Source organism: Parasphingorhabdus marina DSM 22363 (genome assembly GCF_900128895.1).
GTDB lineage: Bacteria > Pseudomonadota > Alphaproteobacteria > Sphingomonadales > Sphingomonadaceae > Parasphingorhabdus > Parasphingorhabdus marina.
In genome coordinates this window covers 341,454-397,473 of record NZ_FSQW01000002.1, presented here as the reverse complement: position 1 = coordinate 397,473, position 56,020 = coordinate 341,454, and the positions used below count along the sequence as shown (strand labels likewise).

At 56.3% G+C, this 56,020-nt stretch carries 58 protein-coding genes, 3 tRNA genes and 1 other RNA gene (2 of these 62 only partly in view); 23 read left to right on the top strand and 39 right to left on the bottom strand.

The features are described 5' to 3' along the window. The 8 genes from lon to BUQ90_RS11540 all read right to left on the bottom strand — a co-directional run. On the bottom strand, positions 1–322 hold the start of the coding sequence (gene lon / locus BUQ90_RS11575; RefSeq protein WP_074205351.1) for an endopeptidase La. Its footprint begins 2,102 nt before the window's first position; only the first 322 of its 2,424 coding nucleotides appear in the window; its start codon is at positions 320–322; its stop codon lies beyond the left edge, outside the window. Between the two features lie 105 nt (positions 323–427). After that, positions 428–763 carry a YbaB/EbfC family nucleoid-associated protein gene (locus BUQ90_RS11570; protein ID WP_074205350.1) on the bottom strand — a complete coding sequence of 112 codons (336 nt, stop codon included), beginning with the start codon at positions 761–763 and terminating at the stop codon, positions 428–430. Next, positions 760–2,613, bottom strand: a complete 1,854-nt coding sequence (locus BUQ90_RS11565; RefSeq protein ID WP_084192680.1) for a DNA polymerase III subunit gamma/tau — start codon at positions 2,611–2,613, stop codon at positions 760–762. The genes BUQ90_RS11570 and BUQ90_RS11565 overlap by 4 nt, the downstream gene beginning before the upstream one ends. A gap of 90 nt (positions 2,614–2,703) precedes the next feature. Continuing rightward, positions 2,704–2,798: signal recognition particle sRNA small type (gene ffs / locus BUQ90_RS11560), an RNA gene on the bottom strand. A gap of 51 nt (positions 2,799–2,849) precedes the next feature. Beyond that, positions 2,850–3,776 carry a class A beta-lactamase gene (gene bla / locus BUQ90_RS11555; RefSeq protein ID WP_074205349.1) on the bottom strand — a complete coding sequence of 309 codons (927 nt, stop codon included), beginning with the start codon at positions 3,774–3,776 and terminating at the stop codon, positions 2,850–2,852. 2 nt (positions 3,777–3,778) lie between these two features. Further along, positions 3,779–4,126, bottom strand: a complete 348-nt coding sequence (locus BUQ90_RS11550; protein WP_420812018.1) for a 2Fe-2S iron-sulfur cluster-binding protein — start codon at positions 4,124–4,126, stop codon at positions 3,779–3,781. Further along, positions 4,123–5,220 (bottom strand): cysteine desulfurase family protein, encoded by a 1,098-nt coding sequence (locus tag BUQ90_RS11545; protein WP_074206384.1) that lies wholly within the window; start codon positions 5,218–5,220, stop codon positions 4,123–4,125. The genes BUQ90_RS11550 and BUQ90_RS11545 overlap by 4 nt, the downstream gene beginning before the upstream one ends. Positions 5,221–5,235: 15 nt before the next feature. Beyond that, the gene (locus BUQ90_RS11540; protein WP_074205348.1) at positions 5,236–6,309 is read right to left on the bottom strand and encodes a cysteine desulfurase family protein; all 1,074 of its coding nucleotides are present in this window, start codon (positions 6,307–6,309) and stop codon (positions 5,236–5,238) included. Positions 6,310–6,451: 142 nt separating this feature from the next. Here BUQ90_RS11540 and BUQ90_RS11535 point away from each other — a divergent pair, with 142 nt between their 5' ends. Beyond that, entirely contained in the window at positions 6,452–7,108 is a 657-nt protein-coding gene (locus tag BUQ90_RS11535; RefSeq protein WP_074205347.1) for an alpha/beta hydrolase, read from the top strand. A 19-nt stretch (positions 7,109–7,127) separates the two neighbouring features. Here BUQ90_RS11535 and BUQ90_RS17585 read toward each other — a convergent pair whose 3' ends face one another. Beyond that, positions 7,128–7,322 (bottom strand): hypothetical protein, encoded by a 195-nt coding sequence (locus tag BUQ90_RS17585; RefSeq protein WP_143182844.1) that lies wholly within the window; start codon positions 7,320–7,322, stop codon positions 7,128–7,130. Between the two features lie 118 nt (positions 7,323–7,440). On the opposite strand from BUQ90_RS17585, the gene BUQ90_RS11530 reads away from it, so the two are divergent. Next, positions 7,441–8,265 carry a hypothetical protein gene (locus BUQ90_RS11530; protein WP_074205346.1) on the top strand — a complete coding sequence of 275 codons (825 nt, stop codon included), beginning with the start codon at positions 7,441–7,443 and terminating at the stop codon, positions 8,263–8,265. On the opposite strand, the gene BUQ90_RS11525 is transcribed toward BUQ90_RS11530, so the two are convergent. Beyond that, complete coding sequence (locus tag BUQ90_RS11525) at positions 8,229–9,824, bottom strand: phosphoenolpyruvate carboxykinase (protein WP_074205345.1); 1,596 nt, start codon at positions 9,822–9,824, stop codon at positions 8,229–8,231. The genes BUQ90_RS11530 and BUQ90_RS11525 overlap by 37 nt on opposite strands. A gap of 239 nt (positions 9,825–10,063) precedes the next feature. On the opposite strand from BUQ90_RS11525, the gene BUQ90_RS11520 reads away from it, so the two are divergent. From BUQ90_RS11520 to BUQ90_RS11490, 7 genes are read left to right on the top strand one after another with little or no spacing between them, the layout of a single operon-like run. Next, complete coding sequence (locus tag BUQ90_RS11520; RefSeq protein WP_074205344.1) at positions 10,064–10,768, top strand: response regulator transcription factor; 705 nt, start codon at positions 10,064–10,066, stop codon at positions 10,766–10,768. Beyond that, positions 10,740–12,353: a sensor histidine kinase gene (locus BUQ90_RS11515; RefSeq protein WP_074205343.1), complete on the top strand. Its 1,614-nt coding sequence runs from the start codon at positions 10,740–10,742 to the stop codon at positions 12,351–12,353. Before BUQ90_RS11520 ends, BUQ90_RS11515 begins: the two co-directional genes overlap by 29 nt. Further along, on the top strand, positions 12,350–12,793 hold the full coding sequence (locus BUQ90_RS11510; protein ID WP_074205342.1) for an HPr kinase/phosphorylase: 444 nt from the start codon (positions 12,350–12,352) through the stop codon (positions 12,791–12,793). Before BUQ90_RS11515 ends, BUQ90_RS11510 begins: the two co-directional genes overlap by 4 nt. Next, positions 12,790–13,725 (top strand): RNase adapter RapZ, encoded by a 936-nt coding sequence (rapZ, locus tag BUQ90_RS11505; RefSeq protein WP_074205341.1) that lies wholly within the window; start codon positions 12,790–12,792, stop codon positions 13,723–13,725. Before BUQ90_RS11510 ends, rapZ begins: the two co-directional genes overlap by 4 nt. A gap of 5 nt (positions 13,726–13,730) precedes the next feature. Then, positions 13,731–14,135, top strand: a complete 405-nt coding sequence (locus BUQ90_RS11500) for a PTS sugar transporter subunit IIA (protein WP_074205340.1) — start codon at positions 13,731–13,733, stop codon at positions 14,133–14,135. Further along, entirely contained in the window at positions 14,132–14,410 is a 279-nt protein-coding gene (locus tag BUQ90_RS11495; protein WP_074205339.1) for an HPr family phosphocarrier protein, read from the top strand. Before BUQ90_RS11500 ends, BUQ90_RS11495 begins: the two co-directional genes overlap by 4 nt. Before the next feature lie 5 nt (positions 14,411–14,415). Then, positions 14,416–15,231 (top strand): TrmH family RNA methyltransferase, encoded by an 816-nt coding sequence (locus tag BUQ90_RS11490; protein ID WP_074205338.1) that lies wholly within the window; start codon positions 14,416–14,418, stop codon positions 15,229–15,231. 5 nt (positions 15,232–15,236) lie between these two features. Here the strand turns inward: BUQ90_RS11490 and BUQ90_RS11485 are convergent, their stop codons facing one another. Beyond that, entirely contained in the window at positions 15,237–16,628 is a 1,392-nt protein-coding gene (locus tag BUQ90_RS11485) for a DNA recombination protein RmuC (RefSeq protein ID WP_074205337.1), read from the bottom strand. 94 nt (positions 16,629–16,722) lie between these two features. Beyond that, positions 16,723–17,289, bottom strand: coding sequence for a peptide deformylase (def, locus tag BUQ90_RS11480; RefSeq protein WP_074205336.1), 567 nt, complete (start codon positions 17,287–17,289; stop codon positions 16,723–16,725). A gap of 154 nt (positions 17,290–17,443) precedes the next feature. Here def and BUQ90_RS11475 point away from each other — a divergent pair, with 154 nt between their 5' ends. After that, on the top strand, positions 17,444–17,785 hold the full coding sequence (locus tag BUQ90_RS11475) for a hypothetical protein (RefSeq protein ID WP_074205335.1): 342 nt from the start codon (positions 17,444–17,446) through the stop codon (positions 17,783–17,785). Positions 17,786–17,788: 3 nt separating this feature from the next. Here the strand turns inward: BUQ90_RS11475 and recR are convergent, their stop codons facing one another. After that, a complete protein-coding gene (gene recR / locus BUQ90_RS11470; RefSeq protein ID WP_074205334.1) occupies positions 17,789–18,385 on the bottom strand; it encodes a recombination mediator RecR in 597 nt (198 codons plus the stop codon). Positions 18,386–18,450: 65 nt separating this feature from the next. Here recR and fmt point away from each other — a divergent pair, with 65 nt between their 5' ends. Both fmt and truA read left to right on the top strand, forming a co-directional pair. Then, on the top strand, positions 18,451–19,356 hold the full coding sequence (gene fmt / locus BUQ90_RS11465; protein ID WP_074205333.1) for a methionyl-tRNA formyltransferase: 906 nt from the start codon (positions 18,451–18,453) through the stop codon (positions 19,354–19,356). Then, complete coding sequence (gene truA / locus BUQ90_RS11460) at positions 19,353–20,108, top strand: tRNA pseudouridine(38-40) synthase TruA (RefSeq protein WP_074205332.1); 756 nt, start codon at positions 19,353–19,355, stop codon at positions 20,106–20,108. The genes fmt and truA overlap by 4 nt, the downstream gene beginning before the upstream one ends. Here the strand turns inward: truA and BUQ90_RS11455 are convergent. The 12 genes from BUQ90_RS11455 to BUQ90_RS11400 all read right to left on the bottom strand — a co-directional run bounded on the left by BUQ90_RS11455 (position 20,094) and on the right by BUQ90_RS11400 (position 35,727). Beyond that, entirely contained in the window at positions 20,094–21,989 is a 1,896-nt protein-coding gene (locus tag BUQ90_RS11455) for an XrtA/PEP-CTERM system amidotransferase (protein WP_074205331.1), read from the bottom strand. The genes truA and BUQ90_RS11455 overlap by 15 nt on opposite strands. Positions 21,990–22,000: 11 nt before the next feature. Beyond that, the gene (gene xrtA / locus BUQ90_RS11450; protein WP_084192679.1) at positions 22,001–23,551 is read right to left on the bottom strand and encodes an exosortase A; all 1,551 of its coding nucleotides are present in this window, start codon (positions 23,549–23,551) and stop codon (positions 22,001–22,003) included. Continuing rightward, complete coding sequence (locus tag BUQ90_RS11445) at positions 23,548–24,771, bottom strand: TIGR03087 family PEP-CTERM/XrtA system glycosyltransferase (RefSeq protein WP_074205330.1); 1,224 nt, start codon at positions 24,769–24,771, stop codon at positions 23,548–23,550. Before BUQ90_RS11445 ends, xrtA begins: the two co-directional genes overlap by 4 nt. Then, on the bottom strand, positions 24,771–25,844 hold the full coding sequence (locus BUQ90_RS11440; RefSeq protein ID WP_074205329.1) for a FemAB family XrtA/PEP-CTERM system-associated protein: 1,074 nt from the start codon (positions 25,842–25,844) through the stop codon (positions 24,771–24,773). Before BUQ90_RS11440 ends, BUQ90_RS11445 begins: the two co-directional genes overlap by 1 nt. Continuing rightward, entirely contained in the window at positions 25,841–26,674 is an 834-nt protein-coding gene (locus BUQ90_RS11435; RefSeq protein WP_420812024.1) for an XrtA system polysaccharide deacetylase, read from the bottom strand. Before BUQ90_RS11435 ends, BUQ90_RS11440 begins: the two co-directional genes overlap by 4 nt. Positions 26,675–26,717: 43 nt before the next feature. Further along, on the bottom strand, positions 26,718–27,992 hold the full coding sequence (locus tag BUQ90_RS11430) for an XrtA/PEP-CTERM system-associated ATPase (protein WP_074205328.1): 1,275 nt from the start codon (positions 27,990–27,992) through the stop codon (positions 26,718–26,720). A gap of 35 nt (positions 27,993–28,027) precedes the next feature. After that, positions 28,028–29,650 carry a porin family protein gene (locus BUQ90_RS11425; protein WP_084192678.1) on the bottom strand — a complete coding sequence of 541 codons (1,623 nt, stop codon included), beginning with the start codon at positions 29,648–29,650 and terminating at the stop codon, positions 28,028–28,030. A gap of 2 nt (positions 29,651–29,652) precedes the next feature. Continuing rightward, positions 29,653–30,561, bottom strand: coding sequence for an AAA family ATPase (locus tag BUQ90_RS11420; protein ID WP_074205327.1), 909 nt, complete (start codon positions 30,559–30,561; stop codon positions 29,653–29,655). Between the two features lie 9 nt (positions 30,562–30,570). Then, a complete protein-coding gene (locus tag BUQ90_RS11415) occupies positions 30,571–32,100 on the bottom strand; it encodes an XrtA system polysaccharide chain length determinant (RefSeq protein ID WP_074205326.1) in 1,530 nt (509 codons plus the stop codon). 37 nt (positions 32,101–32,137) lie between these two features. Beyond that, complete coding sequence (locus BUQ90_RS11410) at positions 32,138–32,794, bottom strand: XrtA/PEP-CTERM system exopolysaccharide export protein (protein WP_074206380.1); 657 nt, start codon at positions 32,792–32,794, stop codon at positions 32,138–32,140. Between the two features lie 168 nt (positions 32,795–32,962). Further along, on the bottom strand, positions 32,963–34,183 hold the full coding sequence (locus tag BUQ90_RS11405; protein WP_074206379.1) for a pyridoxal-dependent decarboxylase, exosortase A system-associated: 1,221 nt from the start codon (positions 34,181–34,183) through the stop codon (positions 32,963–32,965). Positions 34,184–34,188: 5 nt separating this feature from the next. Further along, complete coding sequence (locus BUQ90_RS11400) at positions 34,189–35,727, bottom strand: acyl-CoA ligase (AMP-forming), exosortase A system-associated (RefSeq protein WP_074205325.1); 1,539 nt, start codon at positions 35,725–35,727, stop codon at positions 34,189–34,191. 32 nt (positions 35,728–35,759) lie between these two features. Here BUQ90_RS11400 and BUQ90_RS11395 point away from each other — a divergent pair, with 32 nt between their 5' ends. From BUQ90_RS11395 to BUQ90_RS11380, 4 genes are read left to right on the top strand one after another with little or no spacing between them, the layout of a single operon-like run. Further along, entirely contained in the window at positions 35,760–36,809 is a 1,050-nt protein-coding gene (locus BUQ90_RS11395; RefSeq protein WP_159437092.1) for a GNAT family N-acetyltransferase, read from the top strand. Between the two features lie 34 nt (positions 36,810–36,843). Then, a complete protein-coding gene (locus tag BUQ90_RS11390) occupies positions 36,844–37,116 on the top strand; it encodes an acyl carrier protein (RefSeq protein ID WP_074205323.1) in 273 nt (90 codons plus the stop codon). Further along, positions 37,113–37,823: an alpha/beta hydrolase family protein gene (locus tag BUQ90_RS11385; protein WP_084192677.1), complete on the top strand. Its 711-nt coding sequence runs from the start codon at positions 37,113–37,115 to the stop codon at positions 37,821–37,823. Before BUQ90_RS11390 ends, BUQ90_RS11385 begins: the two co-directional genes overlap by 4 nt. Then, positions 37,820–38,641 carry a hydrolase 1, exosortase A system-associated gene (locus BUQ90_RS11380; protein WP_074206377.1) on the top strand — a complete coding sequence of 274 codons (822 nt, stop codon included), beginning with the start codon at positions 37,820–37,822 and terminating at the stop codon, positions 38,639–38,641. Before BUQ90_RS11385 ends, BUQ90_RS11380 begins: the two co-directional genes overlap by 4 nt. Before the next feature lie 12 nt (positions 38,642–38,653). On the opposite strand, the gene trxB is transcribed toward BUQ90_RS11380, so the two are convergent. After that, positions 38,654–39,619 (bottom strand): thioredoxin-disulfide reductase, encoded by a 966-nt coding sequence (gene trxB, locus BUQ90_RS11375; RefSeq protein ID WP_074205322.1) that lies wholly within the window; start codon positions 39,617–39,619, stop codon positions 38,654–38,656. 127 nt (positions 39,620–39,746) lie between these two features. Next, a tRNA-Met gene (locus tag BUQ90_RS11370) sits at positions 39,747–39,823 on the bottom strand. A gap of 174 nt (positions 39,824–39,997) precedes the next feature. Here BUQ90_RS11370 and BUQ90_RS11365 point away from each other — a divergent pair. Next, on the top strand, positions 39,998–41,233 hold the full coding sequence (locus tag BUQ90_RS11365; RefSeq protein ID WP_074205321.1) for an NAD(P)/FAD-dependent oxidoreductase: 1,236 nt from the start codon (positions 39,998–40,000) through the stop codon (positions 41,231–41,233). On the opposite strand, the gene BUQ90_RS11360 is transcribed toward BUQ90_RS11365, so the two are convergent. Then, entirely contained in the window at positions 41,230–41,748 is a 519-nt protein-coding gene (locus BUQ90_RS11360; RefSeq protein WP_074205320.1) for a 2'-5' RNA ligase family protein, read from the bottom strand. The genes BUQ90_RS11365 and BUQ90_RS11360 overlap by 4 nt on opposite strands. A gap of 124 nt (positions 41,749–41,872) precedes the next feature. Here BUQ90_RS11360 and BUQ90_RS11355 point away from each other — a divergent pair, with 124 nt between their 5' ends. Continuing rightward, positions 41,873–42,304, top strand: coding sequence for a hypothetical protein (locus BUQ90_RS11355; RefSeq protein ID WP_074205319.1), 432 nt, complete (start codon positions 41,873–41,875; stop codon positions 42,302–42,304). Between the two features lie 12 nt (positions 42,305–42,316). On the opposite strand, the gene BUQ90_RS11350 is transcribed toward BUQ90_RS11355, so the two are convergent. Beyond that, entirely contained in the window at positions 42,317–43,045 is a 729-nt protein-coding gene (locus tag BUQ90_RS11350; protein ID WP_074205318.1) for a queuosine precursor transporter, read from the bottom strand. Between the two features lie 109 nt (positions 43,046–43,154). Between BUQ90_RS11350 and BUQ90_RS11345 the strand changes: the two genes are divergently transcribed. Then, a tRNA-Arg gene (locus tag BUQ90_RS11345) sits at positions 43,155–43,231 on the top strand. A gap of 6 nt (positions 43,232–43,237) precedes the next feature. On the opposite strand, the gene BUQ90_RS11340 is transcribed toward BUQ90_RS11345, so the two are convergent. Then, positions 43,238–44,068 carry an NUDIX hydrolase gene (locus BUQ90_RS11340; RefSeq protein ID WP_239447419.1) on the bottom strand — a complete coding sequence of 277 codons (831 nt, stop codon included), beginning with the start codon at positions 44,066–44,068 and terminating at the stop codon, positions 43,238–43,240. Positions 44,069–44,181: 113 nt separating this feature from the next. On the opposite strand from BUQ90_RS11340, the gene BUQ90_RS11335 reads away from it, so the two are divergent. After that, positions 44,182–44,769, top strand: coding sequence for a DUF4126 domain-containing protein (locus BUQ90_RS11335; RefSeq protein WP_074206375.1), 588 nt, complete (start codon positions 44,182–44,184; stop codon positions 44,767–44,769). A gap of 7 nt (positions 44,770–44,776) precedes the next feature. Here BUQ90_RS11335 and BUQ90_RS11330 read toward each other — a convergent pair whose 3' ends face one another. The 3 genes from BUQ90_RS11330 to BUQ90_RS11320 all read right to left on the bottom strand — a co-directional run bounded on the left by BUQ90_RS11330 (position 44,777) and on the right by BUQ90_RS11320 (position 47,617). After that, entirely contained in the window at positions 44,777–46,198 is a 1,422-nt protein-coding gene (locus tag BUQ90_RS11330; RefSeq protein WP_074205317.1) for a sensor histidine kinase, read from the bottom strand. Beyond that, on the bottom strand, positions 46,195–46,914 hold the full coding sequence (locus tag BUQ90_RS11325; RefSeq protein WP_074205316.1) for a response regulator: 720 nt from the start codon (positions 46,912–46,914) through the stop codon (positions 46,195–46,197). The genes BUQ90_RS11330 and BUQ90_RS11325 overlap by 4 nt, the downstream gene beginning before the upstream one ends. Before the next feature lie 100 nt (positions 46,915–47,014). Continuing rightward, on the bottom strand, positions 47,015–47,617 hold the full coding sequence (locus BUQ90_RS11320; protein ID WP_074206374.1) for an EF-hand domain-containing protein: 603 nt from the start codon (positions 47,615–47,617) through the stop codon (positions 47,015–47,017). A 236-nt stretch (positions 47,618–47,853) separates the two neighbouring features. On the opposite strand from BUQ90_RS11320, the gene BUQ90_RS11315 reads away from it, so the two are divergent. Continuing rightward, on the top strand, positions 47,854–49,101 hold the full coding sequence (locus BUQ90_RS11315; protein WP_338044532.1) for an FAD-dependent oxidoreductase: 1,248 nt from the start codon (positions 47,854–47,856) through the stop codon (positions 49,099–49,101). Between the two features lie 45 nt (positions 49,102–49,146). Here the strand turns inward: BUQ90_RS11315 and BUQ90_RS11310 are convergent, their stop codons facing one another. The 3 genes from BUQ90_RS11310 to glpD form a co-directional block, all read right to left on the bottom strand. After that, positions 49,147–49,539, bottom strand: a complete 393-nt coding sequence (locus BUQ90_RS11310) for a BLUF domain-containing protein (RefSeq protein ID WP_074205315.1) — start codon at positions 49,537–49,539, stop codon at positions 49,147–49,149. A gap of 214 nt (positions 49,540–49,753) precedes the next feature. Then, positions 49,754–49,827 (bottom strand) — tRNA-Gly (locus tag BUQ90_RS11305). Between the two features lie 68 nt (positions 49,828–49,895). Then, on the bottom strand, positions 49,896–51,416 hold the full coding sequence (gene glpD, locus BUQ90_RS11300) for a glycerol-3-phosphate dehydrogenase (RefSeq protein ID WP_074206372.1): 1,521 nt from the start codon (positions 51,414–51,416) through the stop codon (positions 49,896–49,898). A 113-nt stretch (positions 51,417–51,529) separates the two neighbouring features. Here glpD and glpK point away from each other — a divergent pair, with 113 nt between their 5' ends. Beyond that, positions 51,530–53,002: a glycerol kinase GlpK gene (gene glpK, locus BUQ90_RS11295; protein ID WP_074205314.1), complete on the top strand. Its 1,473-nt coding sequence runs from the start codon at positions 51,530–51,532 to the stop codon at positions 53,000–53,002. A 59-nt stretch (positions 53,003–53,061) separates the two neighbouring features. On the opposite strand, the gene BUQ90_RS11290 is transcribed toward glpK, so the two are convergent. The 3 genes from BUQ90_RS11290 to petA are packed head-to-tail and all read right to left on the bottom strand — an operon-like array spanning position 53,062 to position 55,767. Continuing rightward, on the bottom strand, positions 53,062–53,913 hold the full coding sequence (locus BUQ90_RS11290; protein WP_074205313.1) for a cytochrome c1: 852 nt from the start codon (positions 53,911–53,913) through the stop codon (positions 53,062–53,064). Positions 53,914–53,934: 21 nt separating this feature from the next. Beyond that, positions 53,935–55,203: a cytochrome b gene (locus tag BUQ90_RS11285; RefSeq protein WP_074205312.1), complete on the bottom strand. Its 1,269-nt coding sequence runs from the start codon at positions 55,201–55,203 to the stop codon at positions 53,935–53,937. Between the two features lie 12 nt (positions 55,204–55,215). Beyond that, positions 55,216–55,767 (bottom strand): ubiquinol-cytochrome c reductase iron-sulfur subunit, encoded by a 552-nt coding sequence (petA, locus tag BUQ90_RS11280; protein ID WP_420812017.1) that lies wholly within the window; start codon positions 55,765–55,767, stop codon positions 55,216–55,218. Between the two features lie 214 nt (positions 55,768–55,981). Here petA and BUQ90_RS11275 point away from each other — a divergent pair, with 214 nt between their 5' ends. Further along, positions 55,982–56,020: the 5' portion of a tRNA (cytidine(34)-2'-O)-methyltransferase gene (locus BUQ90_RS11275; protein ID WP_074205310.1), read on the top strand. The gene runs 420 nt beyond the window's last position; only the first 39 of its 459 coding nucleotides appear in the window; its start codon is at positions 55,982–55,984; its stop codon lies beyond the right edge, outside the window.

The following is a 56,020-nucleotide window of genomic DNA, read 5'->3' as shown; positions in this document are numbered from 1 at the left end:
GCTCATCGAGCGAAGAATGGCGGGCGCGCTGTTTGCCTTCAACAAGAACCCGGACGGTGCCATCCGGCAGTTTCAGCAGCTGCAGAACCGTCGCAACAACTCCCATGTCATAGAGCTGATCGCGGGACGGATCATCCTCTGCCGGATCGAGTTGTGCCACAAGAAAAATGTCCTTGTCGCTGTCCATCGCCTTTTCCAGCGCAACAACCGATTTGTCGCGGCCGACAAAAAGCGGGACGATCATGTGCGGAAAAACGACGATATCCCGCAGGGGAAGCAATGGAAGGGAACGGTTTTCCGGGCGGGATTCAGACTGAGACATTTATACTCCAGAATATTGCGTGACGGTCACGCACAGAACTACTTTAGAGCTATATGGGGTGCCGGATTTGCACTTCAAGCGCCCTGCGACAAGCTGAACAGAAGCTCAGAATGGCAATTTGAAACCACCGGGAAGTGGCAAACCGCTGGTCATTTTGCCCATTTCTTCGCTGCTGACAGCATCAGCCTTGTCCCGCGCATCATTAAACGCTGCTGCAACAAGATCTTCGAGAATGCCCTTTTCATCCGGTTTGAGCAGGCTGTCATCAATCTTGACGCCCAGAATCCGGCCTTTGGCCGTGGCCGTGACAGTCACCAGCCCACCGCCCGATTTGCCTTCCACTTCGATGCTGTCCAGTTTCTTCTGGGCTTCCTCCATCTGTGTCTGGACCGTTTGCGCAGCCTCCTGGGCCGCCTGGATCATTTCTTCCATTGATTTCATGCCAGCGAACTCCTTGTCTGGTGCGGCTGTTGTGTTTCCTCGGTTATCTGGTCAGATGACTCTGCCGATTCAAGCAATTTGGCATCTGGAAAGGCTTCGAATGCCGCCTTGACCATCGGCATTTCCAGAATTTTCTGATGCGCGGCCTGTTTTTCAAGCTCCGCCTGTTCATCCAGGCTCGGCTTTGGCGTTCCGGTTCCCTCCTCAAAGGACCAGATTTCTCCCGTTTCCTGCTTGAGAATGTCAGAAATCTGATTGAGATCCGCCGGGGAGATCGGGCGAACCGCCTCGTACACAATCTTTGGCGGCGCAAATTCGATTAATCGAATATCTGCCTTTAAAATGCTCTGTTTGGTGACCGAGACTTCCCCGACAAGATCGACGATCCCCGAAAAAGATGCTGGCGATGCGTCCGGCTTTGTCGCTTCGGGTTCTGATATCTCTGGACCCGGCTGTGTGTCCGGTTCACTTCCGGACGTGGCGACAGATTGCGGATCGCTTAACTCCTGGCTCTGGCCTGATGGCTCGGACTGTGCGGCATATGCGGGCTCACCCGATGTACTTGCAGGGGTATTTTCCATCGGTGGGGGCGCATCGATGCGACCCGAATCCGACATGTCATCCAGCATTTTCCGCAATTTGCCGGGATCCGGCATATCTGCGGCGCATTGCACCCGCAACAGCGCCATATCACAGGCTTCACGCGGCATATGGGCCTGTTGCACTTCCTGATACCCTTTCAGAAGAAGCTGCCACAAGCGGTGGAGAACAGGATAGGAAAGGCCTTCCGACCAGTCTTTCAGGAGGGACCGGGCTTCTTCTGACAACGTCGGATCGGTTGTTCGGCCAACCTTGTACAACGTCACCTGATGCGAAAGCGAAAGCAGTCCGTTCATCAGCGACAGCGGCTCGACCCCAATGCGATATTGCTCGTCCACTGCGTCCAGCAGTGCTTGCGAATCGCCGGTCAGCAATTGTCCGAAAAGACGGCGTATGGCACCGCGATCGGACAGACCTAGCATTTCGCGGATCTGGACCGCGCGAACTTCACCCGAACCGTCACCTTCGCCGTCCATGTCCGCATGGGCAATCGCCTGATCCAGTATGGACAGACCATCCCGCACTGATCCTTCGGCCGCCTGGGCAATCAGATCCAGCGCTTCCTGCTCGGCTTTCACGCCCTCTTTGTCGACGATATGCGCGAAATGTGCGGAGAGCTGGTCTGCCTTGATCCTTTTCAGGTCAAAACGCTGACAGCGCGAGAGGACGGTAATGGGAACCTTGTTCACTTCAGTTGTTGCGAAAATGAACTTCACATGGGCCGGTGGTTCTTCGAGTGTCTTCAACAGCGCGTTGAACGCATTTTTCGACAGCATGTGCACTTCGTCGATAATGTAGATCTTGTAACGCGCCGATACCGACGAATAGCGCACGGCCTCGATAATCTCGCGCACATCGTCCACGCCTGTATGGCTGGCCGCATCCATCTCGATGACATCGATAAAGCTGCCTTCTGCTATGCCCTGACAGGGTTCGCATTTTCCGCAGGGATCGATGGTTGGGCCACCCTGCCCGTCTTCTCCGATACAATTCAGTGCCTTGGCGATCAGCCGCGCTGTGGTGGTCTTGCCGACACCACGCACGCCGGTCATCAGAAAGGCATGCGCCAGCCTGTCCCGCCGGATCGCATTGCCCAGCGTCTGAACCATGGCATCCTGACCGATCAGTTCTGCAAAGCTGGAAGGCCGGTATTTCCGGGCCAGAACGCGATAAGGCTGGTTCGCCGATGGCGCCGGGGCAGCCGGTGCCTCCACGCCGCCAGCTGCAAAAATATCGGGTGAATCGGACATGCGGTCAGTCTAGGCGCTTGGTGCCGGAATGTCGAAGGGTTAAACCGGTATTGGAAGCACAAATGCCAGGCAACAAAGCGATCAATGTAATGAGTAGGAGCCGGGCGACCCGCAGAAAAATCGTTACGGCTGCTTCCTTCCGGACCTGACCGGGTTGGCGAACACTACGTCCACCCGACTCCCGCTGCGCATATGGCGAGGCTTTGCCTCAGTTTCAAGCAAATTCCGGTCCTGCCTCAACCTTCCCGCGGAACTAACCAGGCGGCAATCTTTGCGATTCGGGCCATTGCCAGTTCGGTTTCCACGCGCGAAACCGTTGGGCGATCCCAATAGACACTCAAAATGCGTGGCTCATCACCCCCGTAACCAGAGAAAGACGGCCAGAAAATCGCCACATCATTCACGGCAATACCCCCGGCGGCCGTGCCGGTCTTTGTCCCGACGGGCCAGCCATATGGCAAACCCAGACGTATGCGATTGCGGCCGGTGGGACTGTTGGCCATCCAGTCATAAACCGTGGTGCTATGCTTGTGTTTTGGCCGGGCAATCATCAGGCTGTGCATCAAAGACGCAAAAGCCTCCGGCGAAGTTGTGTCCCGCGGATCATCCGGCTTGTTCTCGTTCAGAAACGGCTCGATCCGGTCCAGGCGGGTAATTTCATCGCCGTGATTTCGCACAAAGCGCGTGAAGCCCGCCGGCCCTCCAATAGCCTTCAAGATGAGATTTGCAGCTGCATTATCACTGATCGCCACGGCCGCTTTTGCCAGCTGCATGAAACTGACGGGCTGGTCTTCTGCCAGGCGCTTTTCCACATAGGGTGCGTAAGGCACCAGATCCGATTTCTTGAGTGCAAATCGGGCATCAAGGTCCAAATCCCGTTTTTCCACCGCGTCGAATAGCGCAAATGCCAACGGTGCCTTGAATGTCGAGCACATGGCGAAACGTTCGCCACCCCGCCAGGAAAAGTCTGTCTCTCCGCTTCGGCTCGTCAGGGCCACCCCGACACGGCCGCCGGTCTGTTTTTCAATGGCCGCGATTTCGCGTCGGGCGGCAGCATCCTGATATCCTGAGGTCGCATCCTTTGGCGGCGCGGAAAGGGCTCCCACCGGTCGAGCCAGCAGCATCGCCGGGACTCCGGCGATCAATGTCCGACGGTTTAACATCCTCAAATCCCCTGCATATTGTGGCTTTCGGATGGTATCCGTACGGTCAGGCCATCGAGATCTTCGGTAAGGTCTATCTGACAGGCCAGGCGACTGGTTCGCCGCACGCCTGCGGCAAGATCAAGCATGTCCTCTTCCATTTCCGAGGCTTCCGGCAACCTGTCGAAAAATTCCGTGTCCACAATCACATGGCAGGTCGAGCAGGCCATTTGACCTTCGCAGGTTCCTTCGAGCGGTTGATCATGATTTTGCGCGACAGCCAGCAGATTGTCTCCGACGCTGGCCTGCACTTCGGTCACACTGTCTCCGGTTGCACCGACAAACCGGACCTGAATCTGTGAATCAGTCACTGCGCCTCCGCTGCTTCGTTGATGGTTCGAGCCGCTGACTCGATCTCTTCCAGACTGTTGTACCGTCCAAATCCAAGCCGGATCGAGGATTTTATCTGGTCTCGTTCCAGTCCGAGTGCCGCGAGAACATGGCTGGGGCGGCCGGAACCGCTTGCGCAGGCCGAGCCTGCCGAGAATGCAACCGATCGGACATCGGACATCAGTCGCGCCACATCCAGCCCTTCACGACGGATATTGAGGTTGCCGGGATAGCGCTCCTCGGCACTGCCATTGATCGTCCAGTCGGAGAAACACGCGCGGGCCCTCGCCGCCAGGGCAGAGATATGCTCCCTGTCCGCATCCGCCCGTATCGCACACAGGCTAGCGGCTTTTCCCATTCCGACGCACAATGCCGGTGAAAGAGTCCCCGAACGCAGACCGCCTTCCTGACCACCGCCGTGGATCAGTGGCGGGACATCAATACCATCCCTTACCCACAAGGCTCCGACGCCCTTGGGGCCGTAGATTTTGTGACCGGAAATTGCCGCCATGTCGATATTGTCCGGGATGTCCACCCGGCCATATCCCTGCACGGCATCGCAAAGACTGACTGCACCGGCCTGGCGGGCCAGATCTGCAATTTCACGAACCGGCTGGATGACACCAATCTCGTTGTTGACCAGCATGCTGGCGACCAGGGCTGTCTTCTGATCAATCACCTTGACCAGATCATCCAGGGACACCCGGCCATCCTCACGGACCGGATGCAACAGGACATCAAAGCCCTGACTGCGATACCAGAGCGCGGTGTCACGCACAGCCGCATGTTCAGTGTCGGGCAGGACGATCCGGTTTCGCCCTGTCTCTTGCATGCCTCGAACCACGCCGAATGCCATGTTCAACGCTTCTGTTGCGGTCCCGGTGAAATAAACCTGGCCGCCGTCCGGAAAGAGCGTCGCCACCTGTTCTCTGGCCAGTTCTACTGCCGCGAACGCTTTCCGGCCCATGATGTGGGGGCTATGCGGATTTCCGAAATCATGGCCCAACCATGGTGCCATGGCGTCAAATACCTCCGGGGCCAGCGGGGTCGTGGCCTGGTTGTCGAGATAGATCAGGTCATTCACTGCCGTTCAGGTCCGTCGGGATTCGTCGAAAATCGCCTGCCATTTTTCAATGAAGGCATAGATTTGTGACCGCGTGGTGTCCCGCCCGATGCTGACCCGGATCACTTCGCTGGCGGTCGTGTCATCAATGCCCATGGCCTGCAGCACATGGCTGGTCTTGAGCGTGCCTGAGGAACAGGCGCTGCCGGCGCTGATCGAAAAACCAGCCATATCAAATTTTATCAGTTGCGTATTCGCCGCCACGCCAGGCATCTGGTAGCTGCCTATGGTGGCGATACGCGGTGCGTTTTCGCCGATGACCGTACCACCCATATTTTTGATCGCATTGTCGAGATGGGTTCGCAGTTCCGTTGCGCGACCTGCCCAGTTGGCCGGCGCTTCAAGGGCAGCGACCATCGCCATGATATATGGCAGATTGTGCGTGCCGGAGCGATATCCCTGCTCCTGCCCGCCGCGTGGGCTCAGCAAGGTTAAGTCCTTGATCAGCAGGGCACCAACACCCGGCGGTCCGCCAAATTTATGGGCCGCAATCGCAATCATGTCGGCATCTGGCAATGGCATTTTTCCGGCAGACTGCGAACAATCAGCAAAAAAAACTCCGCCGCGGTCCCGCACGATTTTGGCGATTGCTGCCATGTCCTGCATCACGCCGGTTTCATTGTTCACTGACTGGACGATAACGAGTACGGGCGCTTCGTGCCCCTTGAGCTGATGGTTGAGTTTCATCGGCACAACAAGGCCATTGAGGTCGACCGCGATACTCTCCGCATTTTCTGCGCAGCGCAGGACCACGTCATGCTCAACCGGTGATACCAGTCGGGTGTCTGTTTTTGACTGTCCGATGGCAAGGGCAATCGCTTCGCTTGCACCGCCGGTGAAAATGACCTCCCCATCCCAGTCGAGCGCCTTTTTCATGCGCAGGCGTGCATTTTCCAGCATCTGCTGTGCGGCACGACCGTCCGCATGGGGCGACGACGGATTGGCCCACCGTGCAAAGCCTTCCAGACAGGCTGCCCGAGCTTCCTCCAGCAAAGGAGCAGTCGCTGCATAATCCAGATAGGTGCGTTTCAGTTCAGACATGCCCGGGGACAAAACCTTTATGTGTGTCGGATAGAGTTGCGGATTTGCTGACTATCTCTATATAGGCGCTTCAGCCAGCGCAAAAGCTTATCTGCATTTTTGTCGCCACTCAGTACACTCTGATTACAGAATTGAAAAACACATGCCTGACGTAATTTTTACCGGACCTGAAGGACGACTTGAGGGACGGTTCAGCCCTCCCCCTCGCGAACGCGCACCTGTCGCCATGATCCTGCATCCTCACCCCCAGGCTGGCGGCACGATGAACGACCGGATCACTCAGGAAATGTACAAGACGTTCGTTAAACGCGGCTTCGCCACGCTGCGATTCAATTTTCGTGGTGTTGGTCGATCCCAGGGCACATTTGACAATGGCATCGGCGAATTGTCCGATGCCGCGGCAGCTCTCGACTGGGTACAGAGTTTTCACCCCGAGGCGCAAACGACCTGGATCGCCGGCTACAGTTTTGGCGCGTGGATCGGGATGCAATTGCTGATGCGTCGTCCGGAAATTCGGGGTTTTATCTCGGTTTCGCCACCTGCCAACATGTATGATTTCAACTTCCTCGCTCCCTGCCCCTCGTCCGGGATCATCATTCAGGGCGTGAATGACGAAGTTGTCACACCGAGTGCGGTCCAGAAGCTGGTCGACAAATTGCGGACCCAGAAACACATCACCATCCATCATGATGAAATACCGCGCGCCAATCATTTTTACGAGAATGAAATGGAATTGCTGATGGGCTCTGTCGACAATTATCTCGACATGCGCCTCGCACCGGACTCGCCAATTAAATAACTTCCTAGAAAGTCGCGTTTTACCGGTTTTCCGTTGACGCGGCCTCATTCGGGGTCGGGATGGTCCAGATCACGACGTTCATGAACATCACCGCTGACGCCAGCAGCATCAGCCAGCCCTGCTTGCGGTTCTGTCCCTTGACCAGAAGATAGATACCGCCGCCCAGAAGTGCAGCGCCTGCCAGCATCAATACTGATAATACCCAGTCAGCCAAAGCTTGCTCCTTCCAGTCAGTTATTGCCTGCCCCTACCGCAGATTTCAAGGCGATCCCACGACAATATCCAGACAATATGCATTAGGGAGCCGCAGCGACCTCGGCTATTTTTGCAGCATGAGCAAAGCTGTCGATAGCAACTGGGACGAAACACATTGTCATGTCCCGGTTTTATTGATCCTGTGCCGGCAAGATGTCGATGTTGATCTCGACAAAATCTCCATTGTCCGGGATACGGCTCGACCCAAATCCTCCCGACCCAGAAATGAAAGAGCGGCTTTGTTTCGAGAAGTCGTCTGTGATGGGATGGTTTTCCGATTAAGCGTCGACTGTACCCGGGACATGGGCCGTGATCGCGAAATCAATAATCTTTTTACATCGAGAATCCACTCTGACTGCCCAGCTGTCGGCATCGCACTGGGACAACATCTGGTTGGCGGGAAGCACCTGGAACCCATCAACATGGTCTTGCTTTCGATCGCGCGCACTATTGGTCACGAACTCGGGGCAACGGGTGTTTTCTGGCGTCCGGCAAAACTCCATGTGGATTTCGCGCATTTCTCGGAAGCGGTGGATCATTATGTAGCGGGTCACATATTCCCCACCATTGTTCAGATTGGCTTGCACGAACCGGGCAACGGGCGCTTTGAGACGCGAGGTCTGCATTATTTTTCAGGCACCGAAATACGTACCCTCTTTCCAGCCCAACAAAGTGCGCGGGAATGGATGGCGCATTTTCTGAAGATCACAGGCGCACTCCGATGCGGAGACAATGTGACCCGCGATTCCGAGCTATTGCTGAACGCCCCGCAGAATGCACAGCTTACGGGGTGCCACAGAGATGGCGCAGTGCTCGAGATCAGCTATTCGGAGCTGACCCCGTCTCAAATCGAAATTCCGGCAGATCAGGCCGCATTTGGTGCGGCTTCCCTGACATTCTGATCCACATGTTCGGCAAATTGCTCAAAATTGTTAATGAACAAGCCGACAAGTTTCTGGGCAGTTTCGTCATAAGCTGCCTTGTCTGACCAGGTGGAACGGGGATCAAGAATTGCGGTATCAACGCCAGGCACGGCAACCGGAACTTCAAAACCGAAATTGTCGTCGATCCGGAATTCCTCATTGTTGAGGCTTCCGTCGAGGGCAGCATTGAGCAGCGCCCGGGTTGCCTTGATGGGCATGCGGCTGCCTTCGCCATATTTGCCACCGGTCCAGCCCGTGTTGACCAGCCAGCACTTCACCCCGCCTTTTGCAATGCGTTCCTTGAGCAGATTGCCATAAACCGACGGATGACGCGGCATGAAGGGCGCGCCAAAACAGGTTGAGAAGGTGGCTTCGGGTTCCGTTACACCGATTTCCGTGCCGGCCACCTTGGCCGTGTAACCCGAAAGGAAATGATACATCGCCTGCTCCGGCGTCAGCCGCGAAATCGGAGGCAACACGCCGAACGCATCTGCGGTCAGCATGATAATATTCTTGGGAACTGGCCCCATATTCTTTTCGGACGTGTTGGGAATAAAATCGATCGGATAGGCGCCGCGCGTATTCTCCGCTTTGCTTCCATCATCCAGGTCGAGTTCCCGTGTTTCCGGATCCATGACCACATTTTCCAGAACCGTTCCGAAGCGCCGGGTGGTGGCGTAAATTTCCGGCTCGGCTTCTTCGGAAAGACGGATCATCTTCGCATAGCAACCGCCCTCAAAATTGAATACGGCGGTATCCGACCATCCATGCTCGTCATCGCCGATAAGTGTCCGGCTGGCATCAGCCGACAAAGTGGTCTTGCCGGTTCCGGAGAGGCCGAAAAATACGGCGGTATCGCCTTCAGGTCCCATATTGGCCGAACAGTGCATCGGCATGACGGAATCCAGCGGCAGCAAATAGTTCAGCAGCCCGAAGACGGACTTCTTCATTTCACCCGCATAGGCGGTTCCGCCGATGAGAATCAGCTTTTCGGACAGATTGACCGCGATCACGGTTTCACTACGTGTTCCGTGCCGTTCCGGATCCGCCCGAAAGCTGGGCAAGTCGATAATCGTATATTCCGGTTCAAAAGCGCCCTGCTCTTCTGCGGTGGGTCGCACCAGCATGGTTCGGATGAACAAATTGTGCCAGGCCAGTTCGTTGATGACCCGCACATTCACGCGGTGCTCCGGCTGGGACCCGCCAAACAGATCCTGGACAAACAGTGTTTCCTTGTCGCCAAGTGCAGCGAGAAAGTCTTCTTTCAATGCTGCAAAATGTTCCGGCGTCATGCCCTTGTTGGTTTTGCCCCACCAGACTGTGCTTTCGGTCTCGTCATCACGAACGATAAATTTGTCATTGGCGGAACGGCCTGTGTGCTGACCTGTCTCGACCACCAGCGGGCCATCTTTTGCCAGATGTCCTTCACCTCGAGAAACAGCGGCTTCGATCAGCGCCGGAGAGCCAAGATTCCAGTGTTGCTCTGCTTCTGTGGCAAAGCCCTGGTCGTTCAAGGTTACAGACGAAACTTGTGGCACGATAATTCCCCTAGGTTGAATTCGGGTCTGGCTGAATCCCGTTTGAAACGGATTTGGAGTGGCGCGTATCGAACCAGATCGATTCGGTCAAATATCTAAAACCGAAAGCGCCCCAAAATATGACATATCTGGTAGTATTTGTCCAAAATAGCGGAAAGCCAACCCCAACATCCTGTATTGTAAGGCGCGGAGACAAGCGCTAGGTCACTGCTCATTGTTTGCAAAGGATACCATAGACCATGGCCGCCAGCATTGCTCTTGTTGATGATGACCGGAACATACTGACTTCGGTATCAATTGCCATGCAGGCAGAAGGCTATGTTACGCGCGTCTATTCCGACAGTGAGGCGGCATTGCAGGCCATTGTCGACAATCCTCCCGATCTCGGGATTTTTGATATCAAGATGCCCAAAATGGATGGTCTCGAACTGCTCCGCCGGGTCCGGGAAAAAAGCAATTTGCCCGTGATATTTCTGACGTCGAAGGATGAAGAGCTCGACGAAGCACTCGGATTGGCGATGGGCGCGGATGACTATATCAAAAAGCCTTTTTCCCAACGCCTCCTGATTGCCCGGGTGAAATCCATTCTGCGCCGGCTGGAATTGACGCGTGACGCCAATCAGGACCAGGAGGTCGAAGGCATGGAACCGCTGGTGCGGGGGGAACTGAACATGGATCCTGCCCGCCATGTCGTGACCTGGAAAGGGGATAATGTCACCCTCACGGTGACGGAGTTCATGATCCTCGAAACCCTGGCCAATCGGCCGGGTGTGGTGAAAAGCCGCAATCAGCTGATGGACGCCGCCTATCAGGATGACGTCTACGTCGACGACCGGACGATCGACAGTCATATCAAAAGGCTGCGGCGAAAATTCCGGGAAGTCGATCCCGATTTTGATGCCATCGACACGCTCTATGGAGCAGGCTATCGCTACACCGAATAAGCCTCCCGTCGATCCCGATTCTTCCGATCTCTCATTACAGTGGTCCCGCAGGCTATCGCTGACCACGCGCATTCTGGCCGTCAATATTCTTGCCATCGCTCTGCTTGCTGGCAGCCTGTTCTATCTCAACAATTATCGCGACCGGCTGACCGAAGAACGGTTGGCACAGGCGGAATTGCAATTGCTGATCATCGGGGATGCCCTGGTTGACCGGTCCGACACGGAACAGCGAAAACTGGTGGTTCAGCTGGCCACACATTTGAGAAACCGGATCCGTATCTATGACGGCAACGGCATTAAAGTCATCGACAGTTTCCTGCTGGCAGAACCGGCCTATGAGTTTATTGATCCGGACACCCAGCCTCTTCGCAAGGATATTGCCCGCCTTCTCGACAAGGCCATCGAGTTTGTGGTGCTCACGGAACCCCTTGGGAGTTATACCGAACCGACACCAGATACCGGCGAGGCATGGCCGGAATTGCGCGATCTGACTCCAGTCAGTGGACCGGTCAGCAATGTGCGCCTCGCTCCGGACCGGACGCCGGTCATCATCGCCGGAGCCCCGTTGCCCCGAACTGGAAACGGGGATGGCAACACCGTCCTTCTCACCAGCAATGCCAGGGACATTACCCGCATTGTCCGGGCCGAACGCAGTAGTGTTGTTCTTGTGATTATCGCCGCAGCTCTGGTTTCGATTCTGTTATCGCTGTTCCTCGCCCGTACGATAGTGCGGCCCATTCGCAAGCTCGCCCGCGCGGCCGTGCGGGTCCGGCTCGGCAGAGAACCGGAAATCGCGATCCCGCGCATGCCGGGGCGCCGCGACGAAATTGGCCAGCTATCGCGCGCCCTGTCCGACATGAGCGGCGCTTTACGGCACCGGATTGATGCGACGGAAGCTTTCGCCGCCGATGTCAGCCACGAAATCAAAAACCCCCTCGCCTCCCTCCGTTCCGCGCTGGAAGGACTGGACCGGGTCGATGATGCGGACCTGCGCCGCCAGCTGCTTGACGTGGCCAATGACGATGTTCGCCGGATTGACCGGCTCATCAGCGACATTTCGGATGCTTCGCGGGTCGATGCGGAACTCGCACGAACCCGGTTTGAACCCGTCGACATTGGTCGCATGCTCGACGAGCTTCTGGCATCGATGGAGCAGCGGGAAGCCTCTAGCAAAATCAAGATTGCATATGCACGACCTGGCAAGGGCGCCGCTATGGTGTTTGGGGATGATGGCCGCCTGGAGCGAGTGTTTGCCAATATCATCGACAATGCGATTTCCTTTTCACCGGATGGCGGACTGATTGAAATTCTTGCGACCCCTGACGGGGAGGACGTCGTGGTTCAAATCTCTGACGAAGGCCCCGGCATTCCCGTGGATCAGCGGGAAAAGATTTTCGCCCGGTTCCATTCGGATCGCCCCGCAGACGAGGCCTTTGGAAAACATAGTGGTCTCGGACTGGCGATCGCGAAATCCATAGTCGAAGGGCATGAAGGCCGAATTCTCGTCCATGACAAACCAGCGGGCATGCCCGGCGCATGTTTCGAAATCCGGTTACCCAAAGCTGACAGTGACAGGCCAAGATGAGTAGCGGGCAACCGGAAATCGTTCATGCGACGGCGATTGCCATGAAAGACCAGGGCGTGCTCCTCCTGGGCCCATCCGGTGCGGGAAAATCTGATCTGGCTCTTCGGCTGATCGATCGCGGCGCACGGTTGATCAGTGACGATCAGACGGAGTTGCTCCGGAGTCAAAACAGGGTGCTGCTACGACCGGCACCAAATATTGCCGGCAAACTGGAGGTTCGTTCGCTGGGGATAATTTCCATGGAGCATGTATCCGACGTGCCGCTGCGCCTGCAGGTCCGGTTGGTCGAGCAGCCCGATCGCTATCCCATGGACCGGCAATTCGAGACCGTTCAAGGTGTTGATATCCCCACTGTCGCGATAAACGCTTTTGAGCATAGCGCTCCGTTGAAGGTTGAGATAGCTCTGCAGCAACTACTGGCGCAGGAACACAAGTCATGACGGCAAACAATGCAAAACGGGTTCTCCTGATCACCGGTCTTTCCGGAGCGGGAAAATCGACTGCGCTGAAAACTCTGGAAGATATCGGTTGGGAAACAATTGATAATTTCCCGATCCGTCTGGTCGAGGGCTTGCTTAAAACTCCGCCCTCCAGCTCTCGCAGCGATGAAGATCCGCCGCTGGCGCTAGGCTTTGACAGCCGAACCAGAGGTTTTGATCCCAACCGGTTGATCGAACGCATCAAGCGTTTGCAGCACAATGAAAGTCTCCTGATCTCAACGCTGTATCTTGATTGTGCCGGAGATGAGCTGGAGCGCCGCTACGCCGAAACCCGGCGTCGGCATCCGCTCGCGCTCGACCGACCGGCCAAGGACGGCATTGCCCTGGAGCGAAACCAGTTCGAACCGATCCGCCGCTGGGCGGATCATGTGATCGATACCAGCAGATTATCTGCCAATGCCCTTCAGCAACAAATCCGGAAAGAGTTTGCGCTGGGCGACAGCCACAACACGACCATCACTCTGACGAGTTTCGGGTTTTCCCGCGGCCTTCCCAGCAATATCGATCTGCTTTTCGATGTTCGCTTTTTGAGCAACCCGTTCTGGGATCCCGAATTGAAAGACCTGACTGGTCAGGATCAGGCTGTGGCGGAGTACATTCGACAGGATCCTGCCTATGAGGAAGCTCTGAAAAAATTTCAGGACATGCTGGAATTTCTGCTTCCCAAATATCAGGCGGCCGGCAAAGCCTATGTCAATATTGGCATTGGTTGTACGGGTGGACGTCACAGATCGGTACATGTTGCCGAAACGCTCAGCAAAAACTTGCAAGCCGTCGGCTTTTCGACCAGTGTCGCCCATCGCAATCTGGCATCTCGCCCCATGGAAGCGCTTGAATCAATGCAAAACGGCAACGGGAACAAGGGAAATTAATCGCGATGATCGGTTTGGTTCTCGTGACTCATGGACAGCTGGCCGTCGAGTTCATCACCGCAATGGAACATGTCGTCGGGCCGCAGAAGGCGATATTGCCGGTATGTATCGGTCCGCATGACGACATGGAAGAACGGCGACAGGAAATCGCCGACTCCATATCCAGCGTGGACCGGGGCAACGGGGTCATCGTGCTCACCGACCTGTTTGGCGGCACGCCATCCAATCTGGCCATTTCCCTGATGGACAAGGGCAGGATCGAAGTCATTGCCGGTGTGAATCTTCCCATGCTGATTCGTCTCGATGGCGCTCGCAAATGCATGGACGTCGAAGAAGCCGTCAACGCGGCCAAGGAAGCCGGTCAGAAATATATCAGCGTGGCATCCGAGATATTGGGTGCTGAAGGGTGAGCGAATTTCGCAAGACGGTCACCATCACCAACAGCCGCGGATTACATGCCAGAGCCAGCGCGAAATTCGTGACCTATGTCAGCAAATTGCCTGACAGTCTGACCGTTCGGGTGGCCAAGGATGGCACCGAAGTTACCGGCACGTCCATCATGGGCCTGATGATGCTGGGCGCCGCCAAGGGCGATACCGTCGACATCATCGTCGAAGGCGAAAAAGCGGACGCGGCGCTCGAAAAACTGGCGGGACTTGTCGTTGACGGGTTTGGCGAGGACTAGCTCCCATGCCCAGCCAAGAACGCCGGCAGATTACCGGCTTTTCCAATCCCACCATCAAGCGCCTCCGAAGTCTTCGCGAGAAGAAGCACCGCAAGCGTGAAGGCCATTTTCTGGCTGAAGGCCTGCGTATATTGACCGAAGCGCTGGAGGCGGGGAAAACACCCAAATTGCTGGTTGTGGTGGAGGGCGCCGAACTGCATCCTCTCGCCCGGGACCTCGAAGCAGCGACATTTGCCGACGGCGGCGAGGTTATTGAAACCAGCGAAGCCATTATCGGCAAGCTGACCGGCAAATCCAATCCCCAGTCGATTGTCGGCATATATGCAGACCATCCGGTCGCACTTGCTGATCTCGACCGGGATCGTTCCGGCATCTGGCTTGTTGCCCAGGCACTGAGGGATCCCGGCAATCTCGGCACCATATTGCGTACAGGCGATGCGGTCGGGGCCGGCGGATTGATTCTGATCGATGACTGCGTCGATCCCTTTTCGGTGGAAGCCGTTCGGGCCAGCATGGGCGCCATATTCACGCAGCAGATCGCCCAGGCTTCCTGGCCGGAATTTCTGGCATGGCTCCGCGCCGGAGAAGGACAGCTGGTGGGCGCGAGCCTGAACACCGACAAGGACTACCAATCCGTCCGCTATGAAGCTCCCACATTTCTGTTGATTGGCAATGAAGCGCAGGGGCTCCCGGAAGCCTATGAACAAGATTGCGATCTGCTGGTCAAAATGCCGATGATGGGCAAGGCCGACAGCCTGAATGCCGCGATCGCGTCGGCGGTCATGGCCTATGAAGTGCTCAATCAGCGCCGAACGAGCTAAACCGCCTACTCCGCGGCTTCATCCTTATATGCACTGGCATCTTCAATCAGCGAGGATTGCACATCTTCCGCGTAGCGCGGTAGGGCTTCAATCTCCTCCACCCGATCCAGTTCTTTCTTGCCAGTTTCCACATTAAGCGCTGCGAATTTCCGGCCTGTCGCCATCACATTGCGTTCGAAACTGCCGACAAATTTGTTGTAATTGCCGACTGCGCTGCCGAGGCCGGAACCCATGCGTTTCAGATGTTCCCCTGCAACCGCAAGCCGGTCATACATTTCCTTGCCCAATTGCCCGATCTGCTTGGCTTCGGCCGCCATTTTCTCCTGCCGCCAGACACCCGCCACGGTCCGCGCAATTGCTACAAGATTGGTTGGCGTGGCCAGCAACACCTTCTTCTCGAATGCATGATCCCACAATGCTGGTTCATGTTCCAGCGCCGCCGACAGGAAATGCTCGCCGGGCACAAACATGATCACATAGTCGGGCGCGTCTTCGAACTGGTCCCAATAGGCCTTTTTCGAGAGACCATCGATATGCACTTTCATCGAATTGCAGTGCCGCGCCATGGCGAAACTCCGCGCGTCATCATCTTCGGCTTCAAAGGCGTCCTGATAGTCGTTCAGTGAGACCTTGGCATCGATCACCAGCTTGCGTCCACCGGGTACGCTGATCACCGCGTCGGGACGCAGTCGCCCTTCGTCGGTATCGATGCTCTGCTCCGTCACAAAATCGGTATGTTCGGACAAGCCGCAGGTCTCGAGCACATTTTTGAGCTGCTGTTCGCCCCAGCGTCCGCGGGACTTGGGTGCATTGCGCAAACTGTTCACCAGACGTGCGGCTTCCTGCTGTACCCGGTCCTGCCCCTGCCGGACCTGTTCGATCGTGGCAGTGATCCCGGCATAGGACTCAGTCCGTTCTTTCTCGATCTTGCGGACGCTTTCTTCGTAGGCCGATAGCCGTTCGTTGACGGGTTGCAGCAATTTGGCGATTTTCTCACCGCCTTTTTCGCTGGCCTGATCAAATCGCTGATCCGCACGTTCGAGGAACTGGCGCTGGGCGGTTTCCAGCATTTTGGCTCCGACTTCGGAAAACTGGGCCGAAAGCGATTCCTTCGCCTCAATCAGCTGTTGCAGCTGCTTTTCATGATTGCGCGCATCCGCCTCCAATGACGCAAGCCTTTGCCGGGCCTGGTCCCGGTCCTCGCGGATGTGATCCCGCTCCTCGCGGGCACCATCCCGCTCCCGGGTGACACCATCGAGCATCGACCGCAGTGAATCCGTGGTATCTTCGGCGGCCTTTACGGCGGAACCAATAGACTTCTGGCCAAAAAACCATCCTGCTCCCAGCCCGAGAACGAGAGTGGCTATAGCCAGAACAAGAGCGAAAACAGGGTCCAAGGGCGGCTCCTCAAATCAGAACGAAACAAGAACCTAGGCTGATGGAGACCGTTATGCAACCATCAATGGGAAACAGCGGAAATGATGCGGAAAATCAGGCCGCGACGCCCTGTTCCTTGCGCAATTTGGCGAGTTTTTTCAGTACCATCTGCCGCTTCAGACGGGACAGATGATCAATGAACAAAATGCCTTCCAGGTGGTCCATTTCATGCTGGAGACAGGTGGCCAGCAATCCGTCCAGCTGTTCCTCATGCTGTTTGCCATCTTCATCCTGCCAGCGCGCCGTGATCGTCGCCGGGCGCTCGACATCGGCATATTGGTCAGGAACCGAAAGGCAGCCTTCGCTATAGGTGTTCATGTCATCCGACGGATTCAGGATTTCCGGGTTGATGAACACCTTCGGGTCTTTCACCACTTCATGCTCGTGATTGCAATCTTCGCCATGCTCATGATCGTGCTCGACCGGTTCCTGCAGGTCGATAACCAGGATCCGTTTGGGGACACCGACCTGTATCGCGGCCAGCCCAATTCCAGGCGCGTCGTACATGGTTTCGAACATGTCGGCGATTAGGGTTTTGAGCTCGTCATCGAACTCGGTCACAGGTTCCGACACCGTTTTCAGACGCGGATCGGGAACTTCAAGAATTGGTAATATGGCCATCCGGGAAATTTAGGGATTCGACCGGGTTGCGTCAAGCGCCGGAGCATCGCACAACGAGCTGAATGTCATTATCCACGAGGTAATTGCGAGCCCTACGTCGGTCATCATATAGCTTGTCACCGCAACGCAAACAGCAAAGAAACCGGGGGAAATCATGCTCATATTCCGTTCCATATTGACCGTCATGTTCGTCAGCATTGTTGGCTACACGCTGGTCACAATCTCCAATCACGGGTGGGGGCTGGTTCCGGTCTTTTTTGGTGACATCGCGAAAATGGCCTGGCCAGGGCAGTTCAATTTCGACTTCCTCGGCTTTCTGATCCTGTCAGCGCTCTGGATCGCCTGGCGCTACAAGTTTTCGGCCACCGGACTTTTGCTCAGTCCGCTGGCCCTGACCGGCGGAATCCTGTTTCTGTCCTTTTATCTGCTGGTGATCAGCTTCACTGAAGGCGGTGATATCAGGTCGATTTTGCTCGGAAAACAGGCCGAGACCTGATCCTCACTCGACCGGGCGGCGGGATCGCAAAGCCTGAGCGAGCGTGCCTTCGTCGAGATAGTCCAGTTCACCACCCACCGGGATACCATGGGACAACTGGCTCAGCCGGACGGGAAAGCTTTCCAGACGCTCGGCAATATAATGCGCCGTTGCTTGCCCCTCGAGCGTCGCGTTCATCGCCAGTACGACTTCGTCAATTCCGCCCTGCTCTACCCGCTTGAGCAGCTTGTCGATACTTATGTCCTCCGGGCGGACACCATCGAGTGCAGACAATTTGCCGCCGAGGACGTGGAATTTGCCCGGAAACAGCCGCGATTTGTCCAGCGCCCACAGGTCGGAGACCTCCTCGACCACACATAGTGATTTTTCATCCCGGCGCGGATCGGAGCATATCTGGCAGGGATCCTTCGTGTCGACATTGCCGCAGATGGTGCAGGTCACGAGATTGGCTTCCACCTGTTCCATAGCAGACAGAATCGGCTTCATCGTCGTCTCGGGCCGCTTCAGCAGATACAGGACCGCGCGGCGTGCGGATCTTGGACCCAGACCGGGAAGACGCGCCAGGGCCTGAACCAGATTTTCGATCTCTTGCGATGCCATGGTCCAGTCTTTAGGGACATACACTCCTGTCTGCCAAGGGGCAGCTTTGCACATAGCGAGTTTTTATGCGTTTGATTTTCATGGGAACCCCGGATTTTGCGGTTCCTGCCCTCAAGGCCCTGCATGCCGCAGGTCATGATATAGTGGCGGTCTACTCGCAACCCCCTCGCCCGGCGGGTCGCGGGAAAAAGCTCATGCCTTCCGCGGTGCAACAGACGGCCGAGGAGCTCGGCCTCAAGGTGCGAACACCTGTGTCCCTGAAAACCGCGGAAGCGCAGAAAGACTTTGCCGCGCTAAACGCAGATGCCGCCATTGTTGCGGCCTATGGTCTCATCCTCCCGCAGGCCATTCTGGATGCCCCTGCGCGCGGCTGTCTCAACATTCACGGCTCTTTGCTCCCTCGATGGCGGGGTGCCGCGCCGGTCCAGCGGGCCATTTTGGCCGGAGACAAAGAAACCGGCATCACCATCATGCAAATGGAAGCCGGATTGGACACCGGGCCGATGCTTCTGAAATCCTCGACTTCCACGAGCGGCAAAACGGCAGGTGAGTTGACCGAAGAACTCGCCGAAATCGGAGCCGAACTGATGGTTCGCTATTTGCAGCAACCGAACGATTTTCCTCCGGAGGCACAGGATGACGCACAGGCAACCTATGCCAGCAAGATCAGCAAGGAAGAAGCCCGGCTCGATTTTAATCAGACGGCCGCGCAGGTCGAACGCCAGATCCGAGCGTTCAATCCGATGCCGGGGGCGTTTTTCGAACATGATGGATCCCGCTATCGCATACACGCCGCCGAAATCGTCGACACAGACGGAGCGCCTGGCACGGTCATCGATCACCGCCTGTTGATCGGTTGCGGTAAGGGCGCCATCCGTCCGGTGATAATCCAGAAAGCGGGCCGACCCAAAATGCCCTTGGCCGACTTCCTCAACGGGATCACCATCGCATCGGGCACCGGGTTGCAGTGACCCGCTTCGCCATCACTCTCGAATATGATGGCCGGCCCTTCATGGGCTGGCAGCATCAGGACCATGGACCGAGCGTACAGCAATCGGTTGAACGGGCGATCAAGACCATTACCCGGCAGGATATCCGTGTCTTTGCGGCCGGGCGCACCGATGCGGGAGTCCACGCTCTGGGCATGCGGGCACATTTTGATCTGGAAACACGGCTGACCCCATTCCGGCTAATGGAAGGGTTGAACGCGGGGTTACGGCCTGATCCGGTAGCCGTTCTCACCTGCGATGAGGTGGATGAGGAATGGCATGCGCGGTTTTCCTGCATCGGGCGACGCTATGTCTACAAGATTATCAATCGGCGGGCGCCGTTGACTCTCGACAAGGGACAGGCCTGGCGAGTGGTGCGACCGCTGGACGTCACCGCCATGCATCAGGCAGCACAATGCCTGGTCGGCCAGCATGATTTCACCACTTTCCGATCAACCCAATGTCAGGCGCAAAGCCCGGTGAAAACTCTGGACAGTATTTCGGTCAGCCGCTTTGGCGAAGAAATCGAAGTTGAGGTGGCCGCCCGGTCTTTCCTCCACCATCAGGTAAGGTCCATGGTCGGGAGCCTCGCCCTTGTCGGCGAAGGCAAATGGACTGCCCAGGATCTTCAAGATGCACTGGAAGCCAGGGATCGGAAGGCGCTGGGGCACAACGCGCCGCCCGACGGACTTTACTTTGTCGAAGCCTTTTACCCGCCTTCAGAGACTGAATAGTTTTTTCAGCGACCGGTCCAGCATCAGCAATTGCCACAAAAGCCGGCTGTTGTCCGAGCGTCCGGCAATGTGATCTTCTGCAGCTTTTGACAGCGACTTACTGTCAAACCAGCCCATCCGGCCAAGTGCCCCGGCAGAAGCAATATTGCGCGCCTCGTCTGCCAGCGGTCCGCGAAACCACTGGGCGAGCGGTGTGACAAAACCCATTTTCGGCCGATACAGAATGTCCTGCGGCAAATAGCGTTCCATCGACTTTTTCAGCAGATATTTCCCGGTCCCGCCGCGCACCCGGTATTTGACCGGCAATTTCGCGGCAAATTCCATCAGGCGATAGTCCAGCAGCGGTTCCCGCGCCTCGAGGCTGACGGCCATGCTGGTCCGGTCTGTCTTGGTCAGAATATCTCCGGGCAACCACATTTTCATGTCGGCATATTGCGCCTGATCCAGACCATTGCGTGCCGGTGCCGCTTCCATCAGGCTGATCATGCGTTCCTCGCCCTGATATCCGTCCAGATGGCGTTGCATCTCATCCGAGTAGATGGCCCAGCGGCCTTGCGGCGTGGTGACGCCGACGGCCTCCGAATAGCCTTCCGCGCCCGACCGGGACAGCGACAGCAGGGTCGCCTTCGCCCGCAAGGGACGCGGTGCCCAGTCGGCTTTAGGCCACATCCGCCCCAGCCAGCCCAGTGCCGGCCCGCGAAAAGATTGTGGCAACAGGGCACGCACGCGCTCTTCGGCATTGTGAAAGACATGCCGCCGGTAACCGGCAAAGGCCTCGTCTGCCCCATCTCCTGACAGGGCAACAGTCACCTTTTCCCGCGCGAGCTCGCAAACCCGATAGGTGGGCAAGGCGGAACCATCAGCGAAAGGTTCGTCGAAATGGTCCGCCAGAACGTCGATCAGGCCGAAGTCATCTGCCGCGACGACACGGCTGCGGTGGTCGGTCTGAAATCGCTCGGCAATCACTTGGGCATAGGCCGTCTCGTCCAGCGAGGCCTGGTCAAATCCGATTGTGCAGGTCTTGACAGGATGGCGCGTCTGTTCGGCCATCAGCGCCACCACCGCGCTACTGTCTACGCCGCCCGACAAAAATGCGCCCAGCGGCACATCCGAAATCATCCGCGAGCCAACCGCCTCTTGCATCAGCGCGAGCAATTCCTCCTCGAGATCAGAGGCGGAAGCCTTGCTCCGCTGGCTAAAGTCCAGATCCCAATAGCGGACGGGATCCGGTTCCGGTTTGCCGTGCCGGAGCAACAGATAGCTTCCGGCAGGCAGTTTCTTCACACCCTTGAGCAGCGATGTCTGGTCGGGCACATAGCCGAAGGCGAGATAGTCATCGACCGCCCGAATTTCCGGCTCACGGCGCAACAGCGGATTGGCGAGCAAGGCCTTCAGTTCGGAACCGAACAGGACACTTCCGTCTGATACCGGCGCGTAAAATAGAGGTTTTACGCCCAGGCGATCACGAGCGAGAAACATCGTCCGGTCACGCTGGTCATAGATTGCAAAGGCAAACATGCCATTGAGCCGCTTGAGACAGTCCGGCCCCCATTGCCGCCATGCGTAGAGGATGACTTCGGTGTCGCAAGTGGTGGCAAAGACATGACCCAATGCTTCCAGTTCGCTGCGCACTTCGCGAAAATTGTAGATCATGCCGTTGAAACTGATGATCTGGGCTTCATCCGCGGTCATCATCGGCTGCTGGCCGCCATCCGGGTCGATGATCGCGAGTCTGCGGTGGCCCAGCCCCACGCCCGGCGCTGTCCAGATGCCGCTGCTGTCGGGTCCGCGGTGAACCAGACTGTCGGTCATCTTGCGCAGCCGCACCGGATCGACCGGCTTGGCCGTTTCCAGGTGAAATATTCCGGCAATGCCACACATAGCGATGCGCCCTAGCGCAGACCGGCCAGTTCGTCAGCCAGTTTGTCAATCGGACCCAGCGCCTTGGTGAAATCGATCATCTTCTGGCGCGGCCCCTCTTCGCTGTCGCGCTCCGCTGAGACAAGAAACGCTACCGCGTGCTGGCTACCGCCAAGCAGCCGCAACTTCAGTGTTTCCAGCTTCACTGCGGACCCGCTACCGGTCAGCTTTTCCCCGATACGATAATAGGACAGAACATCCCGAACCACCGGACCCGGCGCCACGATCTGCTCCGCACGGGCTTGGGCTACATCCGGCAAGTTTCGGCTCCATGCCCATTCCGTATCCGGATCAAAGGCACCCTGCCCATAGCCGACAATCTCCCGGCCATCCTCCTGACTGGCAAAAACGGCTATCGCGAGATCGACCGTCTGACCATCACTGAGCCGGCGATAGCTGCCAAGCAGCTGATGATCTGCGCCATCAAAACGGGGCTTCCAATCATAAGTCGGCTCATAGGCGACAACCTCCCAGCCTGGAATTTCGGGCAACGCGATACGTTCCGGAAGTGCTGATGTCTGGGCAGATGTTGCCGAAAGCCAGGCAACCGGCGCAAGGGCGATCAAGGCCGTCGCCAGCACGGTTCGAGAGACGGAAAAGCGTGATTGCCGCGCACCGCTGCGTTCGAGGACGTCACCGTCAATCAGGGCATCATCGATCTTGCGATCAAAAAAGGGCCAGCCAATGGCCATCACCAGCACCAGCACGAACGCAAAAAAGAACCACCCATAAAATATGTGGTCGAAACCGGTGGCAAAATCCGTTGAGGTATGATGCGCGATATAAATGGTCCCAAAAGCGCGAATCCCGTTGGCAATGATGGGAACCGTGAGGGCCATCAACATGAACAGCGCGCGCCGCCGCCAGCTCCGGAAACAGATATTGCTGACCAGCGCCCCATAGGCGATCATCGCGATCAGGAATTTCACACCGGAGCACGCCTCTGCCACTTCGAAATAACCGGTGGGCGTGGAGATGAACACACCATCAATAAATGCCGGAATATTGGCCCAGGCCAGGAACAGCATCGACATGTCAGCCGTAATCGTCTGCAACAAGGGAACGAATTCCTCGCCGAACGGGACGAGGAAGAAGCTGTAAAACAGGACGAACAGCAGGCCTTTCGCCACTTTTTGGCCCAATAGCGCGACAACCGTTCCCTGCAGCATCATCACCAGACCCAGATGCCGCGCCAGTGATACACCGGCGGCCTCTCCCAACAGCCAGGCGATCGACCCCAGAGCAATCCAGGCGAGGCCGGGAAGCCAGACATGCGGCGTGGTTTTCTGCAATTCCGGCCAGCGCTGGTGGACTTGCCAGGCCAGTATCGGAAGGATCAGCAGACAGTGGTTATAAGTGGAGATATTCCACCATGTCACCACCATGTCTCTGGCATCCCGCCAGAACAGACCGAGTATTACAAGCACTGCCACGCCAAGCATCCTGAGATGCGGCTGCCACAGCTGGCTTCGTTCCGAACCTTGCGGCTGTCCGGAAGCAACAGGCATGACGGCACCGGTCATTCAGCAGCCTCCATGACGGGTTCTTTTTTGAATCCGCATAGTTCCGGAAGGCACGACAACTGATCTGCCCAGCGATATTCCTTCCGGACCAGTGTGGCGGCGGCAGAGCCCAGCTGGTCGGCAAGAACCGGAGCAGTCAGCAACCGGATTGTCATTGCGGCCTCTTCTTCCGGCGAGCCCGCGACCAACAGGTGCTGGCCGTTTTTCGCCTCAATACCCTGCGCCGCATCTTGCGACGCCACGACTGCCTTCCCCATCGCCATGGCTTCCAGTACCTTGTTCTGGATACCGCGTGCTATGCGGAGCGGAGCAACAACACAATCGGCCGCTTTCAGCCAGGAGCGGATATCATCCACTTCGCCGATGACCCTGGTCCCGTTTAGTCCGTCCAGGTCGCACACATCTTTGGTCGGTGCGCGTCCGACAATCATGAATTTAGCCGCCGGATGCGACTGACATATCCCGGGCATGGCCTCATGACAAAAGGATGACACCGCTTCCACATTGGGTGGATAGTCCATCTGCCCGGTAAACAGGATCATCGGTGCGCCCGGTTCTTGCCTTACGGGATCAACATTCGCGGGATCGTAGAAATCCAGGTCAATCCCGTTGCCCATCGCCCGTATCTTGCCGGACGTAATTCCGGATCGGTTCCGAAACAGCGTCGCTTCTGCGTCGCTGACAAACAGCGCATGATCCACGCGATGAGCGATATTCTTCTCAAATGCCGCAAGCAAGCGCCCTTCGCGCCGGTGAACCCACCGCATCGGTCCACTGCCGCTATTGGCGTAACTCTCGAACTTCGCACTGTCGACATCGACAAAGTCCATCACCGTGCGACCGGCATAACTGTCCGGAATATATTGGGCCATTTGACCGGAGAACACAAAGATGCAGCTGATGTCCCGCTCTGCAATGGTGCGTTCAACGAATTCCCTGATGCCGGGACTTTCGAATGCGGTCAGCGATACCGGTTTGCCGCTGGCCAGAGCCTTGATTCCGTTCAGCCACATCGGCGTCGTTTGATCCGCAATCTCGCTTGAAGCCAGTCGCAGTCCGACCTCTTCAGCCGACTGCACAGTGTCATTTTCATCGGCAAAACAGGCCAGATGGACGGGAGCCATGTCGACAAGGGCCCGCAAGACATGAAAGGAGCGGATCTTGTCTCCCCGATTGGGTGGCCAGGGAACCCGGTGGCACAGGAACAGGATTTCCGACATCAGCCGAGACCCCGGGCGATGACCGGACCCAGACGATTGGCAACAGAAAGCGGCAGCTTTTGCCAAAGGGCAACTTGCAACCGATATCGTGGACTCATCGGGTTGACGTCCCGCGCTTCTTCTCCGTCAGCCGTCCGTACCGCGTAGGACAGCGGCTCCGGCTCAAATCCCCAGTTCTTCTTGAATGACCATGCCCCCGTTCCGCGTTTTGAGCGGCCAAAGTCAAACTTCCGACAGCCTTTTTCGCGCGCGTGGTTCATCAGCGCGAAGTACATGACATCATTCGCTCGTGACCGCCGCGCATCCCAGGTACCGCCGCCCCAATAGGGCATGACCGTTCCCTGGTGATAAAGGCTCAATACGCTGGCAACGGGCGCTTCACCTTCCAGCACCGTGAGGATATCGGCATCCGCGCCAAAGCGATCCAGAACGGTATCAAAAAGCGCTCTCGGAAAAACAGGCGTTCCCAAATTGCGGACGCTTTCGGCGTAAACAGCGTAGTGATTGCATCGCTCTCGCTCGTCGGTTCCGATCTCGACAGTCAGACCGTTTTTCAGACCCTTACGAATTTCTGCTCGTTGCTTGCGCGGGATGGCAAGCAACTGTGCGTCCTCATTATCTGCCAGGTCACAGACAAAGCCTGAATAAACATCATCTTTGACCTGCCATTGCGAATCGGGCGCTGGTCCACCGCGCAATTCGACGCTGGGAAAGCTATGGCGTTGGGCAAAGCTCCAGGCCTGATCGGCAAGCATTTCACGGGCCTGCCCATTGTGACTCAATATGCCTCCGCCGACCGCGAAACCGGAGGAGACCAGTGCCCGGCCAAAGAGGGGGGAATGGATGAGGTGCAGGGGCAACAGGCCCTGTAACTCCCCCTGCCCGTCTTCCGCCAACAGATAGCACCATTCATGGCGACAAGCTTCCGCCACCGCCAAAACCCATGCGGGACAATGAAATGGCGAACCATCCGCATGTTCTGCCACAAAGGCTTCGATCCGGTTCAGTTCTTCCGGATTCTCCTTCTGCAAAATACGGCAATTCAGGGATCCAGGCGAGAAAGGCGCATTCATCGCATCATCTCCGCCTCGAGACTGGCCAGTTCATCTACCCGGCCCCATCGATAGTCCTTTGCCACGCGCAGCAATTTGGCGTGCATGACATTCAGGCGGGAATAATGCCGCAGTTTTGATTTCAGCGGTGCATTGTCCACGCGCGGCTGGTCCGGATCAATTTCCCACGGATGAAAATAGAAAATGGCTCCGCGCCCGTCGTCCCGGTGCATTCTGCCAATCGCCCATTGATACAATGCGTAAGGCAGCAAACGGAAAAAGCCCCCGCCGCCAGCAGCCAGCACACGCCCGCCTGCGGCTACGGTCGTGACCGGCAATTCTATGAGATCCGAACCCGCAACCGGCTTCCATGCAAATCGCGGCGATCCCGTCCAGCCATAGTGGTCATGGTGAACAGGCGCGACACTGGAGCTGTACCTATAGCCCTGTTCCGCCAATATCTCATGTGCCCATGGCGTGCGCTGGTCGATGGAAAAGCTGGGGGCACGGTAACCGCTTACTTTTTGCCCGGAACTGTCCTCCAGAAGCTTGCGGGATTTTTCCAGGTCATCGCGAAATTGCTGCGGCGTCAGGTTGAACACACGCTTGTGGTCATAGCCGTGACTGGCAACCTCGTGGCCCGCCGCGACAATGCGCTGCATCAGCGCGGGATAGCGCTCAGCAACCCAACCGAGGATGAAAAAAGTTGCCGGAATTTCGGTTTCGGCGAAGAGTTCCAGCACGGCATCGGTGTTGCGCTCGACCCGGTGGTCGAGACCATCCCAATCGGCGCGATCGATCACCGATTCAAAGGCACCAACCTGGAACCAGTCCTCGATATCGACCGACATTGCATTCAGCAAAGCCGGAGTTGTGCCGGCAGTCGCCAAAGAGTCAGGCTGCGCGTCCTGTATTGACATGGCTTTCCTTGCTCCGGACATCGCTTTCGACCCAATCCACAAGCATCGTCAAGATACGCTGCAGATTTTCTTCCTGACTGTCGATCCGAGATTCAAGTTGCGCGATCCGCTCAGCCAGAGCCTGGACTTCGGCCGTGTCTGCAGATGGAGCAGTTTCGGCGGTTTCTGCAGACGCCTCGACCTGCGCAACAGACGGTTCAGATGGCTCAACTTTTTCCTGAGCCTGCGGAACCGTTTCCGCAGGTTCGGTGGCAACCGACCGGAGCGAAACAACTTCATGCTCCTCAATTTTTGCTTCGGGCTGGCTCGTTTCCTGAGGTGCCGAGGCCAATGGCGGCAGCTCCGGTTCGACAGCTTTTGCCGGTTTTTCCATCAATGGGCTCTTTGGCGGCTCTGCGGCGATTTCCTCTTCCGGAACACCGCCGGCGATTTCCACTTCTTCGCCGTTCAGATCAGCCAGAACGCGGCCGACCAGAGTCTGGTCGATCAATTCGGCCTGTTCGACCGAACCCATCAGCAGGACCCGGCTCATCAGCGTATTGATCTTGCGTGGCACACCGCCCGTTTCACTGTACAGCAGGCGAAATACATCAGAGGTTATCTTCGGCCGTCCGGTCCACCCGCTTTTTGACAAACGATGGGTGATGTAAGGCTCGATTTCTTCCTTTTCCATCGGTTCCAGATGATGGTGCGCGATCACGCGCTGACGGAGCTGTTCAAGACGATCCGACTGTTGCAGATTGTCCCGGAACTCGGGCTGGCCGAGCAGGAAAATCTGCAGCAGCGCCTGTCCGCCAAGCTGAAAATTTGACAGCATGCGCAGCTCTTCCAGTGCATCTGTCTGGAGATTCTGGGACTCGTCCACGATCAGCAGACAGCGCCGTCCGGCTCTCGCCTCACTGTGAAGAAATTCTTCAAACGCGCTCAAAAGCTGAGCCTTGTCCATCCCGTCAGTTTCGATATGGAAATTCGTTGCGGCAATCCGGACGATATCCCGGCTGTCGAGCTTTGTGGTGACGATGTTCGCTGCTGTCAGGCGCGATTCGTCGATCGTCGCCATCAGGTGGCCGACCAGGGTCGTCTTGCCGGCACCGACATCACCAGTGATGACAATAAAGCCCTCTCCTTGTGCCAAGCCATATCCGAGATAGGACAACGCCTTGCGATGGGTCACGCTTTCAAAATAATAATGCGGATCCGGCGTCAGCTGAAAGGGCCGACTTCTCAGTCCATAGAAACTCTCATACATCCGTGGCTCTCCCACCAGTCCGAAAATATTTGTTGTCAGAAGTCATAACGCAGTCCCAGCAACGCCGATGCGGTCAGCTCGCTCTCGAAGCCATCCTGATGGAAACTGTCGAGACCGACGGCTGCCGTGCCCTGCAGTCCTGGCAGGAACTGATAATAATAGGCTGCGTTGGTGCCGAGGCCGAGGACTTCACCCGCTCCGGGAAAGCCGCTGTCGAGCAAATTCGCATAAACATTGGCATCGAAGCTCGAACGCGCGTTGATATCCTTGCCGATGAAGAAATTGGCATAGTAATTCTCATCAACCAGACCATCGATATTGGCCAGTCCGCCTGTCTGCGCCGCGAAGAAACGGCGTCGCGTATATCCGACGCCAATTCCGGTGCTCCAGCCCGCACGCGCGTATGTCAGCTGCCCGTTCACACCGCGTGCGCGGAAAGACGAGGATGCTGCCGATTGCAGGGCATCGTTGAAGCAGAAACTGCTGGTCTGTCCAAACGCACAGCCGTTAAATTCTCCGCTCAACGGGTTGCGATTGCTGATGAAGCTGGTTCCGAGATTGGAAAGATTGTCGTTGAGCAATCCGCCAAAGCCGGAAACGGTGTCATACACCGCTATGCCAAGCGACGTATTTTCGTTGGGCTGATATCCCAGGCTACCATAATAGGTGGTGCTGCCATAACGGCGTCCCACCCGGGCTTCCAGCGATGTCCGGCGACTGGGGCGCCAAAGAACACCGGCATCCCAGATAATGCCGTCCTGATCATAGGCGAGCAGGCGCGGTGAAGCCGGATCGGTGACCACGCGTCCGTCATTGCCAATGACCGGGTCACCGTTGACGTCACGCAACGCATCGCGTTCGGAAATCTCGATATCTTCATATCCGACACCGCCCACCAGTGCGAGCGTTGGAGAAACCGGTACAGTCACATCCGCCCGCACATATTTTTCTTCGAACCGCTGATCGAGCTGATCCGCGTCTTCGCGTTCATATCCGCCGCTGACGGTCCAGCCTACCGGAAGCGGTCCGGGGCGCATGCCAATGCTCGCATTGGCCGAATGGGTGACACTGTCGTCAAAAACGTCGATCGCCGGCTGTCCGGGCGCGAGAACAATCGCATCGTCTGCCTCGACCTTGGTATATCCGACACGGTAATTGGCCGTCACATCCAGCGCACCGACATTTGTCGCAAGCGAGGGACCGGCATAAACCGAATAGGCCTGTGTCAGGTTGTCAAAATCCCCCACTGTATTGGAAGGCGCTTCGCCCCGGATATCGACCCGGCTGCGCGTCGCGATCCCGCCAGCTTCGAGAGACAGAGCGTTGGGCACGACCTGGACACTGCCGCGGGCCAGTCCGCTCAGGATATCGTCATCGCCAATATTGTCCTGGTAAAAGAAGCGTCGCTCGTAACGCAGACTGACCTGAGCTTCGGCCTGACGGGTCTGCAATGACGTATCGATACCGGCGGCGACCGACGTATAGGTCAGCACATCTGTACCATTGTTGAGATCGGCAACCAGAACCTGCTGAACTTCCAGATAGGGTGCGACATCCACATTCCTGTCGCGTGCCTGAGCCGGGGCCAGAGCCACCAGCAGCATTGGGGGAACGAGCGCTCCAAACTGCCATATATTCATATGGTTACGCTTGGCCATGGTTACTCTCCATATCCATAATAAGATCCGAACCGTCTTCCGGTCGGTGAAAATTTGGTGCCATTGAGCAGCAGCTGGATGTGATCGCAGCCGGCCAGCAGGCTTAGCGCGTCACGCAGCGCGGTTTCGATTGTCTCGTCTGCCTTCACAATCATCAGCACTTGCCCGACATGGGTAGCCAGCACCGAAGCCGGCGATGCCGAAAGAGCGGGCGGCGAATCGAAAATCACAATCCGGTGCGGGTTGTGGCGGGTCAGGCGATCCAGAACCTGGGCCGTGCGTGAAGAGGCCAGATACTCGGTATCTTCGTTGGTCTGGTCTCCCGCCGGCAATATGGCGAGTCCCGGAATATCTGTGTGGATGATGCAGTTTTCTACCGCCAATTCGGGATCGGCCAGCGCATCCATCAGACCCTTGCTGCCTTCCAGTCCCAGGCTGGACAGGATACTGGGTTTGGCAAAGTCGGCGTCTACCAGCAGGACTTCATTGTCTTTTTCTGCCGCAATCGACAGGGCCAGATTCAGCGCACAGAATGTTTTGCCCTCGTCCGGATGCGCGGAACAGATCAAAATCCGCTCTCCATGCGGAAGCGCTCCATGACGCGAACTGCCTTTGGCAGCCAACAGCAACTGGCGCTTGATGATCCGGAATTCTTCGGAAATGCCGGTAACCGGTCCGTCTGGCACGATAAAACCTGCCTGGCGCAACTTGTCGCGGTCGACGATCACGGTGGGCCCGTCATGCGGCTTACGGACAACCGGCACAGCCTGTTCTGGCGCAGCTGTTTCGGGTGGCAAAATCTCCGGTGCAGGGCTCGCGGGCGGAGCGGCACTGGATGGCATATAGTCATAGACCTGAGCGGCCCGTTCCAAAAGGCTTCCGGATTTGCTGAGAGGCTTGTACTTGTTCATATCTTGTCCTCAGGCCACCATTCCGCGCTGTACAAATTCGACGACCATCAGCAGCGCGAACACACCGAAAAGCGCGCCACCCGTTCCATAGAAAAGCCGCATTTTCTTTTTGCGCAGGATCCGCTGCGAGCTGGTCAGAATTTGCGAAACAGACCCGATCACGGGCAATCCGCTGGCTTTTTCCAGCTTGGCCGCGGTAGGATAGCTGGTTTGCAATTGTCCCATGGCAAAAGCCGATCCAATGCCGCCGCCAATGCCGACAAACAGCACCAGCGCAAGCAGCAGCGGCCGATTGGGCGCTGCTGGCGATCTCGGGCTGGATGGCGGGTCGATGACCCGGAATTTCACAGAGTCAGTCTCCGTTTCCACCTGACCGCGCAGCTTGATTTGCTCCCGGTCGGCGAGCAATTTGTCATACTGGTCCTTGAGCACGTCATAATCGCGATTGATGCGTGCCATTTCGGCCGCAACACCGGGTTCTAGCGTTTGTTTGGAAGCCAGTTGTGCCATGTCGGCCTGCAATGCATTTTTGCGGGCCTGAAGCGCCGCCACCGATGCCTGTCGTTCGGCGCGCATGCTCTGCAGCGAGCTATAGGCCGGGTTGGGTGTGCGGAAACCACCGCCTCCGGAACGTCCGGCACCCTGGGCTTGCAGCGCAGCAATTTCCTTTTTCAGAGCAATGATATCGGGATGACTGTCGGTCCAGCCTCGCGCCCGGGCAGAAGCCAGCCTGCCCTGCGCCTGAGACAGCGCACTGCCACCGCCTGCACCGCCGAAACCCGGAGTTGCTATTGTCGGTGGCGTACCGGCCAGCTGGCCATTCAAGGCCGCAAGTGAGGCCGATGCCTGGGCGAGCTGAGAATCAATCTGACCCAGTTCGGCCCGGGCGGCTTCCATACGCTGGCTGATAGACCCCACGCCGGGCAGCAATCCGAGATTCTCGGTTTCAAACGCCACGCGTTTCTGCTCGGCTTCCTGCAGATCCTTTTCCCGTTCGGCCAGCTGCGCATCAAGAAATTTCAGCGTCTGGCTGGTTTCATCGCGATCACCAGACAGATTTTCCTCGACGAAGATGTCGATCATTTTCTGGACGATCTCGCGGGAGAGTTTAGCGTTTTCCGCATCCGACAGATTGCTGGCGGAGGATTTCGCGGTGATCTCAAACAGATTGTCCTTTTCGGACTTGATCTCGATATTCTTGCGCAGCATTTCGACCTTGCCGGCCAGTTCCCGGTCGCTGGCAACTGTCAGGTTGAGGTCCGTACCGCGGACGACCTTTTCCAGATTGATCGTCGACGCCAGGGTTTCCTGTACACGTTCCATGTTCTTTTTGCGCTCACGGGTTTCGATACCGACCTTTTCGGTCAGGATCGATTGCATCTCGACAAACACCCGCGCCGTCGATTCGTAACTGTTCGGAATAAGCGCAACGACCAGCCAGCCCAGCAGGCAAATGCCCCAGGCCACGGCCAGCGCCATCCAGCGCCGGTTCCAGACGCTGTGCACTGCTATTCTGATTTCGTCATAAAGACCGTTCATTGATCAGGATGATCCTTTGAATTGGAGATGCGGATAATCAGAACATGCTTTCCGGAATGATGATGACGTCACCGGGACGCAGCATGACATTTGCCTTGGTTTCTCCGCGCTTCAGCAGATCCCCGATCCGCAATGCATATTCCTGCTGCTGACCGGTACCGCGATTGAAGCGCACCAGGCGGGCACGATTACCCGAGGCAAATTCGGAAAGACCGCCAACCGCAATCATCGCGTCCAGCAGGGTCATGTTCGCGCGATAGGGGATCGATGCCGGCTTCTCCGTCGCCCCGACGACGCGGATCTGCTGCGAGAATGTCCCCGAGAAATTATTGACGATGACCGACACAATCGGCTCGTTGATATATTGAGACAGCTGCAGCTTCAGATCTTCGGCGAGCATGGCTGGCGTCTTGCCGACGGCGGGCATGTCCGTAATCAGCGGCGTGGTGATCCGGCCATCCGGACGCACCTGCACCTTCGCGCCCAGTTCGGGATTGCGCCAGACAAAGATTGTCAGTTCGTCTAGTGGCCCGATGACATATTCCTCGCCGGGTCCTTCCTGCATCGACACGAAGGATGCCGGGGGCAACTGGGCACCGGAAGAATTGCCGGCGCAACCGCTGACGGTCAGCGACACCAGAGCAGTTCCCAACAGATACTTCAGAAAAAGCTCTTTTTTCAGTGCTATACTCATCTTCAATACCTCGCGTTCAGTCTGCGAGGCGCCGCCTTTTTCCATTGGGAATGGCCACACCACACAAAGTCTCGCGAAAGCTATGCTGGAAAATAGTGAAGATAGCGTTAGGATTAGCCGGTTGAGATTATCTTTACCTTTTCGGCGAGGTCGGCCTCTGACCAGCGATCATCCGACCAAAATCTCTGCCGCAGGTCCCTGCCCCAGGAAATTGGCCGGGCTGGCCGTAGCGCCATAGGCTCCGGCACAGAATATTGCGACAATATCTCCGACTTCCGCTCTGGGCATCTCGGCATTGTCGCTCAATCGATCCAGTGGCGTGCACAGGCATCCAACAATTGACACCGTTTCCTCAGGTTTATCGTCAAACTTACTGGCTATCGCTGCCGGATAATTGCGTTTTACCACGGTCCCGAAATTGCCGCTCGCGGCCAATTGGTGATGCAATCCGCCATCGGTGACCAGAAACGTCTCGCCGCGGCTGACCTTGCGGTCGATGACCCGGGTCAGATAAACACCTGCCTCCCCTACCAGATATCGACCCAGCTCTATCGCAAATCGGGTGTTTTTCAGAATATCAGGAAGATTCGAGAGCCGTTCGCCCAATGCCGCCCCTATTTTGGTGATATCCAGAGGCTCGTCGCCCGGGAAATAGGGGATCCCGAATCCTCCGCCCAGATTGACATGTTCCGGCGCCGCACCGGCTTCTTCAGCAAGCCGGCCCGCCAGCTCCAGGGTCTGTATCTGGGTCTCGATTATTGCATCCGCTTTCAAGGCCTGAGATCCGGCAAATATGTGGAAACCTCGCCACTTGGCTCCTGCTTTTAAGATCTTTTCCATCTCACCGGCGACCAGTTCGATGTCCATTCCGAACTGTTTGGCGCCGCCGCCCATTTTCATGCCGGACCCTTTCAGGTCAAAGTCGGGATTGACGCGAATGGCCAGCACCGGAGCCACCCCGCATTCCGATCCAATGCGCAACGCCCGATCGCATTCCGTCGGCGATTCCAGGTTGATGGTGACACCCGCTTCGATGGCGGCACGCAATTCTTCATCGCGTTTTCCCGGACCAGCGAAACTGATATGTCGGGCACCGGCTGCCAGCGCCATCACCAACTCCCCACCAGATGCGATATCTATCCCGTCTGCAGCCGAAACCATGTGCTTTAGCAGCGGCGCGAACGGATTGGCCTTCATCGCATAATGGATATCAAGCTGCTCGGGCATCGCTTGTTTCAGCTCCGCCATGCGCTGATCCAGCAAGGACCGGGAATAGACGAATACCGGCGAGCCATGTTGATCAACGATTTGCGAAGCCTTTATGCCACCAACTGACAATTCGCCATCAAGGGAGGTATATCCGTCAGGAATCGGGCCGACTGGCTTGATTTTCGTCATGCAAACGACCCTTCTTTCAAGGCATTACGGTCCAGTTTCCCGTTCGGATTCTTGGGAAATTCTTTCAGCCAGACAATATCGCGCGGTTGCATAAAATTCGGTAAATTCCGTTTCAACCAGGTTTCAAGATCATGGGTATCACCGGCACCATCCTCATTGCGTCCCCGGACAAACAGCATGATGGCATGCCCCAGGCGATCGTCGGGAACGCCCAGCGCCACGGCTTCGGCAACCAGGCCGGAAGCCAGCGCCGCTTCCTCAATTTCCGACGGGCTGATGCGATTGCCACTGCTTTTGATCATGCTGTCGGTTCGGCCAACGAAATACAGCAGGCCATCGCTGCCGCGCTTGACGGTATCGCCGGACCACACGGCCATTCCGCCGTAGCGAGATCCGGCTGGAGCCGACTTGTATCGCTCCGCAGTGCGTTCCGGATCCTGCCAGTATCCCTGCCCGACAAGCGGCCCCGCATGGACAAGCTCTCCCTCCTTGTCAGGTCCGGCAATCTCGCCTTGTTCATCGATCACCATGATCTCGGCATGCGGAATGGCTCGGCCCATGCTCGCCGGATTGGCATCAATCAATTGCGGATCAAGATAGGTGGACCGAAACGCTTCTGTCAGTCCGTACATTGCATAAATATCTGTTTTGGAACCAAATATTTCACGCAACTGCCGGACCAACACTGGCGTCAAGGCGCCACCGCTATTGGTCAGGCGACGCATCGAATCGATGGCTTCTTCCGGCCATTCCTGCTCAACCAGTTGCACCCAGAGCGGCGGAACAGCAGCCAGTGTCGTGATTTCCTCCCGGATGCAGGCCTTGATGACATCCCGCGGAGTGAGATAATCCAGCGGAACAGCACATCCACCCGCCATCCAGGTGGAAAGCAGCTGGTTCTGGCCGTAGTCAAAGCTGAGCGGAAGCACGCAAAGCGTGCGATCATCGGCCTCGAGCTTCAGATATTCGGCGACGCTCACCGCCCCGATGCTGAGATTGGCGTGGCTCAGCATGACCCCTTTCGGACGGCCGGTTGATCCGCTGGTGTAAAGCAGGGCCGCAAGCCTGTCGGTATCAAAATCGGTACCATTGGGAGGAAGCGGATCTGAAATTTCCTTCGCTGCCAGCTCCAGATCCTTGTCACTGATAACAGTACAATCTGTTGCGTTCGGCAGCTCTCCCAACGATTTGACGCGTGGTGTGTTGGTAATGATCAACCGGGCTCCGCTGTCCCCGATTATGTGTCCAACCTGTCCAGGTTTCAGCAAGGCATTGACCGGGACATGGATCATTTCTGCCCGGGTTACCGCAAGCGGCAACAGACAGGCCAGTTCTGTCTTTGGCAACCAGCTCGCTACCCGATCCCCCTTATCCAGATCCTGCTGCTCCAGCCACTTGGCGATCTGGCCCACACGATGATTTAACATCTTGTAGCTAAGGCTGCCCGCACGCGTCGTCAGTGCCGCCGATTCCGGATCGCCTGCGACGGCAAGCCGATCGAGAGCAAAGGCGGGGTTATCAGATTGAGGTTTCAACTGTCTGAGCCTATGGGGAAAAGAGCAAATTTGTGACAAGCACGACGATAACAATGAACAGTGAATATCACGACAATTTTCAGTCGGCGCAAGCAGTTGCTGGCAAAAAGCTGGACCGGGCGGTACAGAAATCCCTGTTTGATCGTCTGAACTGGGTGCGCAACCTGCACAAATACTGCGTTTCCGACCATCAGCCCGTCATCTTTCGCAGTTCCGAGGGTGAAGCGGAAGCGTGGATGTATCTCATGAAAACAGGCATCGGCAAATACGAGGGCCTTGCCAACTGGTACAATTTCACCTTTCGCCCCGTTTTCACCGGCGATTTTGATGAAGTCACCAAACTGGCTCTGCTGGCGGCCATTGCCAAAGAAGCCCGGGGTTCTGCCCACAAAATCACGCTTTCTCCCATGCCGGAAGAGGACCAGTCCACCAGCCTGACCCAGAGAGCATTCGAACAGGCCGGCTGGATCGCGTTCCGATCCAAGGCGGACGACAATCACGTCCTGGCGGTCAAGGGGCGGACATTTGACAGCTATTGGGCCGAACGACCCGGACAGCTGCGCAATACCGTCCGTCGCAAGGCCAAAAAGAATCTGGTGTCAACACGTATCGAAAACCAGTTCACCGAAGAGCACTGGAAAGACTATCTCCACGTATATGCCAATAGCTGGAAACCCGAGGAAGGCAGCCCGGAATTCCTGAAAACCCTGGCCAAACAGGAGTCCGATGCTGGCTGTCTGCGTCTGGGGCTGGCCTATATTGAAGGGCAGCCAGTGGCGGCACAATTGTGGACCGTTGAAAATGGCGAAGCGCTGATCCACAAGCTCGCCCATCTCGAAGATGCGACAAAATCCTCACCCGGAACATTGCTGACCGCCGCGATGTTTCAGCATGTTATCGATGTCGATCATGTGGATCTGGTAGACTTCGGAACCGGCAATGATCCTTACAAGCGGGACTGGATGGATACCGTGCGGACCAGATATCGGCTCGAAATGTACTGGCCCAACAATCCAATGGCCTGGTTTCCCATTTTGAAGCAATATCTCTCGGGCCTTGTCCGACGGCGCACTTCGCATTAGGGAAGCGCGATTGACCGGGAATCGGGGGTTGTTGATGTCGGAAAATGTGGATCTGTCACCGGAAGCTGCGGTCCGTTCCGTCATGCGGGAAATTCTCGGACTCAGCGAAGAACAGGTCAACGGCTTTACAGCGGAAACCGAGCTTTTCGGAGCCTTGCCGGAACTGGACAGCATGGCTGTTGCCGGTCTGCTGACCGAACTGGAAGACATGCTTGACATCATGATCGAGGATGACGAGGTCGATGGCGAGCTGTTCGAGACATTTGGCAATCTCGTCGCCTTCGCGGAAATGAAGGTCGCTGAGTGATCTCTACACTCGAATTTTCGAGTTTCCCATTTCGTGATCACGAAGAATTTTGCCTGATTGCTGGTGCAAGTTGCGAACAGCAGCTGCTGTTGATCCCGCCACTTTTTGACGAAATGAACCGCATGCGGCAGGTTCTGGTGGACGTCATGAGAAGGCTGGAAAAGCAGGGAATTGGAAGCGTTTTTCCTGACTTGCCCGGATCCAACGAAAGCGTTGTTCCAAGTGATCAGGCGAGCCTGTCCATGTGGCAGGAAGCACTTGTTCGCTGTCTGGAAACGTTTGACAATCTCGGTTACGTGGCCGGTGTCCGGGGCGGCTGCCTGATCGATGCTGTTGGTCCGGACTTGCCCCACTGGCGCCTGACACCAGTCGACGGGCAACGGTTGCTCCGAACCATGATGCGCACACGCGTCGCGTCAGACAAGGAAGCGGGCGTAACCATGACAATATCAGACCTGACCGAACAGGCTGCCCACGAGACACTGAACCTCGCAGGAAATGCGATCAATCCCGGTATGTTCGCGGAACTGCAGGCCGCAACGCCAGACACTCTGAAGACTGTGCGGCAGATCCGTCTGAATTCTGATCCCAAGGAGGCAGATGACAAGATCGACGGATCGGCGTTGTGGCTTCGGGCAGAACCCGAGTCCGATCCCGCACTGGCAGAAGCCATTTCGCAAGATATCAGCGAATGGATCCGGTCATGAGCCGATCCATGCACCAGATTACCTGCGGTGACAGCGATCTGGCAGCCACGCTAGACTCGGCACCCGGAACCACCGGCTTGCTGATCGTCAGCGGAGGCAATGAAATCCGCTCCGGTGCACATGGTGGCATGGCGGAACTTGCAAGGAAGATTGCGGAAAACGGCTTCCCTGTTCTGCGTTTTGATCGGCGAGGAATCGGAGACAGCTCGGGTCCCAATGCGGGGTTTGCCGGATCCCGGGACGATATAGCCGCTGCGGCCGACTTCTTGTGCCAGAAATGCCCCCGGGTCCAGAAGCTTGCCGGTTTTGGAAATTGTGACGCGTCGACGGCATTGGCGCTGTTTCAGGCGGAACTTGGCCTAGACGGCCTGTGTATCGCCAATCCCTGGACAATCGAGCAAACCGGTCAGGAACCGGATGCCCCCTCGCCTCCATCAGCAGCCGCTATTCGGGCGCGTTATTGGCAGAGACTGAAGAATCCCGGAACCTATGCGGATCTCTTGAGGGGCCGGATCAATCTGGCAAAACTGTTCAGCGGATTGAAAAAGGCGGCCAAGAAAGAGGAGATTACGCCACTCGCGCTGGATCTTGGCGAGGCTCTGGCAAATCTCGAAATTCCCTGTGAATTGCTGATTGCAGAGAAAGATACGACCGCCAGGGCCTTCATGGCCTGCTGGGAAAGCGCCCGCTATGCACGTGTCACGGACAAATCCAATCTTGCGCTGCACAGTTTTGATACAGCTTCACATGGATTTGCCGACAAGGAGTCCAAAGCCTGGCTGGAAAAGCGGCTGCTGGAGTTTCTGTCAAAGCTATAGACTCCTGAACTTCTATTCTGCCGCCATTAACGCAAATTCTTCTTCCGCCAGGAAGCGTTCGGCGTCAAGAGCTGCCATGCATCCTGTCCCGGCAGCCGTGACAGCCTGCCGATAGACATGATCCATCACGTCGCCGCACGCGAACAACCCGGGAATCTCGGTTTTTGGCGTTCCCGGTTCAACCGCGATGTAACCGCCATCGATCAGGTCCAGATGATCCTTGAACACTTCCGTTGCCGGCGCATGACCGATCGCGACAAAAGCGCCATCAGCCGCCAGATGCGATTTTTCTCCCGTCTGGGTGTCAACCAGGTCCACACCGACCAGCCCTTCCGGATCACCGCCACCAACGAACTTCTCAACGGTCTTGTTCCACATCACGCTGATTTTCGGGTTGGAGAGCAACCGGTCCTGCAGGATTTTCTCGGCCCGAAGGCTGTCGCGTCGATGGATCAGTGTGACATCGTCGCTATGGTTGGTCATGTACAAGGCTTCTTCAACAGCCGTATTGCCGCCACCAATGACGACAACTTTCTTGCCGCGGTAGAAAAAACCATCGCAGGTTGCACAGGCAGAGACTCCCTTGCCACCCAGCTCTTCTTCACCGGGTACACCGAGCCATTTCGCCTGCGCACCGGTTGCTATGACCAGCGTATCGCCCTCATATATGTCTCCACCATCGCCAATCAGGCGAAACGGGCGTTTCGAAAAGTCTACATCCACAATCGTGTCAAAGATCGTCCGCGTTCCCACCTTTTCTGCCTGCGCCTGCATTTCTTCCATCAGCCAGGGACCCTGGATCACATCGCGATATCCGGGATAGTTTTCCACATCTGTGGTGATGGTCAGCTGTCCACCGGGCTGCAGTCCCTGCACAACGATCGGTTCCAGACCGGCACGAGCGCCATAAATGGCAGCGGAGAGACCGGCCGGGCCGGATCCCATGATCAACATTTTTGTGCGATGTGTTTCAGCCATGTGCTTTTCCGATCTGTTCCAAAACGAATCTGTCTCTTGCCAGAGAGCTATCACATAAGGGGTCTGGCAACAGCCAACAAGGACCTGATCACGCAAGAATTGTTTTGTGCAACAAAAGCTGAATTACTGGTAGCGGAGGAGGGACTCGAACCCCCGACACATGGATTATGATTCCACTGCTCTAACCACCTGAGCTACTCCGCCACAGTCTCCGGAAGCAATGAAGGTTGCTCCAAAATTTCCTGGACCGCGGCGCTATAGTCATCACGTCTGGATCGGTCAACAAGCTGGCGCGGATTTTCTGCTTCTGCTTGCCACGGCCCCTGCATCCGCGCTAACGATTGGCGCCTTGCCAGACAAGGCATTGAGGGGCGTGTGATGAAGAAACATTACGATATTCTGATTGTCGGGGCCGGTCATGCCGGAGCGCAGGCAGCCATTGCGTTGCGGCAGCAGAAATTCGATGGCAGCATTGGATTGATGGGGAATGAAAAATATCCTCCCTATGAACGCCCACCCCTGTCCAAGGAATATCTGGCAGGTGACAAGGAATTTGAGCGTATCATGCTTCGCCCGCAGAGTTTTTGGGGCGAGCGGGATATCGAGCTGCTGACAGGTTGCCGTGTCGCCAACGTGGATCCTGCTGGCCGATTTGTGGTGTTGACGTCGGACGAGGAGGTCAGTTTTGGGAAATTGATCTGGGCCACTGGCGGATCACCCCGCATGCTGGACTGTCCCGGCAGTCAGGCCCGCAATATTCACGGTGTCAGATCCCGCGCCGATGTCGACAAGATCATGGCTGCTCTGCCAACTGTCGAAAAGGTCGTGGTTATCGGCGGCGGATATATCGGCCTGGAAGCCGCAGCAGTGCTCCGCAAACTCGGAAAAACCGTGACTGTTGTCGAGTCGCTCAATCGCGTTCTGTCCAGAGTTGCAGGTGAGCCCCTTTCGCGCTTCTATGAACAGGAACATCGAAATCAAGGCGTTACGATTGAATTGAATGCCAAGGTTGAGTCTTTCGAAACTGGTGACGACGGTATGGCAACAGCGGTGCAACTCGCTGATGGCCGGTCTTTGGCGGGTGACATGTTTATCGTGGGGATTGGCATCATCCCCGAAACCGGACCGCTGGTCGCGGCCGGGGCTGCAGCCGGGAACGGAGTGGATGTCGACCAGCATTGCCGGACGAGCCTTGAGAATATTTACGCGATCGGCGATTGCGCGGCACATAGCAATCCCTTTGCCGGTGGCGCGCTGATCCGTCTGGAGTCGGTACAAAACGCAAATGATCAGGCCAAGGTCGCCGCCCTCGATATTGTCGGCGAAGAATGCGAGTATAATGCCGTTCCCTGGTTCTGGTCCAACCAGTATGACCTGAAACTGCAAACGGTGGGAATATCGACCGGGCATGATGAACATGTCCTCCGTGGCAATCCCGATGACCGCAGTTTCTCCATTGTGTACTTCAAGGATGACAAGGTCATCGCACTGGATTGTGTGAACCGGACCAAAGATTATGTGCAAGGTCGCAAAGCAGTGGTCGAGGGACTAAACCTCGATCGGGATGAAGCTGCCAATCCGGAAATTCCGCTGAAAGAGGTCGGCCTGGTCTAGCGGCCGCGGAACGGCCATTGGCCGATGTCCCGCCAGGGACCATCCATATAGTAGTGCAGTGCGAGTCCGGTGATCTCGAAGGGGCGCGGGGCGAAATCCGCTTCCAGATTTTTCAACAGCTCCTTGGCCTCGCCCGGTGTGACCTTGTTCTGAACCGTGATGTGCAAGCGCGGTCTCTGCTGATCCTGGGCGACAAGCAACCCATGAAACATCTCGGCCAGTTCCATTCGCATCTCCACCAGCTCAGGACAACGCACCTGAAAGGCCACACCGCGACCCAGATGAATCAGCTTCGACAGTTCTGCGACCGGCTTCGGATTGTGTCGGCAAAGATCCGAAACAGCCTTGCGTATCTCTGGCAACGCCTGGGGAGGCAGGTGATGAAACAGCGTGATATGAGCTGACAGGAAGTTTCGCTCGGGTGGAAAGTGCAGTCGGCGCAGTCCGTCAGCCCAGGCAAAGTCTTCCTTGCCCATGCTGGCGGTCATGATCACAGGCCTGTTTAAATCGCTCATTGTCCGACTCTAACTTAAAGCATGAAAACCGCGAGCGTTTTTGCAGAAACGTGCAGCGATTCACCTGCACTTGAAATCCTCCCGAATGGCGCTCAGAATGACCAGGTCCGGGGGAAGGAAACATATGTCAGAACTGAAAAAAGCCAGTGCAGGTTTCTGGGTCATCGGGATCATCGCACTTATCTGGAACGGACTGGGAGTTGCGGCTTATTTTCAACAGATGTTTATGAGCGCAGAAGATTTCGCCGCTTTGCCTGAATTGCAGCGAAACCTGCTGAGTTCGCAGCCATTCTGGGTCACTGCGGCTTTTGCTGTTGCCGTGTTTGCCGGATTTTTCGCCGCAATCATGCTGTTGCTGCGCAAACGTCTGGCGGTGCGTTTATCCCTGCTCTCCCTGATCGCAGTTATCATCCAGTTCAGCAGCTATCTCATCCTGGATGGGTATCTCGAGTTCATCGGCACACAGGGCTGGATCATGCCGCTGACAATTCCGCTTTTCGCTATTGGCTTCCTGCTGATCGCCCGCCAGTTTGAAAAGGCAGGCGCATTGAGCTGATCGGAGCTGGGTTCAGGTCGAGGTACTGAACGGGGTAAAATTTGTCTGCTCGTCGTAAATGTCGACCCCTTCCCGGCTTTTGAGCCATCCAATGACAATATATGTTACCGGGGTGAGGACCGCCTCCCATAACACCTTCAGCAACCAGTTCGTGGCCATTACTGTCAATACAGCGGAGGTCTCCCAGACGCCCCAGAACGCGAGCGGGTAAAAGATCAGGCTGTCGACACCCTGTCCCACAACGGTCGAACCAATCGTCCGGGACCACAGCATCTTGCCCTGCGTCCAGACCTTCATCCGCGCCATCACATAGCTGTTCACAAATTCCCCTGCCCAGAAGGCAATGATTGAGGCGGCCACAATACGCGGTACCTGGCCAAAGACGCTTTCATAGGCGGCCTGCCCTTCCCAGCCATCAGCTGGCGGCAGGGAAACGACGACCCAGCTCATGAAAGCCATGAACAACATGGCGCCAAAACCGGCCCAAATCACCCGTCTGGCACGTGCATAACCATAAACTTCCGTAAGAATGTCACCAATCACATAGCCGAGCGGAAAGAACAGGATCCCCGCTCCGTATATCCATTGCTCGCCGCCAATGGTGATGTAGGTCGGCTTGGCCGCTCCTATGATATTCGACAACAACAATATGGTCACAAAAGCGGCCATCACGAAGTCGAAATACCGAAAGCTGTGGGTTTTCTGGCTGGCCGCTGTGGCGCGTTGTATTTGTTCGCTCAAGACATGTTCTCCACTGGCGGCGAGATCATATTCCGGATAATTTGTCCAACATTATCCATTCCCGGTTTGCACACCGGGCAAAGGCAGCTAAAGGGATTTCCGGATTTGCGCGCCCGTAGCTCAGCTGGATAGAGCGCGAGACTTCTAATCTTGAGGCCACAGGTTCGACTCCTGTCGGGCGCGCCAATTCCTTCATTTCGGATCCTTGAATCCCCGCTGGACGGCATCCATCGGTTCCGAGGTCACCGGGTAGCCGATATTTTCGGGAATACACAAATGCACCGTGTCTCCCCTTTTCTCAATTGTTGGCGACACCATCGTCACCGGATATTGAGCCGCGTGATCAACCGCTTCGTCAAATGAACCGAACTGGGCGAGTCTTTCAAGATTGCGACGGGTCGGAAAAATGATCTTCACTTTCCCGGAATCTGCGCGTTCCAGTACTGATTGCGCGCTGCTCCAGAACAGATTGTAATTCTCGGTCTCGTCAACCGTTGCCTCCGCTTCATGATCCTCGTGGGCAATCATGTAGAACCGCGTGTCAAACACCCGTTTTTCGGCGAATGGCGGGCACCAGCGCGTGAACGGCACCAATTTCTCCAGTTCCAGTTCCCAGTCCATATGCCGGCAGATTTCCGAGATCCCTGTCCCTTCATGCAGCGCCGCACGCGCGTCCTGAACACGTCGGGATTGCAGATCACCGCGGACCGCCACCGCTATACCGGTTTCTTCGATCGATTCCCGTATCGCCGCAATCCGTGCGCCAAATTCTTCGATATCGGCATGGCCCAGATCGCGGGCCATTTCGAAATCGGCCTCATCGATGCGACCACCCGGAAATACGGCTGCGCCAGCTGCGAAGGCCATTTTGGCAGACCGCTCCACCATGAGGAGGTCCGGCGCTTTGCCCGGCTGCTGATCACGGAAAATAATCAGAGTTGATGCGGGAATAGGCTTTGGCATGGGCTTGCCAGTCAGCGCATCTGTAGCGGGGGTCTGATTGCTGGATGAATTTTCGGTCATAACTTCATATGCATAGCAATTTCGGCCAATGCAAAACCTTTCCTCTTCTGGCACCCAAAAGCATTCTGAGCCGAAAATTTGCCAAGCCCGGTCTTTCGTGGCAACCCGTTCCAATGGGTATTGTGGAACTACTAGGTCTGGCGGGAAGTGTCAGCCTGTTGTCCGGATGGCGGCTTTATCTCACTGTTTTTGTGACCGGTCTCGCCATGCGGCTGGAATGGATCAGCTTGCCGGAAAATCTGCAAATGCTGGATGCCCTGGCCAATCCCTGGGTATTGGGCATCAGCGCACTGGGTGCCATTGCCGAGTTTTTCGCGGATAAAATCCTGTGGCTCGACAGTATCTGGGATACTATCCACACGGTGATCAGACCGCTGGGGGGCGCTTTGCTTGCATTGGCTGTTGTCGATGCCGGCGATCCCGCATGGCAGGTCATCATTTTCCTGCTGGGCGGCGGAGCTGCGCTGATGAGTCACGGTGCAAAGGCCGGTGCGCGGGCGATGGTAAACACCAGTCCGGAACCCGTCAGCAACGCTGTCGTCTCGACCGGCGAGGATATCGCGGCAGGTGGACTCCTGGTCCTGGCATTCACGAACCCGGTGGTAGCCCTGGTGATTGCCGTGCTGCTCATGACCCTGTGCATATTTCTGGTCTACAAGGGTTACAGACTGTGGCGCAAAATTGTGTCCAGCGGCAGCTGAGCTTTCCTTACCGGGAATTTGCAGGCAGAACGATAGAGGCTCGCAGGCCCCCTTCCGACCGGTTTTGCAGCTTGACATCGCCGCCATGAGACCGGGCAACTGATCGCGCGAGGGTCAGGCCCAGTCCGGATCCACCAGTCGCCCGACTGCGCGATTCTTCGGCCCGTGAAAACGGATCAAACATCGATTCAATCTGATCATCCGGAATACCCGGACCCGAGTCATCCACATGAATGGACAGATGATCACCAGACTTGTCCACAGATATGGTGGCATTTTTCCCGTAAGCGATCGCGTTGCTGACAAGATTGCGCAAAGCCCGGCGAAGCAGGACTTCCTGCACCTTTACCACATGCCGCTCACCACGCTCGAATGAGACATCCTGACCCAGATCGCCAAATTCATCCACGACCGTTTCGATCAACGCGCAAATATCCGTAGCTTCCATGGGTTCTGCCGACCGCCCAAGTCGCGCCAGGGACAGAATGTCATCCAGCATCCGGTCCATGTCCTCAATACCCGCAATCATCCGTTCCCGCTCAACATCGTCGGCAACATTTTCGATGCGCACACGCAAAGCTGCCAGCGGCGTGCGCAGATCATGGCCGATGGCCCCCAGCATGACGTCCTTTTCATCCAGCATCGCGCCGACCCGTCCATTCATGGCATTAAAGGCGGATATCAGTTGCCGCGTATCTGGCGGACCACTTTCGGGGACCGTTTCCCTGGCGCCCGGCTGGAAGTCATTGGCGACCCTGGTTAATTTCTGCAGTGGCCCGGAGATATAACGACCGATCCAGATCAACGGGACCAGCAAAAGGAGGTAGAGTACGACCGTCTGGATCAAAAGCGGCCGCATTGCACGAATGCCACGGTCTCTCAACGCAGTCGCCACGCTGATCCATTTGCCGTCTTCCATCTGCGCCGTCACCACGACAAATCCGCGCACCGGCGGTCGTGCCGGTTTGCCTCCCATTGGTTGACGAATCTCTGCCGTCAGCCGACGCCCTCGCCCGACGCCAATAACGCTTCGTTGCAATATTGTCGGCAATCGTGCGGTTTCGTAAACTTTCACTGACCGGATATTTAGCCCCATGTTCACGAAGGCCTGTCCCGCTCGCTCGGTAACGACCTGCAACTTTCGGGAATCTGGCACGACTGGTGCGGTTTCGGATATCATCGGAACAACCCCGCGGCCACGCCGTGACCGTCTCTCCCGTCGCTCCCGCCACTTTTCATAGCGCGCGTCCGTCATCCGTTCCATTTCACCAACAATCCTGGCGACGGCCGCTGCAGATGCTTCAGACAGGCTTTGATTTTGTGCCCCGCGATACAGCAGGAAAATGTTGAACGCCTGGGCAATCAGGAGTGTGACGGCGATCAGCAACAACAGCTGACCCACCAGACTTTTGGGCAATATCCGTGTCATAGCAGCGTCACGGCACCTGCCAGAACATATCCACCACCCCAGACCGTCTTGATGATTTCCGGGTTTTTCGGATCCTTTTCAATCTTGCGTCGCACCCGGCTGATCTGATTGTCTACGGCACGATCAAAGGCATGGGCTTCCCTGCCCTGCGTCATGTCGAGCAGCTGGTCGCGGTTAAGCACGTGACCTGCCCGTGACAACAGAGCCAGTAACAGCTGATATTCGCCGCTGGACAAGGGCACGTTGACGCCCGATTCATCGAGCAGGCTGCGTTGATCGGTTTTCAGGGTCCAACCACTGAACTGATACACGGCGCCGTTACCCGTCGCCGTTTTCGGCCCACCGGCATTTGCTCTGCGAAGAACAACCTTGATTCGGGCAACAAGTTCCCGGGGGCTGAATGGCTTGGTGATATAATCATCCGCACCCAGCTCCAGACCAATGATACGTTCGGTCTCTTCGGTTTTGGCGCTGATAAATATGACCGGAATGTCGGTTCGCTCGCGGACATGCCGGCAGAAACTGAGACCGTCTTCACCGGGCATCATGATATCGGACAGGATAATGTCAAAATCGCAAGCGTTGAGCAAAGACCGCGCGATGCTAGCATCGGCGGCCTGCTGAACCCGAAAATTCTGTTTCACGAGATATTCTGCCAACGGCTCCCGCAATGACGCTTCGTCATCAACCAGCAAGATATGCGCAGCTTCGTTCATGTCACTTGCCTAACACAGCCAGTAAAAAAAGGAACGGGCCGCCGGTTTTTCAGGGAGGGGGAAAACCGACGACCCGTTCACAACAGAGTAGGTTCAGGGATTAACCACCTCTGTTATTCCGATTGGCTTTGCGCGCTTCGCGGGCTGCCTTGCGTTCTTCCTTGGTGACCATGCCGTCGCCGTTGGTATCTGCCTGTTCAAAGCGTGCAATGGCAGCCGTTTCAAATTCCGCTTTGCTGATTATTTCGTCGCCATTGGTGTCAGCCTGGCGCATCATGCCGCGCATGCCCTTGCCACCACGACCGCGCATGCCTTTGCCGCCGCGTTTTTTGCGCATCTGCTTCATCTCTTCCTGGCTCAGGCTGCCATTACCGTCCGCATCCGCACGAGCAAATCTTTTGGCTTTGCGCGCTGCCCGGGCATTTTCCAGTTCCTGCTGCGAAATCTCGCCATCACCGTTGGCATCGGCTTCCGCAAATTTCTGGGCCCGCCGGGCTTCGCGGTCGGCTTTTGACAGCTGGCCATCACCATTCACATCCATTTTGGCAAATCGCTTTTCGATCGACGCTGTCAGTTCAGCGCGCGAAATGTTGCCGTCACCATTTGTATCGGCCCGCATGCCACCATGCTGCCCTGCTGCATATGCAGCGCCACCAGCCAAAAGTACCGCAGCGGCTCCGGAAATCAGAAACTTCTTTTTCATGTCGTTCATCCTTGTTTGTTCAAATACTCAGTCCATTCAGGGAAGCGATCCCTCCGGATCACCATGCATTCGGTTCTAGGGGGCAATTGTCGTCCGAATTTGTCAGTTTCGACAAAAAATGTCGCAAATTGTATCAATAAGACGCTGGCATTCATCACCATGACAGCTTTGGAGACGATTGGGCCGCGGCGCGGGTCCCTGCAGAAAACGAATTGAAATGTTGAAGATCGAACGGCTTGCCGCTTAAAAGAGGGCAGGATGCGGCAGCAATCCGGTTATTGTCCAAAGGTACCAGCTTGGCGCTCCCCTCTCACAAAATTGCAATTGTTGGCTGCGGCCCCGGCGGCATGGCCCTAGCCTTGCTATTGGCCCGGCAAGGACACCAGGTCACTCTGTTTGAAAGATTTGCAGAACCCCGCCCAATCGGTTCTGGCCTGCTGATCCAGCCATCCGGACAAGAGGTACTGGCGGATCTCGGCCTGCTGAACAAAATTCGGGAACTTGGGAGTCCTGTATCCAAACTGCACGGTATTTCCGTCACGAAATACCGCCGGGCACTCGATATGAAATATGCACATACCGGCGAAGGGACTCCCGCCCTGGGAATTCACCGGGCCAGTTTGTTCAAGACCCTAATGGATGCAGTCATCGACCAACGAATCCCGATTGTCGTCGACAGCGAATTGACCCATGTTCAGGAAACAGCCTCCGCCATAAGCCCGATCTTCAAAGACAAGCTGCCTGGCGATGGTTTCGATATACTGGTCGATGCGAGCGGTGCCAACAGTCCACTTGCAAGGGGAGCGACAAAGAAACTGAAATTTGGCGCATATTGGACGACGGTCGATATACCCCCGGATAGTCAAATCCTGCCGAATGCCCTTGATCAACGCTATTCTCGGGCCGACAAGATGGCCGGTATCATGCCCGTCGGAATCAATCCCGCGACAGGCAATCCCGGCGCAGCAGTTTTCTGGTCGGAGCGGCCGGAAGAAGTAGACAGAACAAGGGCGGCGGGAATCGAAATGTTCCGGTCGAGGTTCTGCCAATTGTGGCCCGAAGCGGAACCATTTGTTTCACAGATCGAATCTGTCGATGCTCTCACCATGGCGGTCTATTCTCATCGCACTGGTCAAATGAGAAGCAGTCAACGCCTCTTTCATGTGGGTGACGCCTGGCATTGTACCAGTCCGCAACTTGGCCAAGGTGCAAACATGGCATTAATGGATGCCGCGGCGCTCGCAAAAGCAATGGCAAGAGGTCAGACCATGGAGGATGTCGCCCGAGCCTACCGAAAGTCCCGGCTGCTTCATGTAATCCTATACCAGATGCTGAGCAGTATCTTCACGCCCTTGTACCAATCGGACAGCAAGTTTCTCCCGATTATCCGCGATCTCACCATCCATTATTTTGCGAGATTTCCGATAGTTCGGGGCCTGATTGCCAGAACAGTGTCAGGAAAGCTCGGGTGCCGCCGATATTGAAGAATTAAGCCGGAGTAGGCCTGAGCAACATCCGTTGCCGGTTTTCTATGCCATGGATGCAAAACTGGTGAAAATTGCTCGTGAGTCCATCTCAAATCCCTCGGGCAATGATTGTGCGACGACATCAGCGGAGCCGGGAACAGTGAGGGGCACGGTGAAACTGCGCATGGACCAGTCCGGGCATTCGCGTGGACGGTCATCCAGCTGACGGATCACCACCAAATCGCTATGCCGCTCGTCCCGGGCGATTCTCTCCAGCGTTTGTTCGACTCTCCGCTGCTTGCCTTCAAGCAACTGCATGAAGTTCTTGCCATTATAGACCAGCATGCCGGTCAGACCGTTTTTGGCATTGATGGCGGCAGCCTGATCCACCAAATCCTCCAGTTGCCTTTCATCAAACTGATCCGCAACCTTGCTCACATAAATGACTGAATGCATCCCCTCTCCCCTCGGTAATATGTTACGCAAATATCGCCTGTGGACAAGGGCCATTGCCTGTAAATCCAGCACAATCGGGTCTTGCTTTTGCGGACATAGAGGAGGTTATCGAAGACGGCTAAAACCTGTCTCCGGACGGTTTGACTGCCGTTATCCCGCGCCGAAGTTCGACTTAGGGGAACAAAGGAGGCTATAGAATGGTTGAATGGTGGACTGGAGCGGGTGAAGGGAATCGAACCCTCGTCGTAAGCTTGGAAGGCTTCTGCTCTACCATTGAGCTACACCCGCCCATCTCCAAAAGATGCGCCTCCACCGGAAGCAGCGCCGCTATTGCCACCGACGATGGCGCGCGTCAATCAGGAAACGGTTTCCGGAGAAGCGGAAACGCGGTTTCTTTGCTCAAACCACTCTTCCACCGCCTTCTGCTCTGTGTCTGTCATGTGCAGTCCAAGCTTTGATCGACGCCACAGGATATCTTCAGCGTCGCGGGCAAATTCATGCCGGATCAGCCAGTTGATCTCCGTTTCGTACAAACCCGCTCCGAAACAGGTCCCAAGGTCTGCCTCGGACTCGGCTCCTGCCAGGATGTTGCCGGTGTCGGTGCCATAGGCTCTGACCAGACGGACAATGTGGCTTTCGGGAAGAAACGGCCACCGCTCCTGGTAATTCCCGCAGATCTTTTCGAAATCTTCTGGCGGAAAACCGCCTCCTGGCAGCGGTGCGTCACGAGTCCAATCATCCGTTTCGGTGCGCAATGCAGCCTTGAGCGTTTTCATCGCCTGTCGGGCCAGCACTCGATAGGTGGTGATCTTGCCGCCGAATACCGACAATACAGGAGCACCTGTCTGGTCGTTATAATCAAAGACATAATCCCGCGTTACAGTGGAAGCCGACTGGCTTTTGTCGTCAAACAATGGCCGGACACCGGAATAGGTCCACTGGACATGATCACGCCGCACGGGTTCCTTGAAATACTCGCTCGCCGCGGCGCAGAGATAATCGATCTCGCCATCGCTGATCCTGGCCGGTCCTTCATCATAGTTCCATGGCTGATCCGTGGTTCCGATCAGCGTATGATCCCCTTCATACGGAATGGCGAAAACGATACGGCCATCCTTGTTCTGGAATATATAACTGTGATCGCCTTCGAATTTGCGGGCAACCACGATATGGCTCCCTTTCACGAGCCTCAACTTGGCGGCATTGCTGCTCTGGTCATATAGCGCCGTGACCGGATCCACCCAGGGGCCTGCGGCATTCACAAGGACACGCGCTTGTTCCTCAACAGAGCCTTCTTCCGAACGCAAAGCGAGGGTCCAGTGTTTGTCCCCGCGTGTGAGTCCGGTACATTCTGTCCGGGTCCGAATATCTGCGCCGCGTTCGGCCGCATCGCGAGCGGTGAGAGTAACCAGCCGGGCATCTTCAACCCAGCAATCGGAATAGGCAAATCCCTTTTTGAGACGCTCCTGCAAGGGGTATCCCCGCTCATCCTTGCGCAGATTCAGGCTCTTTGTTCCCGGCAGAAGAGACCGTGACCCCAGATGGTCATACAGAAACAGGCCTAACCGCAAAAACCAGGCCGGGCGCATACCTTCATCCACAGGCAGGACGAACCGCATCGGCCAGATGATATGCGGCGCAGCACGGAGCAGCACTTCTCTTTCCTGCAACGCCTTGCGAACCAGACTAAACTCGTAATGTTCGAGATAGCGCAATCCCCCGTGCACCAGTTTGGTACTGGCTGAAGAGGTGTGAGAGGCAAGATCATCGCGCTCAACAAGCAGCACTTTCAGCCCGCGACCCACAGCATCGCGGGCGATTCCCACGCCATTTATGCCGCCACCGATTATCGCTAGATCATACATGCCTGACGTCATATAGCTTCCTGCACGATGTTCAATGTTGCGGTGCAATAAAATCGGAACTGATTGCTTTTGCTTGCCTTTTGCAAGTCACGATTTAGCCTGTCACGCTACAAAGGAGCATGCATATGGCAAGCGGGCAGATACTGGTCATCGACGAAGGAACAACGTCCACCCGCGCGATGCTGTTTGGTGCTGACGGCAAGCTGCATGGCTCCCAGCAGGAAGAACTGACCCAACATTATCCGGAGCCGAGTTTGGTCGAACATGATGCAGCAGAAATCTGGGACAAAACGCTGAGCTGCTGTCGCAAAATGGTGGAGCAGGCAGGCGGAGCCGAAAAGATCCGGGCTATCGGCATCACCAACCAGCGCGAAACCGTTGTCGCCTGGGACAAACGGACAGGCGAGCCCCTTTGCCGGGCCATAGTCTGGCAGGATCGCCGTACCGCTGCGACATGTGATGCATTGCGCGAAAAGGGTCTGGAAGAAGAGATACAATCAAAAACCGGCCTTTTGCTCGACCCCTATTTCTCTGGCAGCAAAATGGGCTGGATGCTGGAAAACTGGCCGGAATTGCGGGATGCCGGGGACAATCTGGCGCTTGGGACCATCGAGTCCTACCTGATTTTCCGATTGACCGGCGGCGATCATGTCACCGATGCGACAAATGCCAGTCGCACCATGCTGATGCCACTTGATCGGGACGACTGGGATGACAGTCTCCTCGAAATGTTCGGAATTCCACGCAAGGCCTTGCCCACAGTAACCGACTGCGCCGGTGATCTGGGCACCACTTCCTCCAGCCTATTTGGCGGACCGATAGCCATTTGCGGTTCAGCCGGTGACCAGCAGGCCGCTACCATCGGCCAGGCCTGCCTGCGGCCGGGTGATACCAAGGCGACTTTCGGCACCGGCGCCTTCATCCTGACGAACAGTGGCGAGACCGCACCGAAATCGCGGCACCGGCTGCTTTCAACAATATTGTTTCAGATTGGCAGCAAGCGGACCTATGCACTGGAAGGTTCAGTCTTTGTCGCTGGCAGTCTCATGCAATGGTTGCGGGACGATGTTAAACTGATCGAATTTGCCGGCGAAAGCGAGGAACTGGCCCGCTCCGTTGATAGTAATGGCGGGGTATATATCGTGCCGGCCTTGTCAGGACTGGGTGCACCGCACTGGAAAGCCGATGCCAAGGCGGCCATCTCGGGTCTCAGTTTTGCATCCGGGAAGGCACATATCGTTCGGGCCGCCCTCGAAGCCATGGCCTATCAGTGTCACGATCTCAAAACCGCATTTGCGGCGGATGGAGCGAACTGGAAGAGCCTGCGCATCGACGGCGGGATGGTCGCCAATGACTGGATGGTACAGGATTTGGCCGACATTCTGGATATCCCCGTCGAGAAGCCGGAATTTTTTGAAACGACCGCACTGGGCGCAGCCATGCTGGCAGCTGTGGGATCAGGTATCTATGACTCTCTGGAAGATGCGTCCGTCATGATTTCCGGATTGTCCCAAAGCCAACCGCAAATTTCCTCCCAGTCTCGAGAATTGCGTTTGCAAGGCTGGCACAAGGCCGTCGCATCGGTGCTGGAACATTAGGCAAAAAAAGACCCGCCATCAGGACGGGTCTTTATGGAAATTCTGAGACTAAAGGCCGATCAGGCTTTTTTCTTCTTCTCGGCTTTCACATCTGCCCAGATCGACTTGTAGGACATGAACGCGAGGATTGTTGCGATGATCAGGAATGCGATCACTGCCCAGCCCGTCTGATTGCGTTCTTCCAGCTTGGGCTCAGCTGTCCAGACCAGAAATGCCGTCACGTCTTTCGACATCTGATCGATCGTAGCGCTGGTACCATCCGAATAAGCCACCTGGTCATCGGCAATAATGGGCTGCGCCATCGCCAGGTTCAGATTGGCAAAATAGGGATTGTAATGCAGCCCCGGGCCAGGCTTGGCAGCATCCGGAAGATCTCCAGGTGCCTCCTGATAGCCAGTCAGCAGCGAATAAATATAGGGTGCGCCACCAGTCCGCGCTTTGGTGATCAGAGAAAGATCAGGCGGAATGGCATTGTTGTTGGCAGCCGCAGCAGCAACATCATTGGCAAATGGCATCGGGAACTTGTCAGCCGGCAAGGAAGGCCGTGTCGACATTTCGCCAGTTGCCGGATCAATATCCGGCGTTTCGATGATCCAGTTGGCCGCGATCGCTTTCACTTCATCTTCATTGTAACCAAGTTCGGCGAGGTTGCGGAACGCGACAAGACGCAGCGAGTGGCAGGCCGCGCACACTTCCTTGTAGACCTGGAAACCACGCTGGAGCTGCTGGCGATCAAATTTGCCCAGAGGGCCGTCACTGGCAAAGGACACTTCCTTCGGATCCAGATGATAGTCATAATAGACCGCTTTCTCAGGCGGGTTGGTGATAAACTCCTTGGCACCCAGAACGAAGGACACAAGCAGCCATCCGGTGAAGAACAAGCCAACCAAAATGCCGAAAAATCTTACCATTTGTTCAAATCCTCAAAAATTCTAGCTGGCTTTTTCAAGCGGCTTGCCGGTCACAGCTTCAGTTATACTGTTGGGCAACGGAAGGGGTTTCTCGATCCGTGAGAGCAATGGCAGGATGATCAGGAAATAGGCGAAATAGTAAGCGCCTGCGACCTGGCTCAACATGACATAGGGCTCTTCGGCTGGTGCGCCGCCACAGATGAACAGGATGATCGTCGCGACGATCAGGATCCAGAAGGCCACGCGCATCTTCGGGCGATAGGTTCCCGAGCGAACCGGACTGGTGTCCAGCCAGGGCAGGAAGAACCAGACCAATATGGCCGAGAACATGGCCACCACACCGAGCAGCTTCGCCGGAATGAAGAGGAAGTCGAATGTGAAAGCGCGGAGGATCGCGTACCAGGGCCAGAAATACCATTCCGGAACGATATGTGCCGGTGTCGAAAGCGGATTGGCCGGAATATAGTTATCCGCATGGCCAAGCGCGTTGGGCAGGAAGAACATCATCAGACAGAAGAAGATGAGGAACAGACCCAGTGCCCAACCGTCCTTTGCCGTGTAGAAGGGATGGAACGGTACCGTATCCTGTTTGCCCTTCACGTCCACACCAGTGGGGTTGTTTGAGCCCGGGATATGCAGTGCCCAGATGTGCATGATGATTACACCCGCCATGACAAACGGCAGCAGATAATGAAGCGAGAAGAACCGGTTCAGAGCGGCGTTGTCCGGCGCAAATCCGCCGAGCAGCAGTTCCTGGATCGGCTTGCCGACCAGCGGAATGGCTTCAAACAGGCCGGTAATCACCTTGGCACCCCAGAAACTCATCTGACCCCAGGGGAGAACATAGCCCATGAAGGCCGTCGCCATGGCCAGCAAATAGATCACCACACCGAGAAGCCACAGCATCTCGCGCGGTGCCTTGTAGGACCCGTAATAAAGGCCACGGGCAATATGCAGGTAAATGGCGATGAAGAAGAAGCTGGCGCCATTGGCATGCGCATAACGGAACATCCATCCGCCATTTACATCGCGCATGATATGCTCGACGGAATCGAAGGCTATGTCCGCATTGGCCGCATAATGCATTGCCAGAATGATGCCGGTGACAATTTGAACCACCAGGAAAATACCGGCAAGCGAGCCGAAGTTCCACATATAGTTGAGATTGCGCGGCGTCGGATAGCCCGCACCAAGGCTGTTATAGACAAGGCGACCAATTGGAAGCTTCTCGTCCATCCACTGCCCGAAAGCGGTTGTCGGAGTATATTCTTTTGCCCAAGGAAAGCTCATATTCTGGTGCCTCTAGCCGATCTTCACGACTGTATCAGTTAGAAATTCATGTTCCGGTACTTCCAGATTGGTCGGTGCCGGACCTTTGCGAATACGCGCTGCGGTATCATAGTGTGAACCGTGGCACGGGCAGAAATATCCGCCATATTCGCCTTTGACCTCACCCTGCGCAGCGCCGAGTGGCACACAACCGAGATGGGTACAGACGCCTAGAGTGATCAGCCAGTTTTCCTTGCCGTCAGATGTGCGATCAGCCAGCGATTCCGGATCGCGAAGTTCATCGACGCTAACCGAATTCGCATCAGCTATTTCAGCTTCTGTCAGGTTCCGAATGAAAACAGGCTGCTTCCGCCAGCTGGTTTTGATTGCCTGACCGGGCTCGATGGCAGAAATGTCGACTTCCGTTGAAGCAAGGGCCAGAACATCGGCGCTGGGGTTCATCTGGTTGACCAGCGGGAACACGGTAGCCACCGCCCCGGCACCGGCAAAACTCACTGCCGCAATGTGGATAAAGTCCCGGCGACGAACACCGTCTTCGCCATCACCAGACCCTGATGGGTCCATTGTCTCAACTCCAGTATCAACCGTCGCCATGCAAATGCGCCTCTAATTTGTTTCAGTCCCCATCTGCCAGATGATGTGTCAACGCTCAATCAGTTTTGAGTCGCGGCGACAAAGGCAGTAAATTGCGCGCCTGATAGCCGTCTCAATACCGGTTTGCCAACAGTGAATTTTGTGATTGACCACAGTTTATAAATCGCCACATGTTTTACTCATCATGAGAGTGGCTCTGTACCAACCCGACATAGCGGGAAAT

What these genes read in the sequence shown, in the direction of transcription:
- BUQ90_RS11340 (WP_239447419.1), bottom strand. Translation starts at nt 44,068, where the DNA reads ATGACCGAAAATTCATCCAGCAATCAGACCCCCGCTACAGATGCGCTG.
- BUQ90_RS11440 (WP_074205329.1), bottom strand. Translation starts at nt 25,844, where the DNA reads ATGAATGCGCCTTTCTCGCCTGGATCCCTGAATTGCCGTATTTTGCAG.
- BUQ90_RS11430 (WP_074205328.1), bottom strand. Translation starts at nt 27,992, where the DNA reads ATGTATGAGAGTTTCTATGGACTGAGAAGTCGGCCCTTTCAGCTGACG.
- BUQ90_RS11380 (WP_074206377.1), top strand. Translation starts at nt 37,820, where the DNA reads ATGAGCCGATCCATGCACCAGATTACCTGCGGTGACAGCGATCTGGCA.
- BUQ90_RS11500 (WP_074205340.1), top strand. Translation starts at nt 13,731, where the DNA reads ATGATCGGTTTGGTTCTCGTGACTCATGGACAGCTGGCCGTCGAGTTC.
- BUQ90_RS11285 (WP_074205312.1), bottom strand. Translation starts at nt 55,203, where the DNA reads ATGAGCTTTCCTTGGGCAAAAGAATATACTCCGACAACCGCTTTCGGG.
- recR (WP_074205334.1), bottom strand. Translation starts at nt 18,385, where the DNA reads ATGGCATCGCAAGAGATCGAAAATCTGGTTCAGGCCCTGGCGCGTCTT.
- BUQ90_RS11330 (WP_074205317.1), bottom strand. Translation starts at nt 46,198, where the DNA reads ATGACACGGATATTGCCCAAAAGTCTGGTGGGTCAGCTGTTGTTGCTG.
- fmt (WP_074205333.1), top strand. Translation starts at nt 18,451, where the DNA reads ATGCGTTTGATTTTCATGGGAACCCCGGATTTTGCGGTTCCTGCCCTC.
- BUQ90_RS11475 (WP_074205335.1), top strand. Translation starts at nt 17,444, where the DNA reads ATGCTCATATTCCGTTCCATATTGACCGTCATGTTCGTCAGCATTGTT.
- BUQ90_RS11515 (WP_074205343.1), top strand. Translation starts at nt 10,740, where the DNA reads ATGGAGCAGGCTATCGCTACACCGAATAAGCCTCCCGTCGATCCCGAT.
- BUQ90_RS11435 (WP_420812024.1), bottom strand. Translation starts at nt 26,674, where the DNA reads ATGTCGGTCGATATCGAGGACTGGTTCCAGGTTGGTGCCTTTGAATCG.
- BUQ90_RS11310 (WP_074205315.1), bottom strand. Translation starts at nt 49,539, where the DNA reads ATGCATTCAGTCATTTATGTGAGCAAGGTTGCGGATCAGTTTGATGAA.
- BUQ90_RS11565 (WP_084192680.1), bottom strand. Translation starts at nt 2,613, where the DNA reads ATGTCCGATTCACCCGATATTTTTGCAGCTGGCGGCGTGGAGGCACCG.
- def (WP_074205336.1), bottom strand. Translation starts at nt 17,289, where the DNA reads ATGGCCATATTACCAATTCTTGAAGTTCCCGATCCGCGTCTGAAAACG.
- BUQ90_RS11510 (WP_074205342.1), top strand. Translation starts at nt 12,350, where the DNA reads ATGAGTAGCGGGCAACCGGAAATCGTTCATGCGACGGCGATTGCCATG.
- BUQ90_RS11535 (WP_074205347.1), top strand. Translation starts at nt 6,452, where the DNA reads ATGCCTGACGTAATTTTTACCGGACCTGAAGGACGACTTGAGGGACGG.
- bla (WP_074205349.1), bottom strand. Translation starts at nt 3,776, where the DNA reads ATGTTAAACCGTCGGACATTGATCGCCGGAGTCCCGGCGATGCTGCTG.
- BUQ90_RS11290 (WP_074205313.1), bottom strand. Translation starts at nt 53,913, where the DNA reads ATGGTAAGATTTTTCGGCATTTTGGTTGGCTTGTTCTTCACCGGATGG.
- BUQ90_RS11490 (WP_074205338.1), top strand. Translation starts at nt 14,416, where the DNA reads ATGCCCAGCCAAGAACGCCGGCAGATTACCGGCTTTTCCAATCCCACC.
- rapZ (WP_074205341.1), top strand. Translation starts at nt 12,790, where the DNA reads ATGACGGCAAACAATGCAAAACGGGTTCTCCTGATCACCGGTCTTTCC.
- BUQ90_RS11365 (WP_074205321.1), top strand. Translation starts at nt 39,998, where the DNA reads ATGAAGAAACATTACGATATTCTGATTGTCGGGGCCGGTCATGCCGGA.
- BUQ90_RS11520 (WP_074205344.1), top strand. Translation starts at nt 10,064, where the DNA reads ATGGCCGCCAGCATTGCTCTTGTTGATGATGACCGGAACATACTGACT.
- BUQ90_RS11445 (WP_074205330.1), bottom strand. Translation starts at nt 24,771, where the DNA reads ATGTCGGAAATCCTGTTCCTGTGCCACCGGGTTCCCTGGCCACCCAAT.
- BUQ90_RS11415 (WP_074205326.1), bottom strand. Translation starts at nt 32,100, where the DNA reads ATGAACGGTCTTTATGACGAAATCAGAATAGCAGTGCACAGCGTCTGG.
- petA (WP_420812017.1), bottom strand. Translation starts at nt 55,767, where the DNA reads ATGGACCCATCAGGGTCTGGTGATGGCGAAGACGGTGTTCGTCGCCGG.
- BUQ90_RS11455 (WP_074205331.1), bottom strand. Translation starts at nt 21,989, where the DNA reads ATGTGTGGCATTGCCGGAATATTTCACCTGGAAACGGCCAAGCCGGTC.
- xrtA (WP_084192679.1), bottom strand. Translation starts at nt 23,551, where the DNA reads ATGACCGGTGCCGTCATGCCTGTTGCTTCCGGACAGCCGCAAGGTTCG.
- BUQ90_RS11335 (WP_074206375.1), top strand. Translation starts at nt 44,182, where the DNA reads ATGGGTATTGTGGAACTACTAGGTCTGGCGGGAAGTGTCAGCCTGTTG.
- BUQ90_RS11530 (WP_074205346.1), top strand. Translation starts at nt 7,441, where the DNA reads ATGAGCAAAGCTGTCGATAGCAACTGGGACGAAACACATTGTCATGTC.
- BUQ90_RS11355 (WP_074205319.1), top strand. Translation starts at nt 41,873, where the DNA reads ATGTCAGAACTGAAAAAAGCCAGTGCAGGTTTCTGGGTCATCGGGATC.
- BUQ90_RS11570 (WP_074205350.1), bottom strand. Translation starts at nt 763, where the DNA reads ATGAAATCAATGGAAGAAATGATCCAGGCGGCCCAGGAGGCTGCGCAA.
- BUQ90_RS11320 (WP_074206374.1), bottom strand. Translation starts at nt 47,617, where the DNA reads ATGAAAAAGAAGTTTCTGATTTCCGGAGCCGCTGCGGTACTTTTGGCT.
- glpD (WP_074206372.1), bottom strand. Translation starts at nt 51,416, where the DNA reads ATGACGTCAGGCATGTATGATCTAGCGATAATCGGTGGCGGCATAAAT.
- BUQ90_RS11420 (WP_074205327.1), bottom strand. Translation starts at nt 30,561, where the DNA reads ATGAACAAGTACAAGCCTCTCAGCAAATCCGGAAGCCTTTTGGAACGG.
- BUQ90_RS11390 (WP_074205323.1), top strand. Translation starts at nt 36,844, where the DNA reads ATGTCGGAAAATGTGGATCTGTCACCGGAAGCTGCGGTCCGTTCCGTC.
- glpK (WP_074205314.1), top strand. Translation starts at nt 51,530, where the DNA reads ATGGCAAGCGGGCAGATACTGGTCATCGACGAAGGAACAACGTCCACC.
- BUQ90_RS11540 (WP_074205348.1), bottom strand. Translation starts at nt 6,309, where the DNA reads ATGTCTGAACTGAAACGCACCTATCTGGATTATGCAGCGACTGCTCCT.
- BUQ90_RS11425 (WP_084192678.1), bottom strand. Translation starts at nt 29,650, where the DNA reads ATGGCCAAGCGTAACCATATGAATATATGGCAGTTTGGAGCGCTCGTT.
- BUQ90_RS11360 (WP_074205320.1), bottom strand. Translation starts at nt 41,748, where the DNA reads ATGAGCGATTTAAACAGGCCTGTGATCATGACCGCCAGCATGGGCAAG.
- BUQ90_RS11410 (WP_074206380.1), bottom strand. Translation starts at nt 32,794, where the DNA reads ATGAGTATAGCACTGAAAAAAGAGCTTTTTCTGAAGTATCTGTTGGGA.
- BUQ90_RS11325 (WP_074205316.1), bottom strand. Translation starts at nt 46,914, where the DNA reads ATGAACGAAGCTGCGCATATCTTGCTGGTTGATGACGAAGCGTCATTG.
- trxB (WP_074205322.1), bottom strand. Translation starts at nt 39,619, where the DNA reads ATGGCTGAAACACATCGCACAAAAATGTTGATCATGGGATCCGGCCCG.